Here is a 57,671-nt window from a genome sequence, read left to right on the forward strand (position 1 = left end):
AATTGCTCAACCATTAAATAGAAGGTTGACCATGAGATGCCAGTGTATCGCTTGAACTGAGGATCAGAAAGCTTGTTTGAATCGATGTATTTCATCCGCAGATTATGCACGAATGCTAAGAAATCTGGAGTGCAAATATTAACCAAAAAGAAGATCATTTTTTGATTTATGAAAGAGATCTAATATAAAGTTTGATTATTAACAATTGTATGTTTTTTATACTCAAACATGGAGTTGTGGCATAAACATTCAAAAGATTTATATAAAATAATTCCACTGAGATCATTAAGCTTTTCGTGATTTTGTCCTTTATCGGTTAATCTAACTCATTTAATTAGACCATTATTTTCATAAAAATAAACTGATTCTTTCTCTCTTAAACGGTTAATAATTTTCATGCTAGTTGACATCCTAAAATCCCTAACTCCCTAACTTTTCATTCGCTTCTTTGAGCATTTTTATAATGAAAAATTAGAAAGCCAGAATTTTTACATACAATGCTTTTTTATACTTATTTATTGTTTTTATGTAAAAGAATTAAAGCACTTAATGGTTGAGTACTCTATTACTAAAAATACCAATTTATTTGTTAAAATTTAAATAAAATGAAATATATTAACTCTAAAAAAATCATAAAAATCAACTTTAATTTATTAAATAAATATTAATTTAAAAATAAATTTTCTTTATAGTGGGTGTTATGTATGGGTTATTTTTTAATTTTCGTTAAAATTTAACAGTAATAATGTGAGGATTTATAGTTAAATAATAAATGAAAAATCATCTAAATTTATCTAAAATAATAGGCATTTTATATATACGGCCGAATATTAAAAATATCTTTAAAGATTTTCTAGATATATGTAAAATCAAATATGGTCGCTGAATCGTGTGCTTGATTTGGAAATATCTATGTAGGACATTTCTAGTTAGGAATAACACAAAAAAGCGCGGATTCTGTACCCACGCTTCATATGATTTATACAATGGAAAGTGTAATGAATTGGATAAAAAAGCATAACTCTCTAATCCTTTATTTGCTTCTTTGAGCGTCTTTATAACAAAAAATTAGAGAATTAAAATTCTGTTACCCTTCTCTTTCTATATTTATTTATTGTTATTCTGAAGCTGATTAAACCACTTGTTGATTGATTTTTCACCACAAAAATAATAATATAATATAATCATAAAAATGTAATCTAATGTAACTAAAATAACATATCCATTAAACTTCAAAATTATCTCCCCAATTGAACTGTGATACTGATTAATAGCATCCGTTTTTTATGGTGAAGATTTTTTTATGTCACGTATAAATCTAAACTGGCATCCTAACTTAAATAAACTGTCTCGGATATATTGGTCCAAAAACCCTTAAAGATCTGGAACAGCATTGCCCATCAGAGTGAAACAAAAAAATGAGATTCTATCTCCAGACCCTTTGTTATTTTTAAGATCGTATATGATTTTATAAATTTAAAAGAAACTCAAACTTTAAAATATTCGAATCATGGGAATACAATATGAAAACCAAGTTAATCACGCTGACATTAGTACTATCCGTAGCATCACTGGCAAACGCACATAATCATGAACAGTTAATGAGTAATGATTACCAACTGTTTAGTCCAGAAATCACCTCTAAAATCACTGAGCACAAACCTGTTTCATTAGATTTTATTGCTAGTGCAATCAGCACCCCAACTCAGGCGGTATTAAAAGAAAAGTTAGGTGAGACTAAAAACATCGCAGTGATTAGCGATGCTGAAATCTGGTATTACGGTGTTCAAATCACCGATCAGGCAAATCAAAAATGTTCTGTTTCTTTTATTTTCGATCGTGAAAATGGCAAGTTAAGTACATCGGCAGATCTGATCAGCTTCCACCAATTAGAATGTGAATCAGCCGTTGCCCAAAAATTAGAAAAGAAAAATAGTTTACTCCAAACGAGACTCTGAAAAGCCTGCTTTTGCAGGCTTTTTAATTCGTCCAAATTTTCCGTATATCACCATGCCAGAATCCGGTTTAATGACAATTAAATAGAATATTTGAGCTCTTATTGAACATAATGGGCATTATTCCGAAGGATACGCTTAGAGGACATCTTGCTGGCTGCTATAAAATTAAACTGTTAAAAGCTAGACTAAGACTTGTCTATCAAGTCAAAGATGATCAAGTTGTTATCTTGCTTATTACCGTTGGAAAACGGGCTGATAGCATGGTTCATGACGAAGCAAAAAAGCGTATTAAAGACTAAAAATGTCCAACTTTCGGGGGGCAGTTCACTTATAGCTCCCATTTTTAAAAAAAAAGTGAAATTCAGGCAATAAAAAAGCCCAACAAGACGTTGAGCTTTTTTATATTTGATGCTTAGGCCTAGTGAGGCTAATCCTCGCTAAATAAGCTCTTACTTCTGTTTTTTAAGCTGTTTTTTGAACTTATTTAACTTGTTTTTGTGTTTTGAAATCTTTTCAAGACGTGCTTTGATCTTCTGTTTCAAGATTTTAACTTGCTTCGACATAATGTCACTCCTTGGTATGAATATCCGCTGACTGGTTTTTTTTCATAAAACTACGGATAAATTTTCTTAATTCTCTAGCAGCACTGGTGTCCATAGCTTCACATAATTGAATGAACTCATCACGTTCAGTGCTGTTAATGCGAATTAAGAGTTGCCCATCTTTTCTGTTGGCCTTTATTTTTTTGGGTTGATCAGTCATAAGATATTTATTCCCAAAGGCACTAATACAAATAAAATGTATATACACTATATATACATTTTAAAAATTAAGCAACTATTTAATTTATTGTTTTTTTTATTGAAAATATTTCTGCAAATTTAAAAGAATGGAATCTGATTGCTACAGCAAAATTTTCAATATGTAAAAATTGGCACTGTTGCAAATAAGGATATGAATCGATGATATTCCCTATTTGCAACAGTGCCCAATGATCAGCCCCCAGCCACGCCAAAGAACCCAAGTGCAAATCCTGCCAGTGCACCAATGGCTAAAAAAATAATAAGTTCCATGTAATACTAACTTTAAAAATAGATTTAAGCAGTTTCTGTTTCACCAACCTGATGATAAGCGCGGTTAAAATAGACTAAGGCCTGATCTTCTTGATTTTTTTTGATAGCAACAATCGGACAGATAAAAATCGTGTGTGTGCCAACTTCTTGGATCTGCCCAATTTCACAATCAAAGCTCACCAATGCATCTTGAAGTACAGGAGATCCTGTTTCTAAAGCCGACCATTTACCCTGTTCAAAACGCTCTTCCGAACTGAATTTTGAGGATGCAAATACATTAGAAAGATGCTCTTGCTCTGCGTTTAATACATTCACACACAGCACTTTATTCTCTACAAAATTTGCATGTGAACGGGATGATTTATTCATACACACCAATAATGTCGGTGGTGTATCGGTCACGCTACACACCGCAGATGCGGTAAAACCATGACGACCCGACTCACCCGTCGTGGTCACTACATTGACTGCACTTGTTAATAAAGACATTGCATTTTTAAAGTCTGTCGCTTCAACCATCACCGTATTCCAACATTTAACTTTTTATAGAGAGCTCAAATGATGCCTTCCCTCTTGAAAAGCATCATTAAGTCCTTTCAATTAGCGAGATAATTCCTGACGAATAATCTCAGCACCAGCACTCAGGGCATGCAGTTTTCCACTAGCCACTTGGCGACCGAGTGGTGCCATGCCACAGTTGGTTGATGGATAAAGCTTGTCTGCATCAACAAATTGAAGTGCTTTACGTAAAGTGTTTGCCACTTCTTCAGCTGTTTCAATTTGATCACTTGCGACATCAATGGCACCCACCATCACTTTCTTGCCGCGAATCAATTCAATCAAATCCATCGGTACACGTGAGTTATGACATTCAAGTGAGATAATATCGAGTTTAGATTGTTGCAGTTTCGGGAAAGCCTCTTCGTATTGGCGCCATTCATTACCAAGTGTTTTCTTCCAATCGGTATTGGCTTTAATGCCGTAACCGTAGCAAATATGTACTGCGGTTTCACACTTCAAACCTTCAAGCGCACGCTCTAAAGTCGCCACACCCCAGTCATTCACCTCATCAAAGAACACGTTAAATGCAGGTTCATCAAACTGGATGATATCCACGCCTGCCGCTTCAAGTTCACGTGCTTCTTGGTTCAAAATTTTGGCAAATTCCCAAGCCAGTTTTTCACGGCTCTTATAGTGACCATCGTAAAGCGTATCGATCATGGTCATTGGGCCAGGCAGTGCCCATTTAATTGGTTGATCTGTCAATGAACGTAAGAATTTGGCATCTTCAACAAACACAGGCTTTTGACGAGAAACTTCACCGACAACAGATGGTACGCTCGCTTCATAACGATCACGGATTTTTACCGTTTCACGTTGATTAAAATCCACGCCTTCAAGATGCTCAATAAACGTCGTCACAAAGTGTTGACGGGTTTGTTCACCATCACTGACAATATCGATACCCGCTTGTTGCTGCTCATGTAGCGACAAACGTAATGCATCTTGTTTTGCATCTAGCAATTCTTGGCCTTCTAATTTCCAAGGTGACCAAAGTTTTTCAGGTTCTGCCAACCAAGACGGTTTAGGTAAGCTGCCAGCAGTTGATGTTGGGAGTAAAATAGCCATGTCTAATCTTCTATATAAATTCAGTTTAAAATTTGGTGCTTATGCAGTTTGTATTTTTTGCTCAACCGAAAAGTTGGCAGCCCATTGGTCAAGAATGTCTTTATACGGTTTAATAAAGTTTTCTTCCGTCCATTTACCTTGTTTCACGGCTAACTGACCACGTTCTACACGGTCATACACGATTTGTGTCAGTGAAAAATCCTGATAGTTCAAGCTGGGTTGATACACCACGCCTGCAGGTGAATTGGTGTTATAGATTTCAGGACGGTAAATCTTTTGGAAGGTTTCCATGGTGCTGATTGCGCTGATCAACTCAAAGTCTGTGTAATCACGTAATAGATCACCTGCAAAGTAAAATGCTAAAGGGGCATTGCCATTTTCAGGCTTAAAATAACGAACGGTTAAACCCATTTTCGCGAAATATTCATCGGTACGTGAATACTCATCATTTTTATATTCCACACCCAGTACAGGATGCACATTTGCAGTACGGAAATACGTCTTAGATGTTGAAACACTTAAGCAAATCACCGGTTGTTTTTTAAATTCAGCTTTGAACACTTCAAAATTTACAAGATGTTGATACAGCTTGCCGTGTAAGTCACCGAAGTCTTCAGGCTTTTCATTGGTTTTACAGCCTAATTGCGGTAATACAACGCTAAAGTCATAGTCACGTACATAAGATGAGAAACTGTTACCGATCATGCCCTCAATACGTTCATTGGTGTAATGATCGGTAATGGTACTTTTCAGCGTTTCAATAAATGGGAAAGTGTTGCCATTACCTTCAATATCGATTTCAGCCGAGATAATATCAATCTCAAGTGAGTAACGATCCCCTTTTGGGTTATCCACTGTTGCCAAGCTGTTAAAGCGGTTATTGATCATCGCTAAGGTTCTGCGCAGATTTTCTTGGCGGCTTTCACCACGTGCTAGATTAGCGAAGTTTGTGGTTAAACGTGTGTTATTCGCTGGTGCATAGTTTTCGTCAAAACGAATGCGTTGAATTAAACATGCAAATTTGTTACTCATGATAATGCGCTACCTAATTTCTGATATAAAACATGAATTTCTGTATGCAGTGATTTATACCTAAATCACCACATGAATAAAAATGATTTTATCTAACAAAAAGATGAATTTAATTCATGTTTAGTAGTCTGCAGATATTAAAAAGTGCTCTAAGATAGAAAAATTGGCTACCTAATCTTTGATATTTCAATTCAATTAAGCCACTATAAAATGGTTAAGAATAAAGTTTTAGAATTTATCTTATAAATTATATAAAAATTATAGAATACAATAACTAATAAAAATATGTGTTGAAGTAAATTTAAAGATTCACTTAGAAAATTGACGTTAGTCTGCGCAAATTGAATCCTATAGAGGAGATGAAAATTTTTTATAAAGCATTTATATTTTATCCTTTTAGGAAGTAATAGCTATTATTTGATAAAGGCTACAAAATGATCTTAAATGAATTAAACTCATTATGAAATTAGAAAATATCAACATATTCAGCCTACCTACTGATGTCCAGATAGCCAGATTGACATACTCCCCCCACTTTCGCCTAGCTCAAGTGGGGGATTCTAAAAGCAAAGCTCTTAGGCGACTTCCTCACGGATTTCACTTGCTTTCTGCTTCGTAGGGCGACCTTTACCGCATCTTCCCTCCACAGACAAAACGGTGTGTCCCACCGCCAAAATGTTGCGAGAAGCATTAATATCTGCATTCTCGCTAAAGCCACACTCGACACAACTAAAGTTTGCCTGAGTGAGCCTATTTTCTTTTGCAACGTGACCACATGAACTACAAGTCTGACTTGTATATTTAGGGTCAACTTTAACGAGCAAACCACCTCGCCATTGCTGTTTGTACTCCAGCATATCAACAAGCATAGACCAACCTTGATCTAGGATTGATTTATTCAAGCCTGATTTGGCTTTAACATTCTTTCCTTTTTCTTCGATTGAGCCTTTGGCTGACTTTGACATATTGGCTACTTTTAAGTCCTCAACTACGATCATTGCGTGGTTTTTGCTGAGAGTTGTCGTGACTTTGTGTAAGTAGTCATGCCGAATATTGGCAATATGATGATGCAACTTATTAATTCTTAAATTAAGTTTTTTCCAATTTTGACTAAATTTGGTTTTCTTTCTCAACTTGCGTTGAAGCCTAGCCAACTTTACTTGATTGGCTTTGAAACTATTGATCCGGTCAAATACCTGACAACTAGACGTTGTAACTAATTTTTTAACGCCTAAATCAATGCCAATAGCTGATTTTGATGGGTGAATTGGTTGCTCAATACTCTATTGGTGCAAAACGAAATATACCAAAGCCCACAAATTTTCTTAATCGTTACACTTGTGATTTTGCCAATAATTTCCTGTGATTTTTTAAACTTTATCCAACCTGTTTTTTTAGGCAGACAAACACGATCACCGACAAGTTCACAATCTTGAAACGGAAGTCGAAAGGATTGTTCACCATCAGATTTCTTTTTAAATCGTGGCATGAGTGGTCTAAGCTGAACCTCAGCACCATCAGATAATTTAAAAAATCTTGGCTTCTTAGCTTTAAATGGTTTTTGCTTTAACTTGGCTTGTTCTTTAGGGTTATAGAATTTAGCCCATCCACTAGCAAGATCACGGATTTTTTGCTGTAAACAAGCTGAATATGTATCGCTAAGAAAAGAAAACTCAGGTGTTTTTTTTAATGGTACTAAGTTTTTTTCAATCGTTTCATAGCGGATAAATTCATCTTTAGCGAACATTTCAAATGATTTAGCGAGAATTTGATTCCACACAAAACGAGCAGAACCTATTGCTTGGTTAAGCAATATTTCCTGTTCTTGATTAGGCAAAAGCCTAAATTTGTAGTGTTGTGAGATCTTCATTAAATCATTGTTTATAAAATAATTTATGTGTGTTAATTATACCAAAATAAGCGATAAAAACGAATAAAAATATTATATTTTTTATGGCTTACGCCACTCGCTTATATCCCCCACCTGACTGTCGGTGGGGGTCTTACGCTCGATTAAGATAAATATTGGACCCACACCCTATAATTATAATGCCGTCAAGTGATTGCAGGTCGGCAAGCACATGCAGTCATTCCACCAAAAAGAATACATTGCATCAAATCTTACGAAGCAGTGCTTCTCAGGAGACAAACTCAGCGCAAAGAACTTTCAAAGTTAAGTCAATGAAATCCATGCACGTGTGGCAGTACTTAACAAATTTACCGAATTAGGCAGACCTCATGCTCAAGTTGCCACTTAAATTTGAGTAGCTTATGGTAGCTTTAACTTTTAAATGTTTGTGCAACACAGAGCCAAGCTGTGATCAAAGCAGAACTCAGCGACTTCCGAGAAAAATATTACCTATTAACAGCTTTAATTCATTCACGAAAACCACACAAAATGATCTAGAAATAATGCACGGATTCAAGCCTTAGTTATTTAAAGTTTTAATCAGTAGCAATGATGATCAATCCGTTTTTCAGCCCTCAATAAAACCAATTTTAAAAGGATAGTGCGATGAACAAGCGAATGAAAGCACTGGAAAAATCAATTATAGAACTAATTCCAGAACTCACTGACATTTATAAAGATTTCCATCAGAATCCTGAACTTTCCATGCAGGAATTCAGAACTGCTAAAAAAGTGGCAGAGTATCTACAACCTTTAGGCTATGAAATTCATGAAAAAATTGGTGTCACTGGTGTCGTAGCTCTCATGTCCAATGGCACTGGCAATACGGTCATGCTAAGGGCAGATATGGATGCGCTGCCGATGCCAGAAAAAACTGGCCTGCCTTATGCGAGTCAAGTCACAGGCCAAACTGCTGAAGGAGTTAAAACCGATATCTCTCACATGTGTGGACATGATTTACATGTTGCATGGCTCATGGGTGTTGCAAAAATTCTGTCCCAGCATAAAGAAGCCTGGAGCGGAACCTTGATTCTAGTGTTTCAACCGGGTGAAGAGGTTGCCCAAGGTGCATTAGCCATGATTGAAGACATGCAAGATAAATTTCCTAAACCCGATATTATTTTGGGACAGCATGTGATGGTAGGAAAGGCCGGCACGGTGGGTTATAAGGCTGGTGCCATTTTAACTGCGGGTGATAGTTTACACATTACCTTTCATGGTCGGGGAGCACATGGTTCGATGCCGCAAAATTCGATTGATCCCGTCATGATGGCAGCCTATAGCGCAGTACGCTTACAATCTATTGTTTCCAGGGAAATCCCCCCCCCAAGAGAGTGCCGTGTTAACCATTGGCAGCATTCAAGCAGGAACCAAAGAAAATATTATTCCTGATAGTGCCGTAATGAAATTGAATATGCGCAGTTATAAAGATTCTGTCCGCGATAAGATGCTGAATTCGGTTCAACGCATCTGTACTTGTGAAAGTCACGCTTCAGGGGCAAATGATCCTGAGATCAAGTTTATAAACAGTTATCCTGTCACTGAAAATGATCTACAGGCAACCGCCAAACTGGAACAAAGTTTTATCGGTTTTTTTGCTGAACAGGCTTATGTCACAGCACCTGTCACCGCCAGTGAAGACTTCAGTTACTTTGGCCGTAAATGGGGTGTTCCTTATGTGTTCTGGTTTGTAGGTTCTACAGAGGCGAGCCAATGGGAACATGCAGTACAAAATAATACCGTGGCTCAAATTCCTGCCAATCACTCATCTTTATTTAAAATAGAACTAGATCCGACCGTAAAAACTGGTTTGGAAGCCATGCTGGCTGCAGCATTAACCTGGTTATAACACGGGTCTTGTGGGTAGAGATGGGGGGACATTAAATCATGCCTCACAGTACTTACAATTCCGTAAAGAAAGGGGCAATCAGCATGTGATTATGTGCCCCCCTGTAATCCTCTCAAACTTGTGCATTCCAAGAGTCTAAATCTTAAGTTTTCTTACCTTTTGGTACTGTTAGCATGATTGATATAATAGCAACAACGATCATGAGTACGTTAAACCCTAGTGCCATGATTGCAGCCTCACGTACGGCCAGGTTGTCCTGCCGACCGGAAAATGTAATCACCCCTTCCAGCCACATAATGCTTTCATTGTTGGCGCTGAATGCAGTGAAAATCGCTGCTGAGATCGCTACGCCAAAGGCGGCACCAAGTGACGAAGCCATTTTGTAGATGCCTGAACCCGCACCAGCCTGTGCATCAGGCAAGTTGGCTAGAGCAGCATCGGTAGATGGGGTGGCATAGAAAGCCAAACCTACACCAAATAATGAATAGCCGATGATGGCGAGGATTTTATAGTCTGTCAGGAGTAGATTAGCCGGTGACAGCAGTACAATCGACAAGCCGGTGATGAGGCAACCCCAGATCATCGGCTTACGCGCACCATAAAGTTTCAATAATTTCTCGCCGACACGAATGAAAGCGATAATTGCAATTGCATAACCTAGGGTCAGCATACCTGCGGCCTGAGCCGTCATATTTCCGCCAAGTTGCACCAATTGCAAGGATACGATCAGCGTGCCAGCTACCGCATTGAGGAGGAAGTTAGATATTGTCGCGCCGGTGTAAGTGGCATTCTTAAACAAACTGAAGTCGAAGAAAGCATTGGGCGACTTCGATTCAATTTTTAGAAAAAGGGCGCCAACCACCACTGTTATAGCGATCAGTCCGAGCGATAACGGACTGGCCCAGCCAAAATTATTGCCCTGAGTGACGACGACCTGCAACGCTACCATAGCGACCATGAAGGTCAGTACACCGGGTAAATCAAATTTATAATCACCCTTGGTTTCAGCCTTGCTCTCCGATGTACCACGCATCATCCACAGGCCCAATATGCAAACTGCAATTGACACAAAAAAGATGGAGCGCCAGCCAAAATTTTGCGACATCAGGCCGCCAAACAATGCGCACAAGCCAGAACCGCCCCACGATCCAATCGACCACATACTGATGGCGCGTTGACGTTCTGCACCGTCCCAATAGGCTTTCACAACTGCCAAGCTGGCTGGCATGATGCACGCTGCCGAAAGACCCTGCAGCGCACGTCCGACTAACAGGACCGGTAGAGTAAGGTCACCTGTTGGTGTCAGACCAACGAGCAGAGAACCAATGATGTTGAGATAGAAACCAATCCGCACGATCTTCATGCGGCCAATTCGGTCGGCTAGCCCACCCATAACGACGATGAAGATCCCAGAAAACAGGGCTGTGTTGCCACAGCGATGTTCATACTATTGGCTGTCATACCAAGGTCACGACTCATGTCGGGTGCGATATTTAAAGTCGTTTGGGCAAACAGCCAAAAGGCTATGACCCCCATGATGATGCCAAACAATAGGCGATCGTTACCTTTAAATGCTATGTTGCTTGTCGTGGAATTCATAAAAAACCCCCTTTGTTATTTTAAACACAGCTCTAATTGATGCCCAGAAATAGCCTCGTTATTACTACCTGGCAGGATAGTTAGACACTATATGATGTGCACACCTATTATTCCTGTAAATCTCTACTCAAACGCTTTAGGATTGAAACTGCCATTTAAAAAATATAACTCATCTTGCTTTCAGCCTAAGTGAATCTTTGTTGTGTTTTGTATTAGCCTTGAATAAACACCTTTTAGTTAAATATGGGACTATTAAAACTTTCCGATGAATATTGTGAATTGGTTACAGGGTGATGCTCAAAGAGCATCCTAAAACCTGTTGATCTGATTAATTCACATGGACTTATCAAGTCCTAGGTAAAAATTGTGAAATAATTTTCGTGGAAGATAAAAATCCATAAAAAAGCCCAACTAATCATAGATGGACTTTTATAAAAGACATAACCAATTGTTTTTAATTATTTAAATAAAGATATGTTATTCCCAGGTAGAAATTTCCACTTTTAGAATACTTAATTCAGCACTCATATGGTGCAGGCTTAGATAGAAAAGCTATTAGATTCTTAAAAGGCATGGTTTTTTATGTATGAGCAATTTCATGATAACTCTAATGATAAAATTGTAAGCTTGTCAGTTTTTTGATTTGCACAATATGCAAAATAAAGTGAGTAAGCCGGCAGTACCCGCATTGATGCTAGCTGCATTAGGCGTGGTATTCGGTGATATAGGGACGAGTCCTTTATATGCCTTAAAAGAAAGTTTTCACGCAACCCGTGGATTACCGATTAACGAAATTAATATTCTTGGGATTCTGTCCTTAATCTTCTGGACCATTACATTAATTGTTTCCATTAAATATGTATTGGTCATTATGAGAGCAGATAACAATGGTGAAGGGGGAATTATGGCTTTATTGGCCCTCAATCTTCGCCAAGAGGGTCTCTCTCCCCGAAAAAAACTGATCATAATTATCTTGGGTTTTGTGGGGGCATCTTTATTTTTTGGAGATGGGATTATTACCCCGGCAATTTCGGTGCTTTCAGCAGTAGAGGGTCTTTCAATTGCCGCGCCAGCTTTTGATCGCTTCATCATTCCAATCAGTATTGGAATTTTAATCGCACTCTTTGCTATTCAAAGACATGGTTCTGCAGTAATGGGGAAGTTTTTTGGTCCCATAACATTGATATGGTTCCTTTCCATTGGGGCCATAGGTATCAGCAGTATTATTCAAAGTCCGTTTGTTCTCGCATTACTTAGTCCCCATTGGGCTTTTTTGTTTGTAGTTAATAATCCTGTTATTTCATTTTTTGTGATGGGAGCTGTTGTTCTAACGGTTACAGGTGGAGAAGCATTATATGCAGATATGGGACATTTCGGAATTCTACCGATTCGGTTGGGTTGGTTTTTAATTGTACTGCCCTGTTTAATGCTAAATTATGCAGGACAAGGCGCATTGCTGTTACGGGATCCAACAACCATCACCAATCCCTTTTACTTGCTTCTCCCTTCAGTTCTTTTATATCCGATGATTATTCTTGCAACAGCAGCAGCAGTAATCGCTTCTCAAGCTTTAATCAGCGGTGTATTTTCCATGGCGAAGCAGGCAATCCAACTAGGCTTCTTACCTCGCTTAACAATTTTACACACCTCTGACTCAGAAATTGGGCAAATCTATATTCCATTACTTAATTGGCTATTATTTATTTCTATTACTATTCTAGTATTAATATTTGAAACTAGTAGTAGTCTGGCAGGAGCATATGGCTTAGCAGTGACAGTGACCATGTTCTGTGACACGTTATTGGTTGCTTTTCTCGCTTACAGTTATTGGAAATGGAAGACATGGAAAGTATTACTTTTTATTATTCCCTTTGTCTTTATCGACTTGATCTTGCTGAGTTCTAATCTTCTCAAGATTCTTATTGGTGGTTGGGTGCCGGTATTTATTGCCATGAACGTTTTCATCTTAATGATGACTTGGAAAAAAGGCAGAGAAATTCTTCAAGCGAAATTGCAAAAAGATACGCTCCCGCTTAATACTTTTCTTGAGCATATAGGCAGTACCAGCCAAAAGGTTAGCGGAAATGCAGTATTTTTAACGGGTACACCACAAGTCGTACCGCATGCTCTTTTACATAACCTAAAACATAACAAGGTTCTTCATGAACGTAACTTACTAGTAACGATCAGAGTTTCGGAAATTCCTTATGTGGATGAAGAAAATAGGATGGAGACAGAAATACTGGACAAGGGCTTTTATAGAATAGGTCTGAATTATGGTTTTAAAGAAGAACCGGATGTACCTAAGGCCTTAGAGAAAGCTTTCGATAGCTTAGGACTGGAATATAATTTAATGGATATAAGTTTCTTTATTTCTAGAGAAAAACTAGTGCCAAGTATGTCGAACAAGATGTCTATTTGGCGTGAAAAGCTGTTTGTCGCAATGCAAAAAAACACCAGTCCTGTAAGCGATTTTTATAAAATCCCTTCTAACCGGGTTGTAGAACTGGGCAGTCAGGTTGAAATTTAAGAAATTCTAATCTTGATTTGGCACCTTTTAAAAGGTGCCTTTTATTCACTTTAAGAAATCTTTTTCGAAGTCTAAGACAGAGAAAATTCCATTCATGATAATTGTAATAGCCCCCACTAAAAATAATTAGGAACTAAAAGTAGAATTTATTCTTAAGTTCTAGGCAAGAGAACGTGCATAAAAACCTCTAAATTTACTGACCGTCAGATCGTGTCCATTGTGAAGCAGGCTGAAGCTAACATACCTACTGCCACTCTTTGCCGTGAACATGCTATGAGCAGGCAAGCGCAAGCGGTAATCGATATTTGTTGACATCTTCCCCCCCTCCTTTCTTCTCCCTCTACACAAAATCATTGAGTCTGTTTAAGTACCTGTGAAAAAGCTCTTACTTTTTCTAAAGTAACGTTTACCCCTTTGTTAAAAAAAGTATCAACAAGTGCCGAACCTATAACGATGAGATCTGCTTTATTTGCTAACGCTTTAACATGACTTTCATTTTTGATGCCAAAACCAATGGCTACAGGAATCTGAAATATTGGTTTTATTTGAGCCATCTTTCGCTCAAGATTTGCTAGATTTAAAGTTACTCCAGTTAAACCATTTTCTGCAACATGATATAAAAAACCGGTAGCACTCCCTGAGATTTGTTCTAATCTATTAACTGGCGTGGTTGGAGCTGTCATGGAAATTAAATGCATATTTTTTGCATTTAAGATCAATTTAAAATGATCTTGATATTCATAGGGCGCATCTAGAATAAGGATGCCTTCAATAAGGTTTTCGGTTTCACATACAAGTTTTTCAAAACCGTATTGCAGAATAGGATTTAAATAGGTCATGAACACAATAGGTGTCTTATTATCATTCAACCGTATTTTTTTGACCAATTCGATAGTTTTATTCACTGTTTGACCAGCACTTAAAGCTCTGATATGGGCAGCTTGAATGATTTCTCCATCTGCAACAGGATCAGAAAATGGAATGCCAATTTCAATAATATCTGCTCCAGCTTGGCCTAATTGACTAAACAGATTAGAGCTTTCTTCGAAACCTGGATCTCCGGCAGTAAAATAACACACGAGACCGCTTCGCTTTTCCTGTTTTAATTCCTTTAATTTTTGGTCTAAACGGTTCATTCTGTTACTCCTGCGAGATATTTTTTGACTGTATTTAAATCTTTGTCACCTCTCCCACTTAAATTGACAATAATAGTCTGTTCAGGCCGCATTTCTTTGGCCAGCTTAATTGCGTATGCGATAGCATGGGCACTCTCTAACGCAGGTATAATTCCCTCCTGTTGACTTAAAATCTGAAAGACGTTGACTGCATCCTCATCATTTACAGCGACATAATTAACGCGCCCTGTTTCAAACAGGATGCCGTGCTCAGGACCAACCCCAGGATAATCTAATCCTGCCGATATCGAATGTCCGTCTAGAATCTGTCCATCTGAATCTTGTAATAAGTAAGTCAAATTACCATGCAGGACGCCAACTCTACCTTTTGAAATAGATGCAGCGTGCTCACCGCTGTTTGTTCCTTTTCCACCAGCTTCAACCCCAAACATTTTGATACTCGTATCTTGTAGAAATGGGTGCATTAGACCCAATGCGTTAGATCCCCCCCCCACACAGGCAACTAAAGCATCAGGGAGTTTATTTTCTTTCAGCAATATTTGATTTTTAGCTTCTATGCCAATAATTTTCTGGAACTCTCTCACTATGGTCGGATAGGGATGAGGACCTGCACCGGTTCCTAATAGATAATAAGTCGTGTCTACATTGCTGATCCAGTCACCTAATGCCTCATTCATAGCATCTTTTAGGGTTCCACGACCTTTCTTAACGCTTTTAACTTCAGCTCCGAGTAATTCCATTCGATCAACATTCATTTGCTGACGATGAACATCCGTTTCACCCATATAAATGGTGCATTTAAGCTTAAAGAGAGCACATACTGTTGCTGTTGCAACACCATGTTGTCCAGCACCTGTTTCTGCAATAATTCTGGTTTTACCCATTAATTTAGCCAACAAGATTTGTCCAACACAATTATTGATCTTATGGGCACCGGTATGGTTCAAATCTTCTCTTTTAAGATATATTTTGGCCCCTCCAGCATACATTGTTAGATTTTTTGCATAAAAAAGAGGGCTAGGTCGACCCACAAAATCCGTTAAAATTTGTCGATATTCAGTCCAAAACTCGGCTTTATTCCGAATAATATTAAATTCTCGCTCTAGGTCTTGAAGAGCAGGCATAAGACTTTCTGGCATATAGCATCCGCCAAATTTCCCAAAAAACCCTGATTTATCAGGACCATTACCTGTATACAGTGTTGTCATTTTATATCACTTGAAGAATCAAAATTTTCTTAATCTTAAAAGATTTCCATTTTTTATATAATTGATATATTTTTAGATCATGATGTTAGAAAAACTCACACTATGAAAAGTAGAAAGTTACCACCATTAAATGCTTTGAAAGCATTTGAAGCGGTGGCTAGAAATAGAAGTTTCAGCTTAGCTGCAGAAGAACTATGCGTAACCCATAGTGCTGTTAGCCATCAAATAAAACAGTTGGAAGAATGGCTCGATAAAAAATTGTTTATTCGACATTCATCAACTATCTCTTTAACCAAAGATGCAGAAGACTTATTCCGCCTTTGTACTCACTTTTTTAACGATCTAGAAAAATGTGTCTTTGAGTTAACAAATAAAGCTTCTGACGTTGAAATTATTATTGGAGCATCTCATAGTTTTATGGCTAACTGGTTAATTCCACGATTAGAAAAACTCGAAATAATTTATCCGAATATCCATGTTAAATTAATGACATGCAATGATTTAAAGTTACTAGAAAAAGAAAAAATTGATATTTTTATCAATAGTTTGAATCTAGCTCAAACTCTTCCGGAGTCTCTAGATAAATACATTTTATTTCCTGATAACATGGGACCTATTTGTAATCGTAAAACATATAATCTAAACACGATAAATGATATTTTGAATTATCCACTACTTCATACCCATTCCAATAAAAACGCATGGAATATATGGTTGGATAGATCAAGGCTTCATTCTCCCCATAAATCAAGTGAACGTTATTTTGATAGTCTAAATTTAATGATAGAGGCAGCTGTTTCCGGGTTAGGTATTGCAATAGCACCTCAAATTTTAGTAGAAAAAGAAATATTAAATGGAAGAGTCATAGCACCTTTTGGCTTTATATATTGCGACTATAACTTTTATGCGATAACAAGAAAAAATAGTTCTAACAGTGATGTTATGAATATTGTTAATTGGTTAAAGGCCGAAGCCAAAGATTAGACAAAATTCATCTAGGAGAGCGGTAAAAGTCCATATCCAACTAAAAGGTGTATACCAAAACTAGAGGTTAGTTAAAGTCCAGACACGTTAAATGCTTTATAACAATTTGTTTCTATTGATATATTAAACTCAGGAAGGATGGTGAGCTTTTCATGTGCTAAGGTCGGCCCGAAACCATGGAATTGATCAGCAACTATATTGAGGCACTTGAGTCTAAGCTCTTCAGGAAGCCTGAAATTGCTGGTTTGACCACGTTCAGCATCTGCTAGCAGCTACTTGAACATTATATATTTGCAGCAAGCGTCTGATCTGACGTTCTGAGATATGAAGTATCAGCAGTCTAGGAAAGGGGTTAAGCATTGATGACCAACTTCTTGCAAGACTGGTAATCGTTTAAGTTTTTTATCCGACATAAACCTCAACCTATTAAACCGCCCGCTAAGAAAATCTCTAATTTCTACTTTGGAGAAACCTGACATTTTTATTGGGGACTTACATTTTGACTGGGTATCAACTGTACTATGTTAATTTTAGATAAATTTAGAATTGGTATGTGAGCCCCATAAAGAAGTTGGTTATTGAAGTACTATCAATTAAGGGGCTATCTACTATTTTATCGGGTAAAAATTTATGTGTTACAGCAGAAGTTACTCTCAATTTTTGATTCAATGAATAACTTCCCCCTAAGGAAACATACGGAATAATAAGGTTATTAGGTCTATATTTTTCTACGCCCTTAGCGACTTCGCTATCGAGTGTGCCATAATAATAATTGGCTCTGCTATCCGACAACCATTCCAATCCCACATTTGGCATAAGAGTCAATTTATTATTTAATCTCCAAAAGTATTGATAGTTGGCTTTTACTTCTGCAGCATCACTAGCATTGCCAATATCATTGACTGCTTGCACGGAAATAATGCCGTAAGGTGCTTTCAATATCGCTTCTAATCCAGCATCAGCACTGAGATCACGGTCTTCTAATTGCATTCTACTTAAACTTTTTTGAGCTAACTTCGACTCATTTAAATCCTCAACATCAAGTTTATTCATATTGACGTTTACGATGCCATTCAATGTGAATAACTCATTTTTATAGAGTTTCATACCTCCATAGAGCCCCCGTAAAAAGAAGCGGTCTCCTTCATAAGATAATAGGGGAACTGGTGTAAGGTCTGTATCTTCACCAATATATAGACCTGTGCTTCCAACAAGACCTAAGCCTGCACTGAAGCCTGTTGATTTTTTGATGGTAGGCTGACTTTCATCTGCAATTGCACTTAAGGGTATAAAAAAAATTGATAGTAGGATGATTTTATTTAGCATTTTTAGTCCAATATATTAATTTAGGAAATTAATGAAATTTACATCTACAAAAAGTCATATTTTTCATACATATGTGACATGCGTTCTTGTTTGGTTTGTAAATAACTTTGATTAAATATATTTAAGCCTACTGTTATAGCCACACGATCAACTACATTTACACCTAAACCTTTTAAGGCATTAATTTTAAGAGGATTATTAGTAATTAGTCTCACTTCTTTAACTTTTAAATAATCAAGCATAATCGTACACATATCATAGTGACGTGCATCTGCCGGTAAGTTTAAAATCAAATTTGCATCAACGGTATCATGTCCTTGATCTTGGAGTGCATAGGCACGAATTTTATTCGTCAAACCTATACCTCGACCTTCTTGACGTAAATATAAAATCACTCCCTGACCTTCATCACTAATCATTTTCATTGTGGAATGTAATTGTGGACCACAATCACATTTTAATGAACCGAAAGCATCGCCAGTTAAGCATTCAGAATGTATTCGGACCAATATTGGTTTCATTGAAGTAGCATCTAACCCTTGAGAAAGAGCAACATGTTCTTCACCTGTATCTGGATCTTGAAATACAATAATTTCAAAATCACCAAAAGCAGTCGGTAATTTAGATTTAGCCACGAATTCTATAGCCATAGATTCATCCATTTATATTTTAAAAGCCAATAAAATTATAATATTATCTATTCACAAAAAAACAAATAAATAGAAAATAATTAACCATCAAACCAACAAAAAATTAAAGATACAAAACCAAATACATGTTTTATAAAACCAAAAATAAAATAATTAAGCTGGTATCAGATTTAAATTAAAATATATTAATAAAAACCATTAAAATAGGTGTTAAATAAAAATACTTACTACATCTAATATAGTAAGTATCTCCGCAATTAGTCCGGATAATGGTGACTGAAAATATCTTTAGATATTAAATTTCAATTATAATAATAGTTCTTTCATAGTGAATTTTTTGTGAAGCGATATAACTAAAATAAGAATACTTAAAGAAATTTAGAATAGTAAAAAAAATAGACTTCTTTCATAAATCATTTTTTACTCAGCTCCAAGTTATAGATTCCAGCAATTAGATTGAATCTCAAACCGAGTCTTTTCCCTCTATTTCGATAACGCTCAGCAAGGATTTTGAAGGTTTTCAGCCTGCCAAATACATGCTCAATTCCTATTCTTCTTTTATTGATTTCCTGATTATAGATTTTTAGTTCATGATCCAATTTACAGCGTCTTTTGGCTTTTAAGGGTAACAGGCTATTGGGATACAATGCATAAATTCCCTGATAGCCTTTATCTGCAAGAACAAAGGCTTCTGAAGGAATCAGCTTTATGTTTCTTTTAAATAGCTCGAAATCATGTACAGCACCGCGACTGGTACATAAACTCAGAATTTTCCGAGTCTTGTAGTGAATCATGGCCTGTACTTTAAAGGTATGGGTCTTTTTCTTGCCGCTATAGCTTTTCTTCTGTTTTTTTAGGCCTTTGGATTGGAATTTCTGTGGCATCCACGATCACCACATTCCAGTCTATGCCTTCGCCTTCGGGTAAATTCTTCGGTAAATTAAAAAGATTGGACCCAATCAGGCAGTCTTCAACATGACGGACAATTCTTGAGGCTGTGGGCTCTGAAACCCCGTAACTCGTCGCAACGTGAAATAAGGTTCGGTATTCCCGCCAATAGCTCAGACAGAGCAGAACCTGATCCTCCAGGCTTAACTTGGGCGGTCTGCCTTTGGCAGGGACATGTATTTTCAATTGCTCAACCATTAAATAGAAGGTTGACCATGAGATGCCAGTGTATCGCTTGAACTGAGGATCAGAAAGCTTGTTTGAATCGATGTATTTCATCCGCAGATTATGCACGAATGCTAAGAAATCTGGAGTGCAAATATTAACCAAAAAGAAGATCATTTTTTGATTTATGAAAGAGATCTAATGAGATTTTTCTTAAAAGATATCAAGCAAATGGATGCAGAAAAAGTAATTCAATATTGAAGTTTAGATCTACTGTGCTTGAAATTAAAAACGTCTATATAGCAAATTTCTATTTTCTTATTAGATGTTCAACACTTTGTTGAATTTAAATAAGAGCTTTTATGTTAAAGGTCAGCAATTTAGATGATTATTCATGCTTCTAATTTAGAAAAACTTGCAGATTCCTTCATCTTCTGTAATGCTTTGGATAAGGGTGTCAGGCATTTGCTTAGGCAGGTATTTGTTGTAGTCGGGCCGCTACAACATAGGAAAAGAATACCTGTATGTTTAATCTCAAGATTTTTAAAGCAATCTCTGCAGAAGTCTTATCTATAAAAAATGACTTAGAGTTAAGTACTGAAATTCAACTCATCAATAAATATAAAACGGCAAAGTCAGAAGCCTATAAAGAAGCTATTATTTATATTTTTAAAGATCGGGGCTATACCCGCCTTGAAATAGGTCAGTTACTTGAATAAAAAATATTTATTTTAACTAAAAAGTTCGAAGTTCCTCACCTATAAATATGTTTTAGGTGAGGATGAATATAAGAAACATTGTTACGCAAGATCATTCTGATCTTTCCTGTTTCTCGATGTACTGTCTGTCTAATCATATCAATTGTTGCCTCACCTGTGGTCAGCAAACAGTAGGCTCTAGTCCAAAGAACAGGTTTCCAGTAGTGTTTTTTGAGTTCACTCTCAAACTCTTTTCTGATCAGGCGACTTGATACCGTTTTTAGATTATTGATGAACTTGCTCGGCATGATATTTGGGTGCATATTAAGCAACAAATGAACATAATCAGCTTCTCCATTGAACTCCAACAGTTCAATTTCCCAATCCTCATAGTTCTTTTTTACGATTTCCTCTACCTGTTATGTAAATAGGCAACTGTAGCTCAATATATCAAACTTCATCACATTGCTGCTTACACTGTTTAAAAGTGGGTATTTGGGTATTATTCTAATCGTAATAAATTTCGGTTTTTTAAAGGAACTTTTTTATAGCTCCATTATTTTGTGTTTTTTAAATTCTTAAACTATTCTAAATAGTCAGTACGTAACAGTATCACCTGTTTAGCTTGGTATTGGCGATGAATGGTTAAATCCATTTTAGCAATTATTTGAGAGGTTAAATCTGACGGCTCACGTACTAATAAGCCTTGTAATTTTGTTAGCAAACTCTTCATTTTTCAATCCCCTATTCGATTTAAATCAATCATGTGAATAGTGCTATTTTGTAGCACCAATATTTCAATACGATGAATCAAGATTATATTAAATGGCATCTATGGTTATCGTCGCATCACGCTGGATCTTAAAGAGTTGGGTGAAAGCTGTGGACAAAATCATGTATTCAAGATCATGAAAAATAACGGTATTACAGCTGTTGAGGATATAAGGAACATAAAAACTATGGTCGTGGTCTTGTCCTCAGATTGTGTCACCAAATCACTTAATCGAGAGTTTGCTGTGAACTCCCCCGGATACTTCCTGGGTCGCTGATATTACCTATATTCGGACCTGCCAAGGGTGATTATATCTGGCTAGAGTTCTTGATTTATATTCGAGAAAAGTGATCGGTTGGTCGATGAAACCTACTCTTGCTAAGGATATCATTTTGGATGCACTACTCATGGCAGTGTGGCGATGCAGGCCAAATTAGCCTGGATTATACATTCAGACCAAGGCTCACAATACAGCAGCGTAGACTGGAAAAAATTGCCAAAAGCATAATTTAATCCCCAGCATGAGTTGTCGAGGGCTTGGGCTTGCGCAGTATACTGCTAAGGAAAGAATTAAAAAGAGGATCTATAAAACCCAAGAAATGGCCTGTGCAGATGTGTTTGATTATATCGAGATGTTTTACAATCCGATCAGGCGTCATTCGCATCTTGATGGGATGAGTCCAAAAGCATTTGAGACATCTTCAAAATAAGGCTACCTCATGTCAATGGTGTGGAGTATTTGCATACTTGTGAAAAAATCTTAGGTTAAATAAAATAAGCTGAAATAAATCTGTTGCGTGAACAGAATGAAATGCAAGGTAAAATTCGTTTAGGAATACCGATCGTTCTTAACCAACGCTACTTATTACCAATGTTAGTGCCACAAAGCCTTATAGAACTATATAATCGCATTCATTGTCCTTGCCCAACCTACTAGTTAAGCTAGACTAACCTTATTTTATTACAAGAAAAATAAATATACATATAAGAAAACTTGATTATTCATATTTTTAGTGTATAGTTAAATTAACTAGAAAAAAGTCTTGTTTAGGTAAATCTTCTTTAAGTATCGCAGTTTTAGTCATAATCCTTCGTTTTTTCAGATTTTAAGTGCCATTCTTTATTATTTTTCAAAGTTATAATCAGTCAATAAAATGGCTAAAAATTATTAAAAAATCAGTAGGATTTATTATGTCAAACTCGAATGTTGTTAAAGGTACTGTAAAGTGGTTCAACGAAACTAAAGGTTTTGGTTTCATTCAACAAGAATCAGGCCCAGATGTTTTTGCTCATTTCAGCGAAATCGCTAGTTCAGGTTTCAAAACCTTACTTGAAGGTCAAATGGTTGAATTCAGTGTAGCTCAAGGTCAAAAAGGACCGAATGCTGTAAATATTGTTGCTATCTAAGTAATAATAAGCAGTAATAAAAAAAGCACTAATTAGTGCTTTTTTTATAATTTAAAGTTGTTTTCCAAAATCATAATTTTATTCAAGGTATATTAATGCTTAAACAACTTATCAGTGTAAAAGATCAATTTGGGGTTAAACACTCAATTCAAGCCACTGTAGATCATCATTTTGAGAATACGCAATCTTATTCTCATGTAAAACATATTACAGTGGATGGCGAAGATATTCGGCCCAGCTTTGAAATGTTTTTTCAAAGTACCTTAAGTGAAAAAATTTTCAAGATTGTATAGATAACTCGAATCCTGCTCAGGAGAATGTATCTTCATATGGATGATATGATGTGCAGATACACTTGCGTATTTTACATAAATTGTTATCTATCCAATTGCTCCGATCCGAAAGCTATTGGGCCTGTTTAGCATGGTAGCTGTAAGTCCTTTATTTCACGATAGATGACGGAAACGAGCTAGCTCCTGCGCAAGTATTGACTATAAAGATTACTTTTCTTGGTGGCATAAATTTCATATCTTTCTTCTTCGAAAAGAAAGATGAATGCGAATACCTCTATTTCAAAGCCATTCTTTCGTATCATCTGCCACAGGCGTTCCATTCATCACATGCATGATCATGGCATGAGCGATGCTGCCCTGAAATGGAATCTCTGGCAACTGATTAAACTTGAAAAACTGAGCATCACTAAGTTCATTTTCCTGTATTCGAATGTCACCAGCATGATATTCTGCCTTAAATGCCATCATTAGGTTGCTCGGAAAAGGCCACGGCTGACTTGCTAGATATTGAATATTTTTGACCTGAAGCCCCACTTCTTCCAGCGTTTCACGACGCACAGCTTCCTCAAGTGTTTCACCCACTTCCACAAACCCGGCAATTAAACTGTACATCTGGGTTTTATTGCGGGCATTTTTCGCCAGTAAAATTTCATCTGGCCCGCGGGTAATGATAGTAATGACACAGGGATTGACTCTTGGATACTGATTATAGCCACAGGCAGGACAGACCATCGCATACTGGCTAACATGTTGCTGCGTCTGATGGCCACAATGACTGCAGAACTGATGATTACGACGCCATTCCAGTAACTGAACCGCGCGGCTTGCCTGTTCGAACTGCTGTCTACTCCACACCTGCACCAACTGCCGGATCGGAACGAGCTGATAGCCTTCAGGTACAGACTCATCCTCTTGCAGGTCCCGAGCAATGATTTCACCATCTTCAGACAAGTTCAGGTCATGCTGAAACCTTTCCACCTGAGGCAACTGAAAATTGTCGTCAACCAGCAGTTGCTGCTGTCTAAAAATATAAGCTTTTGAGTGCATGCTGATTCAGATCCCTGGATTAAAAAAAATCCCATACAGGGGGCGTATGGGACAAAACTAAGGAAGCTTACATGGAGTAACTTCATGGAAAATATTAGGCGTAACCGATCTGAATTACAATCACAATAATTTGTATCTTTTTGATTAAAATCACATAATTTTCACAGCTGTTATGAAACAGATGAACTGGAAAAATTCAGGACAGTAAGTAGGCTTGCTAAGGATTCTTGTGCATCAATAGTCATGCATCGACATATGGGAAATCTTTAAAACTTAGCGATGATGGTTGCTGAGCAGAGTATTTTCACAAAAAATTGAACCCTCAGAATTTACACTGCTGTTTTCTCCACGTCCTGAATCATGTTTATGCGTTTTGGTTTAATCCTCGGTGATCAACTTCATCATCAGCTGGCAACACTCAAATTCCTGAACCGTGCACAGGACGTCATCCTGATGGCGGAAGTGCTGGAGGAAAGTACGTATGTCGCCCATCACCCACAAAAAATAGCCCTGATTTTCAGCGCTATGCGCCACTTTGCCAAGGAACTCAAAGCCCAAGGCTGGCGTGTCCGCTATCATCCCTTCCAACGTGACAGCAGAATTCACAAACTAATTGATTTCGTTCATGTACAGCAGCAACTATTACCAGCCACTGCGCTGGTCATCACCCATTGTGGTGAATACCGGTTGCAGTATGAGATTGAGAATCACTGGAGCAGTCAACTGCAACTGCCGGTCCACTGCCTGAATGACGATCGCTTTTTTTGCAGTCCTGCCCAGTTCCGGCAGTGGGCTAGCCGGTACCATACCCTGCGCATGGAATATTTCTACCGCGAAATGCGCAAGCAAACAGGTTATTTAATGCAGGAGCAGCAACCGCTGGGTAAACAATGGAACTATGATAGTGCTAACCGCAAAACTTGGTCAGGCAAGCCATCCTTACCAACTCTGCTACGATTCAAGCTTGATCAGATTGATTTGGATGTGATTGAACTGGTAAGACGCGAGTTTCCCCAACACATAGGAGATATTGCAAATTTGCGCTGGGCAACCACTCGCAGCAATGCCCTCCTTGCACTGCAACATTTTATTGCCAACAATTTGCCTCATTTTGGTGATTACCAGGATGCCATGGTCTATGGTGAAGATACCCTGTTTCACAGCCTGCTGTCGCCCTATCTGAATTGCGGTCTGCTCGTGGCAAAAGAAGTCTGTGATGCAGCAGAAGCTGCTTATCACAGCGGTCATGCCCCACTCAATGCGGTAGAAGGCTTTATTCGGCAAATTCTCGGCTGGCGGGAATATGTCCGTGGCATTTACTGGCTGCGGATGCCCGAATACGCTAACAGTAATGTATTGAATTATTCTGCTGCCCTGCCACAATTTTACTGGACAGGTCGAACTCAAATGACCTGCATGGCAGAATGCTTTCGCAATACTTTTGAACATGCCTATGCCCATCATATCCAGCGTCTGATGATTACCGGTAACTTTGCCCTGTTAAGTGGTGTGGATCCTCAGCAGATCAGTGAATGGTACTTGGCAGTCTATGCTGATGCTTATGAATGGGTGGAACTTCCCAACACCCTGAGCATGGTAATGCATGCCGATGGCGGTTTACTGGCGAGTAAGCCCTATGCGGCTTCTGGAAATTACATTCAAAAAATGTCCAATTACTGTAAGCACTGTCCTTACAATGTTAAAACTAGGACTGAAGCAGATAGTTGTCCTTTTAACAGCCTGTATTGGTATTTCATGATCAAGCATGACGGGGTCTTCCGCTCCAATCCACGTATGGGCATGATCTATCGACAGTTGGACAAACTGCAGGACAAAGATCAGATTATCGCGCATGCCCAACAGTTGCTCAGTCAGGTTAATGAGTTATAGCAGCATGAAAAAACAGCATTTACCGGAGAAAATCTGTGCTCACTGCCTGCGTCCTTTTGCCTGGCGCAAAAAATGGCAACGCTGCTGGGATGAGGTCAGATATTGTTCTGAAAGATGTAAACGTCAATCCAAACAGCGCCTATCATCGTGAAATTCACATCCACCCTTCATTGGATGGAGTCCTCTGTCACATTAAGATAGAGTGAAGCTGCTAGAAACGTTTGTACTGTCGCGAACAATAGGCCCGAATCACATCCGGTGAACGCAGTTGCAAATGTTTAGTTTTACGTCCTGTCACTCGTTCACGCCATAGTTTAAAACTACTTGTTTTCATATTTTTACGCATCAAGCGAATCACTGCAGATTCATTCAAACCAAACTCACGCTGAATGGCTTCAAAAGGTGTTCTATCCTCCCAAGCCATTTCAATAATCCGTGACAGATCCGCTCCTACATATTCAATTACACCACGCACAACATGCCCCTTATTCCTTTAATTTGTTTAAAAATATAGAAAGTTAATTGATTAAGTTAAAACGAATCTCTATCCATATTTCCTGATCAGATCAAACTGACGGATGTCATCTTATAAAAAGGAACATGAAGAATTTGTGATTTTTTGGGCTGCTCTCATGTAGCAAAAAAAAAATCGGCTCACTCAAGCTAAATTTGAGTGTGTTGGATGCGGTTATGTTGCGAATGCGGATTTTAACGCATCAGGTAACATATTATCGGCAGGACTGCCGTATTGTCTGTGGAGGGAGGATGCGGTAAAGGTCGCCCTGCGATACAGAAAACAAGCGAAATCGGTGAGGAATCGCCTAAGAGCTTTTGCTTTTAGAATCCCTGATCTTTCTTCGTCAAGATCAGGGATGTTTTTATCTACCAATGCGATTCAGTTATTTTAAAAAGTCTGCTTGATTAAGAGCAGATAGTGCTGAATTGACCTGCAAAATTTTCCCGCGAATATTTTTCACCCCAAAACTCGTAAGACGCGCAGTGTGCATTTTTAAATACTTTTCTGCATTTTCTTGATTATCAAACAGGTAGATACCACCTGCTTCCTCAGTATCACTATTTTCTGTCCAGATTTTCCAGATCATGCCTTTTTCTTGATTAATACTTTCCGCAAGAGTTTGATAGGCTTGGCTCATCGCTTCGCCAAATGGGCCCTGAGATGGGAAATCGACCTGAAGAATAACGGCCATTGTTTTATCCTTTATAATCAAATACCAATCTTAATAATTGAACATTTTATAAATTTTTATGCAAGTAATAAAAAATCCTTTGACGTAGGCTTTACTCTTGGAAAAATGAAATATTCCAATTTATAGATTGCAAAAGGAAAAAGAGGATAGCTTTTAACTATTCCTTTTTTAGATTTTATAAATTCAACATAATAGACCTCTTTCATAAATCAAAAAACGACCACCTTTTTGATTGATATTTGGACTCTAATTTTCTTGGCATTCGTGCATAATCTGCGGATGAAATACATCGACTCAAAGAAGCTTTCTGAAACACAGTTCAAGCGATATACAGGCATCTCATGGTCAACCTTATATTTAATAATTGAACAATTAAAGAAGCATGCAGAAGCGAGTTTTATTCTTTCCTTTTGCCGCTCCAGAATGATTTAACGCTCGAACTGTGCAAAAGCAGCCATCAGTTGCAGCATTAAATTATCCATCGGCATGGATTGGACAGTAAAAGTAAACCCTAAAGTAACACTATTTTTCTTACAGGGGAAAACGTAGCATCACACTTGAAGCTTTAATTGATCTTATGGTATTGGTTACTTTTTTCAGACCTCTGATTCTGACAAACTAATTTTGCTTAACTTGAAATAGATTTATTTTAGCATTCTCATTTCAATGCTAAAATCTTTCGTGCACCATTGAGTACGAATAAAGAAACCAGTATGCCAATGATTAAGTCTGGATAAGCTGAACCTGTCCAAGCCACAAGTACACCGGCAAATATAACGCCCATATTTACGACAACGTCATTCGCCGAGAAAATCCAACTGGCTTTCATATGTACGCCATCTTCTCGATGGCTAGAAATAAGATATAAACATGTCACGTTCGCTATAAGAGCAAGCAAACCTATAACCACCATGAGGGTGGATTCTGGCTCACTTCCAAACATGAAGCGTCTGATTACATCGACAATAACGATGACAGCGAGTAATAATTGAATCCAACCTGCAAAATGAGCTGCTTTCACTTGATACTTCGCAGCTTTTCCGACGGCATATAGCGCAATACCATAAACGGCTGCATCGGCAAACATATCTAAAGAGTCAGCAATTAATCCTGTAGATGCAGCAATAATACCGCTGATAAATTCAATAAAGAAAAGTAAAGCATTAATGGCTAATAGCAGTTGAAGAACTTTAGCCTGTTTAACCGGATCAGGCTCATTTGGTATATCTCCTGAAGAAAGCTGTGTTTCATCAAGTTTCGCACCAAAACCGAGTCCTTCAAGTTTAGTCGTAATTTGTTCAATACCTTCATTATGGAAGACTTTTAGTTTTCGATTGGGAAGATCAAAAATAAGACCTTTGACTGCTTCAATATCTGAAAGGGTCATACGAACGATTTGCTCTTCCGCAGAGCAATCCATTTTCGTAATGATGTACTCACTCATGTATTGACAGTCTTTTGAAACTTCTTCGACGCCTAGATTTTCTTTGGGGTCAGAACCACAACAGGATGGAGCGGTATCTTGACAACTATTTGAAAGGTTACAGCAAGCAGATGAAGGTTTTCCCCCATCCTCATCACAACTAGGCATGCTATCACAATTTTTTGAAGTGCTTTCTTTTGAAATTGATGGCTGATTTTCTGGTTGAAACTTCCTATCTTCACCTAGTGTTTCTTTACTACATCCACAGCCACTCATCAGGATACCTATTGAAAAAGTAATAATTAAAAAATACCGTTATCTCAAAGTTATAAAATCTAAATCTTCAACGATGCTATTAAACTGATTTTATTCAGTTTTAAATGATGGATTACGATCTCTATATAGTGCTAATGCTTTTAATTCATTTGACAGAAATAATTCTGATTCTTCTTTCCAAGTCGATTTTCTAGTATCAAGATGCCTATTATTAGATATCCAATCAGAAACTACAGCATACATACAAGAATTGTCGGCAAAAACTAATTTAGCTTGATTGTCGGTTAAATTTTTGAAAACTTTATGGCTGGGTAATATTGATCCAGACACATGAAAAAATGTATATACATATTTATAATTACTGTTCATGTGGACTGCTCTTACCTCAATATTTCACTATGATAGCAAACCTATATCGAAATCACACTGACCGTGTCCACACTAAAAGGTATTTAAAACTCCGTATCAGTTTTAAGCATTTTCACAATTTATTGTCTTCGTAAAGTCACAATCCACGTAGTTTAAGAATATCGATTCAATGATCATCATTTTTTATCTGGTAATTTTTCAGACTATCTATCCTGTTTAAAACTATTGATTCATGCAAAAATAAACTTGATGCTTAACGCCCACTCTCACCTTCTGGGGGTAAAATTTAAGCCATTGCAAGAGTTCAAGCCTGATCAGCTTGTTTTAGGAATTTAAAGCAATAAAGAAGGTTGCCCTTCACTATTGCTTTTAAAAAACAATTGAATGATTTCATTCAAAAAAATTTATACTTTTTTATTTGCTGTCGCATATTCATAAATAATATCCAGATCTTTCTGAATAGAATTGGCCACGATATTCGGCAGGACCTGATTGACCTTGACGAAGATTTTTTCAGAATAGCCCACCTGATAGGACTGACAATCCTTCTGCAGAAATTGATAAAATTCCTGGGCAACAAATTCTGGCGTGTCAATATTCGTACCCAGTCGGATATTCATCTCAACCACATCAGGATGATTCATTTCGGTATTGGTGGCCCGCGGTGAGAAATAGCGGAATTTGATCGGGGTCTTACTATATTCACGTGCCAGAGCTTCAGTCGCACCGCGCAGGGCGAATTTGCTGGCGCAATAGCTCACATAACCTGGATAGCCAATACTGCCTAAAGTAGAGCCGATATTAATAATCTGGCTCGGCTGACTTTTGGACATCAGCGGGATCATGCCTTGCACCAGCTGCAACGGATACACAACATTAATCAGCATCATCTGTTCCATCATTTCATGTGACTGATCTGAAAATAGGGAAAAATCATTGATTCCGGCATTGTTGATATAATAATTAATGGGGGTGTTCAGTTTGGAAATTTCACTGATCAGATCATCACGGCTTTGCTGCTGGGACAGATCACAGTGAATATCATTCAGTTTAATCTGCGGATAGCGCTGTGCCAGTTTGTCACGTAACTTTTGCAAAGCCTGCTGATTGCGACCAACCAGAACCAGATTCAGGCCATTTTTCCCGAGGATATCGGCAATCGCCTGACCAATGCCACCGGTTGCGCCTAGAAGGACTGCGGTTAAATTAGACATGGATTATTTCTCTTTCTATTGAATTTTTAATGTGATGTAGCATCCCGCTTAAAAGGCAGGATTTAAGCCCAGCCCCATACAAATATACAGCTTCCGGTTTTCAAGGGGCACCAGAATTTCACGTCGTCCATGCATAAAGCGCTTATTGTCAATAATCGCCAGATCGCCGTCCTGCCAGTTGATTTCAGATGTATAGTTTTCACAGTGTTCTGCAAGTTCAACAATCAAATCCTGACTGATTTCAGAACCATCGGCAAAATAAAAGCGTGGCTTTTCGTAATTGTAGGAAGGTCCCAGTAAAGTATTGGCAAAAGCGGGCACACCTTTTAAATTATCACTACGCACCATATTCATTTTCAAGTGGTACTGCACGCCTTCATCCTCTGCCTGGCTGATGCTCTGCCCAGGAATCATCTGAACAAACTGCTGCAGATCATGCTGCGTGACCTGTTCAGCATCGCTCATATTTAGTGCTGTAGCGACATATCTTTGCCAGATGTGTTTAGGTAAATAGCGGCTGATGGTCATCGGCTCAGCAAATTTTTGCTTGAGCGTTTCAGGCAGACTCTGCCAAACTTGATATCCATCACACAACGTGGTCTGAGAACCTTGTGAAGCACTTTTCTCACTAAAAAATGCAATGATGTCAGGTGGTAAAGGTGTCGTGCCGTTTTCAATATGTAGCCCCATTGCCTGGGTACCTGCATCAACTTTCTGCGATTGCCGAGTGATATTTTCACGTGCCGGGTCATAGGTCAGCTTCTGGCATAGGCTATTCATCAATTCACTGAAAGACTCTACATCATAATGTTCATCTCTTAATAACACCCAACCCTGCTCAACCAAGGTATTTTTAATGTGCTGATGAGATGATTTTAATTGTGTTTGTGCGATGTTCATTTGTTTCACTCACTGTTTCTGCCTATTTCAGGACTGATACCCGGGCAGAAGGAACTGTTTAAATTTGCCATTCATCTGCAGCAATCAACTTTGCAGCAAAGCTGCATGGAAGTGCTGTTTTATCTGGTTACGTCGTAATTTTCCGTTATCGGTCAGCATCTTATTTTTTAGGGAAAATGGCTCTGCTGCACGACACCAGTGCTTAATCTGGGCATAGTCCGGCATACGTGCATTGGCTTTTTGAATGGCCGCTTCAATCAGGTTGTCTGAAGTGTAAGCTCTGGCATAAATCACGGCGGACAAATGCGGCTGCGCTTCGCCAAAAATGGCAATCTGATGAATTTCCGGTTCGCTTAAACTGTTCGATTCCACCCATTCTGGCGAGATGTTTCGGCCAAAGCTGCTCACAATAATCTGCTTAATCCGGCCGGTAATATATAAATAGCCTTCTTCATCAAAATATCCGGCATCGCCAGTATGGATATAGGGGCTGACTGCCATGTCATTGACATAGCCAAGCATGGCATTGCCCTTGACCACCACTTCACCATTTTGTTCTATTTTGACTTCTACATGCGGCAAAATGCGTCCCACACTGCCAATTTTGCGTGCACTGGGCAAATTCAGGCTCACCACCGAAGCACATTCCGATAGACCATATCCCTCATACACCGGGAGATTTAGCCTCTGACACTGGCTGAGTAAATCTGGTGAAACTTTTCCTCCACCTACAGCAATAAATTTCAGCGTGGCAAAATCTGCAGATCCATGTTCGGCAATATATTCCACAATCGCCTTGAGCATTTGTGGGAGCAGAATCACGCTTTCAATCTGATATTTCCGCACCGCATCCACGAAGTACTGCACATTAAACTCATGATTGGAGATCAGGCCAAACTGACTAACCTCTTCCACAACCACGGATCTCCCCATGCTGAGAGCAACGTAGATCCCTGCAATATTTTCCAGTAATGTGGCAAATGGAATGAGGCATAAATGACGGCCCAAGTGACTGGATACCAGTGCATTACTTAAGGACGCTGTAATTGAGTCAATGGTTTCCTCCGCCAGGCAGACACCCTTTGGCGTACCGGTACTGCCAGAAGTATAAGTAATTTTTGAAGGCTGTTTGGAAGGGTTCAATTTTATATCACCCAGTTCAGGGTTCTCTTGATGATCCAATAAATGGATAAACTGCCCGCTGAAGGCATCTGAAGTTGAAACGTCTCTGCGACCTGCATGTTCTGTTAAATTCATCAGCCACTCGGGTATAGAGCAGTTTTTCCCGCCACATTTTTCTTCAATATCGCCACTTGTATCCGTCACACAAATACTATCGACCTGACTGTCCTGAAGCAGATGCTTGACCTGATCCGGGGTGAAAAACAGGGGAATCGGAATCACGGTTATGCCAGCTTTCCTGGCCGCAAGATCAACCAGAATCCAGTTCACACTATTGACACCCCAGATGGCGAGTCTTTGTATTTTCATCTGAATCAGTTCAGCACTGAGCTGATTCACCTGAATGTTTAATTCAGCATAACTGACCGTCCTGTCAGCACTGACAATGGCTTCCCGTATCGGGTCTTGTTTTGCATAAGTTGAAATTGCATCGAACAAACTATTCATCATTTTTAAAGATTCCGCGCTTCAGTACTGGAGAACAACTTGCATACAGATTTAGCCCTTGAAACTATAAAGTTCCTTGGTGACAGCAAGTGCCTCGGCCACATGAATGGCCAGAACATAGGGTTTCTGCTGATAGTAACTACCCCATTGTCTTTTCGCTTCGCCGAGTAGCTCGGGGTTGGCTTTATCAATCACATGAAAATGCACTCCCATCTGTTGCAGCACATATCGGACAGCAGCAGTACCGGTGCAAACTGCCCATTCAATGTTTTTCTGGGTTAAATGAAACACCAAGAAAGCCACCATCAGTTTTGCATGATCCATATTCAGTGCCGCTAGATTGCCAATTTCAACAATCTGCTCTCTTGCGACCAAAGTATTGCCAAGTTTCTCCAGGGTCATTTCAATAGGTTCATCCAGATACTGTTCCAGAAAAGCAGCGTTATTCTTTAAATGTTCCAGTCCAATAGCAACCTGCATTTCCTGTTCGACATAGCCTGCAAATAAGGTTGGAAAAAACTCAGAGATGGAGGCCTCATGTACTGCACGATATTTATCACGAATAAAGTTTTCTACTGCGATACGTTCCGATGATCTGCTTCGGTCCAAGGTTTTTACCCTGACACCAAGAGATGAATGCTTGGACGAGACTATTGGAGATAATGAATCATTTTTTTGTTCTAAAAGTTTTTGAATGTGTAGTTGTTTTTTATATTTTGGCTGATTCGGATTGTAATTCAGATAATGAATTTGATTGGATGAATTACAATCAAAGTTGAATTTTATCACTCTCATTTCACCGAATAAAAATAGATCAGTGATCAAGATAAGAGTCCAAACTTAAAAAATGCTTAATTAAACACAATTGAAAACAATACAATCAAAAATAAATATATTTAATATTATTAATAACTTAAAAATGAAAAGTAAAAATATAACTGATTTATTTTTCAATCAGGTAACTTATGCCCACAATGTGGACAGAAAAAATATTTGTTCTTTTCCTGCTCGAGTTCCTCTTCCTTACGCTCATGAATAAGCTGCAATAAAATATCTTGCGTTTGCTCTGAGCTAAGCCCCACTTCTTTACGTAAATTTTCAATTTTTTCTTTATCTTCAATTAAATCAATTTCAGCAACGTCTAAAAGTTCACGAAATCTTAATTCTAACTTGTGTTTACGTTGCCTAAGTTCACTTGCCAAACCATTTGCCAAAATACCCGCTGGAAGTGCGGCTAAACCCACACCTAAAATAGTAATCAAAGCGCCAAGGAATCGACCTATGGGCGTGACTGGCGTAACATCGCCATAACCGACTGTTGTCAGCGTAACTACAGCCCACCACATTGCAGCAGGAATTGAGCTAAATACTTCTGGCTGTGCCTGGTTTTCAACCACATACATTCCAGCGGCTGCGATTATAATCATAATAAGCAAAATAAAAATAACCGCTTGAAATGAACCCTTTTCACGCTGAATCACACGCAATAAAATTTGTAACGATACAAAATAACGCGTTAATTTGAGTAATCTGAATAATCTTAGGATTCGAAGGAAACGTAAATCAATATGCACAAAGAAGTTAATATACGCAGGTAGAATTGCCAGCAAGTCAATGATCGCACTACCGCTTCGTATCCATAACCATCTATTTTTCCATGCGCTTTCAAACGGATTTTTTTCAGCAATTGCCCAAAATCGTAATAAATACTCTACGGTAAACACAACGATTGAAAATAATTCGAAGGTATCAAATAACAATTGATAGGACTGATAGATCTCATTCATAGATTCAAGTAAAACTGCACTTGTATTACCAATAATCAATAAGATAAGAAAGATATTTACGCAGCGACTCAAGGTGCTCTCGTATTCTTCATTATGCAAATTATCGTAAACAAATCTACGAAGTTGGTACCACGCGTTGAATTCCATATCAGTGCGTTACTGTGTAATAATATTTTTTTAGTTTAGCTCAACCCAGCGCTTAGATATGAGATTTTTTAAAAAATTAATAGCTTTATTTTGATTAAGTATCTGCCCCCAGTTGATTTAAGTAGCGAGCAAAATGAGCTTGATAGAACAGATCAATAAGATACACTCACCAACTTACTTTCTGCCCAGTCATGCCAAATTAAGCCTGCATACTGCATACTGATTGTTTTCTTAACAAAAAAAGACAGTCACAAAAATACAACACCCCACTGCAAGGAAAAAGCTAGGTCATGGTATGAATCGTATCTTTAAAGCGTTTCCAGGCGACATAGAAAAATACTAGTGCAATTCCAATGAGCCATAGAAATGCAGGCCAAACTACATTCAGACCTGCCCCTCTGTATAAAATAGCTTGTGCCAGCTCCACAAAATGCGTGGTCGGTGCAATGAGCATGAGATATTGCAGAAACTCCGGCATACTTTCACGTGGTGTCATCCCGCCTGAAAGCATTTCCATGGGGATCAAAATCAACATCATCAATAGACCAAACTGCGGCATTGATTTCGACATGGTGGCCAGATAGATTCCCATCGAGGTGGTGGCAAACAGGGTCAACAAGGCGCCGAAGAAGAATAACCATAAATTGCCTTCAATGGGAACCTGCAAGGCCATTTGTACGACCAGTTTTAAACCCATAAAAGCAGCCAGCAATACCACCAGACTCATGGACCAGACTTTTGCCATCATGATTTCAAATACAGTGACCGGCATCACCATCAAATGTTCCACCGTACCGTGCTCACGCTCACGGATCAAAGCTGCACCCGTTAGAATGATCGACAGCATCGCCACGTTATTGATGATTTCCATCACACTACCGAACCATTTCTGGTCCAGCAGCGGATTAAAACGGGCACGCATTTCCAGTTCAACCGGCAAGCTGCTCACTTCACGATGGCGCAATACATATTCATTCACTTCGGACTGCACAATCTGCTGGACATAGCCTGCACCTGTCATCGCCTGAGACATGCGTGTCGCATCCACATTGACCTGAATCGAAGCATCTTTTCCAGACAGCACATCTTCCTGAAAATTGACGGGGATATTGAGAGCAAAAGTAAATTCACCGGCATCCATTCCGGCATCCATGTTATTCATTTCAGTGGTTTGAGGAATAAAATAGGGTGGATAAAAGGCCGAGGTAATTCGCTCCGATAAGGCCGATCGATCTTCATCGACCATCGCAATCGGTGCCATATTCAGGCTATCGGTCATTGCCGTCGCTGCAGTGTAAATTGCGACCGTAAAGGTGTAGATGATGAGGATCAGCATGACTGGGTCGCGCCATAGACTCCAGAGTTCTTTACAACCGAGCTGATAGATATTCTGTAGTTTTTGCCTGAACATGCTATGGCTCCTGTTTTTTTAGCGCAAGGATTGCCGCACACATAATGATCGGGACAGACAGCAGGATCACCCAAAGAGACTGATGCAAGTCTTCAAAACCTAAAGCTTTGTTAAACACGCCACGGCTGATATTCACCATATGCGTGGCAGGATAAATCTCACCAAACCAGCGACCGAATCCTTCAAGTGACGAGACAGGATTAATAATGCCGGCAAATTGCATCACTGGAATCAGCGTACCAAGCATCACCAGAAACATGGAGGCAATCTGACTCTTGGTCAGCGCGGAGGCCAATAAGCCCGTACCGGTGGAAAAAATAATAAACAGCAATGAAGCTAGGGTCAGGGTCAGGAAACTACCCTTGATCGGCACATCAAACACCACCACAATAATCAGACACATCAGGAAATAGTTCAGCATGGCCAGCACGACGTAGGGAATCTGTTTACCGATTAAAAATTCACTGCGGGTGACCGGAGTGACATAGAGATTGACAATCGAACCCAGTTCTTTTTCCCGCACCACGGACAAAGCCGTCAGCATCGCCGGGATCAGCAAAATTAATAACGGAAATAAGGCGGGTGCCATTGCAGGCAGACTTTTAATGTCAGGATTATAACGGAAGCGGGTTTCAACATTGACCAGACTCGACATTTTATAACCACTTTGCTCCAGTGCCTGCTGCATCAACCAGTGGCTGTGAATCCCTTGCACATAGCCCTGAACAGTTTCTGCACGTTGTGGCATGGCACCATCAATCCACGCCCCGATTTTAACATCCTCGCCCCGGGCAATATCTCGGGCAAAATTTGGCGGAATCTCAATAGCCAAAGAAATATCACCGCTACGCATACGCTGATCGATTTCTTCATAACTTTGTAATGCTGGTTTTTCCACAAAATAACGCGAACCGGCAATGCTCATCGTGTAGTTCTCACTTAGACCAGTCTGGTCACGATCTAGCACCGCAAACGTCAGGTCATCCACATCCATGGTGATCCCATAGCCCATCACGAACAGCAGGATAATCGACCCGACCAAGGCCATCGTGGCACGAATCGGATCACGTGCCAGCTCTAATGACTCACGCCACGCGTAACTATATAGGCGTTGTAAACTGAATCTTTTAGATTTTTCTACACTTGGTTCAGATTCATCATTAACCACGATATTCTTTGATACATCTTCAGGCTCACTTTGAGTGCCTGCGCCAGCATCCTTCAAATAACCAATAAAGGCTTCTTCCAGCGTGTCTGCCTGCCGATTTTTCATAAGTTGTGCCGGTGCAGCACTGTCCAGAACTCGACCAGCATGCATCATCGACATACGATCACAGCGCACAGCTTCATTCATAAAATGGGTTGAAATAAAGATGGTGACACCGTCATTACGGGATAAACTAATCAGATATCGCCAGAAATTATCCCGCGCAATCGGATCCACCCCTGAGGTCGGCTCATCAAGAATTAAAATTTCCGGATTATGTACCAGTGCGACCGCCAGCGACAGACGCTGACGAATTCCTAAGGGTAAATCATCGGGCAATTTATCTTTCACAGCACTCAAATCAAAACGCTGCAGCATCTGTTGCACACGTTCATCAATTTTGTCCGCTGGCACATGAAATAATTTGGCGTGGAGTACCAGGTTCTGGAGAATGGTCAGTTCACTATAGAGTGAAAAGGACTGTGACATATAACCGACACGCCGCCGGGTGCGAATATCACTGCCTTGCACCGGCTGACCAAATAGCCATGCCTGCCCTTCCGATGCTTCAAGCAACCCCGTCAACACCTTCATGGTGGTCGATTTACCACAACCATTGGAGCCCAGGAAACCAAAGATTTCCCCCCGTCTGATCTGAAAATTGACATGATCTACTGCAGTAAAATCGCCAAACTTTACCGTCAGGTCTTTGGCTTCCAGGGCATAGGCATCTGAGCCATAATCCGGCAAAGCAGGAATTACCACCGGTTCATAGCCTTTTTTCTTTTCTTCCGGTAAAAGTTTGATAAATGCCTCTTCCAGGCTTTTACTTCCTGTCAGTGCAAGCAGGTCTTGAGGTGCTCCTGTTTTCAGGATTTTGCCTTCATCCATCATCGCCAGCCAGTCAAAGCCCTGCGCCTCGTCCATATAGGCAGTCGCCACAATGACACTCATGTGAGGACGGACCGTGCGAATGTGGTTAATCAGTTCCCAAAACTGTGCTCGAGCCAAGGGATCGACCCCTGTGGTGGGTTCATCCAGAATCAGAAAGTCTGGGTCGTGAATCAGGGAACAACATAAGCCCAGTTTCTGCTTCATCCCCCCGGATAATTTTCCTGCAGGACGATCCAGGAAGTCATACAGTCCTGTGCTTTTGGTCAATTCATCAATACGTTTACGGCGCTCTTGCACACCATGACCAAACAGACGTGCCACGAACTGCAAATTTTCTTCACCGGAAAGTGTTTTGGAAAGATTTTTACCTAGTCCCTGAGGCATATAGGCAATATGCGGACAGACTTTCCTGCGATGTTTTCTGTCCGCAATATTTCCGCCTAGCACGAGCAAGGTACCTTCTTGTACCACCTTGGCACCAGCCAACAGTGCGAGCAGACTGGATTTTCCCACCCCATCTGGACCGATCAAACCAATCATGCAAGCTGCGGGAAGTGACAGAGAAATATCCTTTAAGGCTTCAGTTTTCCCATATTTCAGGCTGACATGCTGAATTTCTGCAACAATCGGTTCCGGTACAGATGGTTGTGTCATGATTTAACCTGATTCTCTAAGAAAGCTGGCCAAGCAGCATTGTCATCAATTTTGATATAGGCTACGCCTGGAAGACCTGTTTTTACTTGCTGAATGTGCTTCTGTAACAGGGCTGGATCAATTTTCGCTTTGACACGGAACATTAGTTTTTGACGTTCACTTTCTGTTTCCACGGTCTTCGGTGTGAACTGGGCAGTATCTGCAACAAAAGACACCCGGGCAGGAATCACCACATTTTTGGCAGCATCCAGCACAATGCGGACTTCGGTGCCCATCGCGATACGGCCGGCTACAGTTTCCGGCAGGAAGAACGTCATATAGACATCAGACAGATCAATGAGGTTCAGCACCCGTCCACCTGCTGCGATCATTTCACCCGGCTGCGCGACCAGGAACTGCACACGTGCTTTCAACGGAGCCTTGAGCTGTGCATCATCTAGATCAAAATTCATTCGTTCAATCGTTGCTTTAATCGCATCGACTTGAGAATGTGCACCTGATACTTGGCTACGTGCTGCTACAATTGCACTTTGTGCACTATCCACTTGCGCTTTTGCTGCACTCAATACTGCAGCTACACGTTTAACATCTGCACGTTCATCATCCAGTTGTTGTTTAGATGAAGCACCTTCTTTAGCCAAAATTTCCGTACGCGCCAAACGGTTTTTTGCAGCGACCAATTCAGTTTCGCGCTGCTGCACCACCGCTTCTGCAGCGATTTTTTCACTGATACGCATTGCGACTTGCGCTTCTGCAGTGGCAATTCCATCTTGCGCCTGACGCTGCTGTGCTTGGACTTCACGCAACTGTGCTTCCAAAGCAGAGACTTTAATGCGCGCTAAAACTTGTCCAGGCTCGACAAAATCTCCTTCCTGTACCAGAATTTCTTCCAGTTGACCAGATAACTTACTGGAGATATTGATTTCAGTCGCCTCGATCCGTCCATTGCCACTCACTAAAGCATCTGTATCGGACTTGGACATGTTTTTCCAGATCAAATAAGCGACTAAAACGGTGATGACAATTGCCCCAACAATGGATAACTTCTTAATATTCATGGATCTGATTACTCAATATATTTAATAAAATCAGGATAAAAATTTATTCACTTTTTCTTAAAATTAAAAGGTTATGCCATTCATTTTATTAAGTTTCTTCTAAAGAGGTAAAGGGTATTTTTCAGGCTGTTTCGCTATACTGCTGTCACCGCCTAGCGTAAAATACAAGGAAACATAGGACTGCATTAAAGCACTCTGGGTTTCAATCCACTGCTGTTCTGCAGATAGCAAATTCCGCTGCGCATCAAGCACATCAAGATAGCCCACTGCCCCATTATCATAGCGCAACTGGGCCAGTCGTGCAGTTTCTCTAAATGCAGTCAGGCCCTGATTCTGAATCTGCAATTGCCTGCTTAAATGTCGCTGCTGTACTAAAGCATCTGCCACTTCACGGAAAGCATTCTGTACGGTTTTTTCATAGTCAGCAACGGCAATGTCACGGCGTACTTCCGCCAAAATCAGATTGTTTTTTAAACGCCCCGCGGTAAAGATTGGAATACTGATGCTCGGTGCAAAAGACCATAACTTATTGCCCGATTTAAATAAGCCATCAAGTTCAGTGCTCGCTATGCCAAAACTGCCGGTTAGCGCAATTCGAGGGAAAAATGCCGCACGTGCAGCATGAATATCTGCGTGCCTTGAATGCAGCAGAGCTTCTGCGGCACGGATATCAGGCCGATTCAGCAATAGATCTGAAGGCAATCCGGTCTGCAACACAGCCGTTTTAAAGACCACTTGATCCAAATCCCGCTTTGGAATCTCTACAGACTGGCCAATCAGCTGCAGCAAATAGTTTGCTGTCATGTCCTGGCTATTTTGCAGCTGCGTCAATAAAGCCTGACCATTGCTGAGCAGGGTTTGCGCCTGCATATATTCCACTTTGGAGCTCGCACCGACTTCATAACGTCGTTTAAAGATATGTACAGATCTTTCATAGCTTTGCACTGAACGTTTTGCAAAATAAATACGTTTTTCCAATTCAGACAAAGTCAAATAGCTTTGGATTGATTGCTGAAGAATGCTGTTGCGTACCGCCAACTGATTGGATTCAGCTGCGAAAAATTGCTGCAATGCTGCTGCATTCAAACTGCGTATACGTCCCCAGAGATCCAGTTCCCATTGGTTCATTCCCACACCCATAGAATATTGATCTGAGGTTACTGCACGACCAATAAAGGATAAATCTGCAGGCACTCGGCTGCGCTCATAAGCTGCACTGCCGGAGATACTTGGCCATGATTCTGAACGTTGAATGCCATAAGCAGCTTGTGCTTCTTGTACCCGCAGCGCTGCTATTTTCAAGTCATGATTATGCGCCAAGGCAAGATAAGCGACTTTGATTAATGCCGGGTCATTGACATAATCTGACCAAGCTAGAACATGATATTTACCACTCTGCTGGAGGGGATATTGTGCTGGCAAGGCAACCTGGGGGGTTGTAAACGGGGCTGTATTTTGACAACCACCTAAAAAAATTAGCATTGACAGTGCGACGACACTGCTGTGTATACGATGACTGAAAAAAAACTGCTGCATCAATTATTGCCCCCAAAAGTTGGTTGGGTCATAAATATGGGAATAAACTTCAATGAACACAATTTCCGACTCACTCAACTGAACTGAAAAAATGACCAACGCAGAAAATCAACCAAATTGAAGAGGGCTGCCATATCAATGGATGCCTACCTGAATAAAGTGGAGTTCAGTGGCTACTTAGATTTAAAATGCAATTGGTACTCATCAGTAGTGACTTTTATTTTTAATTTCTTATATTTTCTCTGAGTTGGGCTCAGTGCCGAGTTTGTAACTTCTTCAGAAAATTCTGAGTCCTTCATCAGGTGTGAAAATAGCTTGTAACCTATTAATATTTTATTAACCTCTTTATCTTCTTTTACAGCTTCATTAATTAATTGGTCTAGCTCTTGTACTGAAATTATACTCATAAAGTAACTCCCTAATGATTGTTTTAAAATCAACAAAATACAATGTTGACATCCTCCCCTAGCTAAAACAAGGGGATTTCTACTGCTAGACGCTTATGCCCAAGCGCGAGTATGTTCTATAAATATTCGTTCCCGATTAGTTTCATGGCTTATCAATTGAGTGTTTCTGTTTCAGGTTTCTATGATTGGTTGCGTAACGGATTGAGCTGTCGAGCTATACGATTTAATCAAAAATCAATCCTTATTAAATTAGCGCATCTAGAAACTCAAGAAAGTTTTGACATACTCCCACCACCTTACGCCATAGGCTAGGTGGGGGATTCTAAAAGCAAAAGCTCTTAGGTGACTTCCTCACGGATTTCACTTGCTTTCTGCTTTGTAGGGCGACCTTTACCGCATCCTCCCTCCACAGACAAAACGGCATGCCCTGCCGATAAAATGTTGCGAGAAGCGTTAATATCCGCATTCTCGCTAAAACCACATTCGACACACTCAAATTTCGCTTGGGTTTGTCGATTTTCTTTTGCAACGTGACCACACGAACTACACGTTTGACTTGTATATTTAGGGTCAACTTTAACGAGTAAACCACCTCGCCATTGCTGCTTATACTCCAATTTTGTGACAAGCATTGACCAACCTTGATCAAGAATTGATTTGTTTAAGCCTGACTTGGCTTTGACATTCTTTCCTTTGTTCTCGATTGTACCTTTTGCTGACTTCGACATATTGGCTACTTTCAAGTCCTCAACTACGATCATTGCGTGGTTTTTGCTGAGAGTTGTCGTGACTTTATGCAAGTAGTCATGCCGAATATTGGCAATATGATGGTGTAGTTTATTGATCTTTAAATTGAGCTTTTTCCAATTTTGGCTGAACTTAGTTTTCTTTCTCAACTTGCGCTGTAATTTGGCTATTTTTACCTGATTAGATTTAAAACTATTGATTGGTTTAAATACATCACCCTCAGAGGTGGTAATCAGTTTTTTGATACCTAAATCCACACCAATTGCAGTTTTTGAGGGGTGGACTTGCATTTCGGTGAGTTCTTTTTCAGCGCCAAATGAAATATACCATCGACCTAATACTTTACTGATTGTCACATTTTTAATTGTGCCAATAATTTCTTGTGACTTTCTGAATTTAACGACACCAACACCATTAGGTAACTTAACTCGATTACCATCAATACCACAGTATCTATCAAACTGAACAATACGGATTGAATCATAACCATCAGACTTCTTTTTAAAACGTGGCATGAGTGATCTAAGTTGAAGCTCACTACCATCAGGCAATTTAAAAAATCTTGGTTTTTTGGCTTTAAATGGTTTTTGCTTTAATTTGGCTTGTTCTTTTGGGTTGAAAAACTTATCCCATGCAGAACCAAGATCACGAACTTTTTGTTGAAGTGAAACCCCATTTGAGCTTTTTTCCAAAAAAGCACATTCAGGTTTTTTTCTCAGATCGGGGATTTTCTTAACCAAATTATCCTTAGTGATGCGTTCATTTTTGGCAAGCATTTCAAATGACACAGCTAAAATCTGATTCCAAACAAAACGTGCAGAACCAAGCAGATTGTTTAAAACAACCTCTTGTTCCGCATTAGGCTCAAGCCTAAATTTATACGCTTTATTGATCTTCATTTAAGCCCAAGATATTGAAATATATTAACTTATTTTCAATTATTATATCATATTAGAATTATATGCACCAAGAAAAAGTCGTGAAATTCACCTCCACCCTTCATCGGGTGGAGTCCTCTTTCACCTTGAGATAGGCAATTTACTTGGTACTATTTTACTGATTTTCTCCGCAGCCGTCTTGTCTTTACAGACACAAAAAACCCGACAGGTGTCGGGCTTTTTCATCATCAAATTTAGGAAGCTAGCAAATTGCGCAAGACATAGTGCAAGATACCACCGGCCTTAAAGTATTCCACCTCATTCAAGGTATCAATGCGACACAACACTTGAAAATGGTTACACGTACCATCTGTATGTTGCACATCTATTTCCAGCATTTGATGTGGATAAATATCATCCGACAAGCCTAAAATTGACAGTGTTTCATGTCCGGTTAGGTTCAATATCTGCCGGTTCTGCCCCTCCACAAACTGTAAAGGTAACACCCCCATGCCGACCAGATTGGAACGGTGAATCCGCTCAAAACTTTCAGCAATCACCGCTTTCACCCCCAATAGGTTGGTGCCTTTGGCCGCCCAGTCACGTGAAGAACCAGTGCCATATTCTTTCCCGGCAATAATCACTAGCGGGGTTTGTTCTGCCTGATAGCGCATTGCAGCATCATAAATCGAGAGTTTTTCTGCACTTGGAATATGCAGAGTATTGCCACCTTCCTCTCCCCCCAGCATTTCGTTTTTGATGCGGATATTGGCAAAGGTGCCTCGCATCATCACCTCATGGTTGCCACGGCGGGATCCATAAGAGTTAAAGTCTTTTGCATCAACCCCCAGTTGCTGCAAATATCGGCCGGCCGGACTATCTTTTTTGATATTGCCTGCAGGGGAAATATGGTCCGTCGTGACTGAATCGCCCAATACAGCCAAAATCCGTGCCAGTTTGATCTGCTGAATTGGTCGCACCGGCTGATCAATTTCTGCAAAAAAGGGTGGATGTCGGATATAGGTCGATTGTTCATCCCAAGCATAGGTTTGACTTTGTGGAATCTGGATCGCTTTCCACTTGGCATCGCCTTCAAACACTTCCGCATATTCTTTATGAAACATCTCGGTATTCACGTTCTGCAGTGCGGCATCGATTTCCGTCTGTGTCGGCCAGATATCTTTTAAATAAACCGCTTGGCCATCAAAGCCCTCACCTATCGGCTCAGCAGTGAGATCAGTTCGAATATTCCCGACCAGACCATAGGCAACAACCAAGGGTGGCGAGGCGAGCCAGTTGGTTTTCACCAAAGGATGCACCCTTCCTTCAAAGTTACGGTTTCCGGAAAGCACTGAGGCTACATTCAAATCAAAACATTGCACAGCTTCTTCAATCGCTTCAGGTAAAGGTCCCGAATTACCAATACAGGTGGTACAACCATAACCCACCAGGTGATAACCCAGTTGATTCAAATAAGGCGTCAACCCTGCGGCATCAAGATAATCACTGACCACTTTGGAACCCGGAGCCAGTGAACTTTTCACCCAAGGTTTCCGCTGCAAACCTTTTTCGATTGCCTTTTTGGCCAATAGCCCTGCTGCCAACATGACACTGGGATTCGAGGTGTTGGTACAGGAGGTAATGGCTGAAATCACCACATCGCCATGCTGCAACGGATATTTTTTACCATCAATGATACAAAAAGCATTTTCATGTGGCAGGTTGGCCTGTTTCGCTTCAACAGCTGTGCCTCCTCCCCCTTCATTTTCCAGACGTTCTTTTTCTTCTTTAACCGGTTTCAAGGTCAGATCCATAAAGGCATCAAAGGTTTTTGGCACTTGCGACAATAGCACACGATCCTGCGGACGTTTCGGACCCGCCAGACTGGCTTCTACCGTCGACATATCTAAAGCCAGAGTATCGGTAAAGACGGGTTCATCCCCCAGATTGCGCCATAATCCTTGCAACTTGCTATAGGCCTCTACCAAGGCAATTCTTTCGGGCTGACGTCCTGTTAAACGTAAATAGGAAAGTGTCACCTCATCAACCGGAAAAAAGCCACAGGTAGCACCATATTCGGGTGCCATATTGGCAATAGTGGCACGGTCAGCCAATGGCAAATCGGCCAGGCCATCGCCATAAAATTCGACAAATTTTCCAACTACGCCTTTTTGGCGCAGCATCTGGGTAATGGTCAGCACCAGATCAGTTGCTGTAATACCTTCTTTGAGTTTACCGGTGAGTTTAAAGCCGATCACTTCCGGAATCAGCATGGAGATCGGTTGGCCCAGCATGGCTGCTTCCGCTTCGATGCCGCCTACTCCCCAACCTAACACGCCTAAGCCATTGATCATGGTGGTATGTGAATCGGTACCGACTAATGTATCAGGAAAGGCAAAGCGCTGCCCATCGACCTCATTGCTCCAGACCACTTGTGCCAGATATTCCAGATTGACTTGGTGGCAAATCCCGGTTCCTGGCGGCACCACGCGAAACTGATTGAGCGCCGCCTGCCCCCAACGTAGAAACTGGTAGCGCTCGCCATTGCGTTGCATCTCAATTGCGACATTCTGCTCAAAAGCTTGCGGGCTGGCAAAGTAATCGACCATCACCGAGTGATCGATGACTAAATCCACCGGTGACAACGGATTAATTTTTTCCGGATCACCACCGGCTTTGGCCACTGCTGCACGCATCGCGGCAAGATCAACCACGGCGGGAACACCGGTAAAATCCTGCATCAGTACCCGTGCCGGACGATACTGGATTTCCTGTTCTGAGGTTCGGTTGTTTAGCCACTCTGCCAATGCATGAATATGCTCGGTTTTCACCGTGAGCTGATCTTCAAAACGCAGTAAATTTTCCAGCAAGACTTTTAAAGATTTTGGTAGCCGGGACAAGTCACCTAACTGCACGTGCAATTTGGACAGGTTGAAAATCTGATAATGTTCTGAACCGACGGTTAATGTTTCTAAGGTATTAAAACTATTGATATCACTATACTTAGCCATCTAGTTTACCTCCGGCTTGAGATGTTATTTTTATGATCACAGTCAACCACTTCTTTACTTACTGTATGCTAACTGCGCGGCGGGTTTGTTATTATTTATTATCGGATTGCGCTAGGCAGTTAAATGCAGGGCTGCCAGGGAATTTTACCAAAGAGTTGCCGACAATTCAGATTCTGGCATCGACAATGTTTCTGCCAATCCCGTAAGGACATAAGGTAAATTGACCAGCGTATTACTTTGTTTAGTGTCTAAGGTCATAAACATGATGTCCATTTAATATGACCTGCCCCCAAAAGTTAGACGATTGATTAAGCAGCTTTTAATGACTGAATTCTGTATTGTATAAGGCTCAGTCCTGAATATTAAAAAATTTATGCTTCATCCATAATCCATTCTTTAAAAAGAGCATACTCGATTTCATGAGTACCATTTTCTGGTTTAAAAATAATTTATTTTTTGATAAACAACGTAAGGCCAATTGAATACTATAAAGTTCAACTTGTGATTCAGCTATGGCTTTTAAGATTAGCTGTTCTAAGAACTTAAACTCCCCCCCATAGTCCCTAAAAGTCACGATGCCCCATTATATCGGCTATAAACTGTTCCTTTACAAAATCTATAGCTAGCATTGGGTTTGTTGGAAGTTTCCATAATGTTTTACTATTACGTGAACGGTAGCAGCCATAAAATTGCATGATATTTTGGATTTGTGCCCAAATTTCATCAGTTATGACTCTGCGTGACATGTTAGAAAACTTAATTGTAGAAGGGAGATCTAAGATATTTTAATTGAATAGATGAGAAGAGTGAAATATGTACATTAAATGAGGACATGCCCTAATAAAGTGGATGAGATCTACACCTTTTTTAATTTATATATCCAAAATCAATTATATGTGACCCTAAAAAGTCATTCGGTACTAAAATGGGCACAAGCGAAAACGTTTCCCTGAAGGGGAAATCAAAAATTCATATGCCCGTAAAACAAAAAATGCAACAGAAACCTTTAACTGTACTTTTTTTATTAAATTGAGATTAATGAGCTAAGTTTTTGAAAATAAGTTTAAGACTTTCTAACATTTTTTCAATTTGTAGTGGTGTTAAACCTTCAAAAGATTGATCTAAAACGATATGGCTAAGATCGTTAATTTTTTGCGCCATTTGTTGTCCTTTATCGGTTAATACAACCCGGGTAATTCGAGCATCATCTTCACAACAATAAGTATTCACCAACCCTTCATCCTTTAAACGGTAGATAATTTTCGTAGTAGTCGACATCTTGGAAATTATCATTTCGGATAACTCAGATACACTCGCCTGAGGTTTGACTTTTAAAGCCAGTAAAATACGACGGCGAGAATTATCTAAACCATATTTTTTTAACGCGTGATCGATATTCTGTACATATTGAGCATGTACTTGAGTGACCCAGTAATATGGGGAATGATCCAGATTAAAATCTTCTGATGTAGAAAAAAACTTATTGTACTTTTTTGTCATGGCTGAAAACCTATAATCTATTGTTGTAATTGAAATTATTTTTTAGAATTTAATTTTATTTGAAAGTAACTGGTTTTAGCAACCCATATTACATTATTTTTATTGCTTATTCAGATATTAAGTATCTTATAAATTTATCAGGATAATCTACAAATACTTTGAATATTGTCTAACAAAATTTTAATAAATAAAAAAACCCTGACATCCTGTCAGGGTTTTTCGTATTGTTTAGCTCAGTATAACTCCTGTCATACCTTACACTCCTGTGCTCGTCTATTTTTCTTATTGTATGGAACTTCATGTTCCTGTTGGTTCCATCATAGAAAATAACGCTCAGATCACCTAGAAGCAAAGTACCTTTAATCTTTGTACGTTAAAGCCTATAAGACAGATTAAAAAGTATACGCAAACTTATCCGCAGAAATTGGGGATTATTTTAAGCATTGATGTATTGATAAAGCACAATAAATTTTTATTTTGATTAAAATGTGATCAATTTTATTGGCAAAAGATATAAGAACTGAGAGGAGATTAACCAACTTGTTTTCAAACCAGTTTTTTAAGGGTTTTTAGAGACGTTTTAGTTCTATAAATATATAAGCTGTTCACGTCCCCTTCACATCTCTTTTTTTAAATTAAGTAAAAAGGAAGGAGTATTGTGATGAAGGTTATAAAAACACTGTTGGTCTCGACCTTGGCGCTCGTCAGTTTAGCCGCCTGCAAAACGGTTCCAAGTTATAGCAGTGACTATACTCAGGCCAATCATAAAATTCAGGGGATCAATTTAACCGATCAACAAGCTTTAGATATCGGCACTCGTTTTGTTGCTGCATTTAATACCTTGGGCACTCCTGCCTTTGTGGAACAAGCCAGTAATTTATACGCTGATCAATTATTTATTAATGATACCCTCTCCCAATTTTCTCAAAAAAAAGATTTAGTCCAACATTTTCAAGGCATGAATAATCGGGTAAGCAATGTCAGCGTCAAACTGATCAGTGCTACACATCATCAGGATTCTGCTTATATTCACTGGCAAATGGCCTATAATTTCAAGATGTTTGGTCGCACTAAAACCATGGATTCTTATGGTATTAGTGAAATTAAAATCAATCAGGCGAATCAGATTATTTTCCAACAAGATTTTTGGGACCCTGCAAATGGTCTTTATCGTTCACTGCCTGTGTTCGGAGGAGTATACGGATGGCTTTTACCCTTCAAAAAATCGCTTTAACGCTGATGGCTACGGCTATCCTAGCTGTTAGTGCACCAGCGGGTGCTGCAACATTAAAAAAATGTAATACAGCGCCTTTGATCGTTACTACAAAAAATGTGGGACAGGTGAGCTATTTTGCTGAAAACTGTGAAAAAGCCTGGGACACTCAAAGTATTCAACTCGATTTTGCCTATAGTCATGACATTCCCGAATGGGCATTTAAACGGGCAGCTACTCATTTTCTGAAAAAGAACGTTGCAGGCTATAGCCCAAACATGGCCCTGAACCAGATTACCCAATGGTACAAGCCGGTCAAAAAAGGCGATTTATATCGTCTAAATTACCAACATACTGCACAGAAAATAACCTTATTACTGAATCAGAAAGTACTGGGGCAAGTGAATGATCCCCAAATAAATCAATATTTTAATATTTGGTTTGGGGCAACGCCTTTTAATGCTAAATTAAAGCAACAATTGTTAAATTAATGGTTTAATCATCGACTTATGAGCAATCACTTTATCCTCATGGTTGAGGATCACTTTGAACTGGCCGCAACGGTATGCGAATTTCTGGAAGAACATGGCTACGTCATTGACCATGCCCGTACTTTGGATGCGGCACGGCATTTTCTAAAAAACCAGCACTATCATCTGTTATTGCTGGACATTAATTTGCCTGATGGTTCCGGTTATGACCTATGTGACTGGTTGCGTAATGAGCAGGATCTGGATTTACCGGTACTGATGCTTACAGCGCGCGATACCCTGGATGACAAGTTGAAAGGCTTTGCCTCCGGAACCGATGATTATCTGGTGAAACCGTTTGACTTTAATGAACTGGTGATGCGGATTCGTGCCCTAATTAAACGTTCATTAGGTGAGGTTTCTAACAGCAAACTACAGATTCATGATTTGATTCTGGACAGTGCCACTCAAACAGTCAGTCGTGCAGGTCAGACTCTTGAACTACCACCAATTCAGTTTAAATTACTCAAAATTCTCATGCGTCACTCACCCAAGGTCATCAGCAAGCAGGAAATTATGATGGAACTCTGGGGCGACGAAGAACCGGAAAGTGATGCTTTACGCAGCCATATTTATAACCTGCGTAAAATTGTTGACAAACCCTTTGATCAAAAACTGATTCATACCGTTTCTGGGGTCGGTTTAAAAGTTGCCCTTGAAAGTTGAGATGACAGCACCGGTTAATGTAAATACACAACCACGATCAGTCCGGTGGTATCTGTCAGTTTGAGCTCACTATGGGTACTCAGATAATACTGCCGGTCAAATAACTCCACTCGCCAGCCCAGTTGTTTGCATAATTTCTGTACCAGCTGTAAGCCAATACCATGCCCCTTGGCGGTGAGAGAGAGTTGCGAATCATTCAAGGCTTGTACCTTGGCATTATTGGGTAAGCTAATGCCAATGCCATTATCTGCAATCACGATCTTATTTTTTTGCTGAATAATATTAATTTCTGATCCTTGAGAATAGTTCAGTGCATTACGTAAAATATTGCTCAACACCATCTTGGTCATTGAAGGATACAATAAACGGGGCTGCTCATTTATTTCGCCCTGCACTTCAATCAGCATGCCTTTACTGTCACTGACTGGATTTAAATCTATGACTAAATCTTCAATAATTTCAGATAACATAGATTGTTCAGGGGTCAAATCATTGGTTTTATTGCGGGCAATCGCCAGTAGTGTGTCCACCAATAACTGCATGTCTTCAATGGTATTGTTTAAGCGGCTCAATGCTTTGTCATGCCCATAACGCGCCTGACAAAGCTGCACATTACCCTTTAAAATCGTGAGTGGGGTACGCAGCTCATGACTCACATCCCCAGTAAACTCACGTTCACGTTGTATAAACTCATTCAGAACCTGATGATATTTTTCCAGTGCCTGTTTGAGGTATTCTGCTTCCATGTTGCCATTGGTATGAATACCCAGAAAAGGAGAAACCTGTTTGCTCTGATGCGCCCAGTCAATATGTTCCAGTGCATTGGCTAGACGGGTAATCGGAGAAAAATAACGTTTGGCACGGCGATTGGACCAGAGCAAAAAGCTATACAGTACAAATAAGCTAAACATCAGCGGAGCCAGACCAAACAACCAGATCAGCTTGTTGACATTGCTTTCCCCAAACACCAGTAACACATGCTGACCATTGCGCTCGCCATAGACCGTCATGCGCTCCTTGCCATCAATAAAAATACGATGCACACCATCCTCAAGCTGCATGGACTGAAAGCGGACTGGCGGAGTTTCCGTGGTCCAGCGATAACCATACAGGTTTTTGGTATCGGGCAAGTCAGCTTTGGGATTACGTTCTACCCGGGTCCAGTAATGGGCCATTTCCTGTTCAAGTGCCGTTTTCAGCAGTGAACCTTTAATGACCCATGCACTACAGGCCAGACCAATCACCACAGATAGTGCGATCAGTGCAATCTGCAACCAGTAATAACGGTTGAACACCTTACTTAATTGCGTACTAGGACTGTTTGAACCGGGTTTCAACATAAATTGACCACAATGATAAAGCTGAGAAAATTATACGCTTTTCTTTTTGAACAGGAAGTGACCAACCACCCATTCCTGCCCCTGCTCCAAACCGAACAGTTCAGCACAAGCCATAAAGAAAATGCGCCAGCGTTGCCACCAGGCAGCTGCATCTTTGCCATAGACCTGCTGAAATAAAGGCTTCAGTTCAGCCTGCTGGCGATCCATATTGTCCAGCCATGCATTTGCTGTTTTCTCATAATGTGTGCCTGACCACTGCCAATGTTGGCTGAGCTCCAAATGCTGCTGAAAATGCAGGAACGTGGAGGCCGAAGGCATCAGACCGCCGGTAAAGAAATACTTCGACATCCAGTCATATTCAGATTTAATTTCAAAAGGATAATGTAAAAAACGGTGGCAGAAAATATGACACCACAATAAACCATCGGCCTTTAACCAACCCTGAATTTTTTCAAATAAACGCTGATAATTACGCACATGCTCGAACATTTCCACCGAAACCACCCGGTCGAAAGACGCAGGCTCCAGTTCCAGCACATTCACATCACAGGTGATGACCTTCAGATTGCTAAAGCCACGCGCCTGTGCCTGAGCCTGAATATGCTGGCGCTGCGTCGCAGAATTGGACACAGCCGTAATTTTGGCATTTGGATAATGCTCTGCCATCCACAGCGTTAAAGATCCCCAACCACAGCCCAGCTCAAGTATGTGCTGACCATCTTTTAATTGTGCGCGCTCAGCATAAAGCTGTAGGGCATTTTCTTCGGCTTCATCCAGCGTTGTTTTTTCATTTGGAAAATAGCAGGCACTGTATTTCAATCGCTTGCCCAGCACCGCCTGAAAAAACTCGGTCGGTAATTCATAATGCTGTTCGTTGGCTTTGTCTGTGGCGACGGCAATTTCACTGCTTTTCAGCATATTGAGCACGTCCATATAACGCTGAGCAGCCTGTTCAGGATCATAACGCCCTTCCTGAATCAGTCTTTTTTTACTCAGTGCCCGGATAGCAGCACGAATCGCCTGATCTGGAATCAGCCCACTTTCAACTAATTTTAATGATTTATGAATGATAAAATCCATGTGCCTACCTACTTTTTGGGTTTCCACAAAATAAACATCGATGTTCGTTGTTGATAATCACGATAATTCTGTCCCCGGTTTTTCAGGGCTTGTTGCTCGTTAAACGGAATGCCGGTGATGTAATATAAAAACAGCCACATTAGCACGGGATAAATCCATAACACATATAAACCCACGGCTAAACCTAAGATGGGATAAGCAAACCAATGCAACCATTCAAAGAAATAATTAGGATGGCGCGAATATCTCCACAAACCTTGATCCATGGTTTTGCCATGATTCTCAGGATTAAGTTTAAATCTATACAATTGCTGATCAGCCAGTGTTTCACCCGTCAATGCGATAACCATAATGAATGCTGAGATGACCAGCAAAATCATGCTCTCATTTCCCCACTGTTCTGCAGGTATATTTAACAGCATCCACATCGGCAGGAAAAAAAGAATCGCTAAACCAGCCTGAAAGATGAAAAACGCCAAAAACCCGAAGTGTTGAAATTTTCCCATGGCGCGTCGCATATTGGCATAACGGCGGTCTTCTTGCTGTTCTGACTGATAACGCCGCAGTAAATGCCAAAAAAGACGTAAGAACCAGAAGCCACTCAATACACCAATAAAGACACGAAGCCAGTCAGGTGCAGTTTCAATCAATACTGCACTTAACAACAGATTCAATGTGATACAAAAAGCCCAAGCTACATCGACAATACCAGCACGGCGATTGAACAGCGTTAGTAGCCAGCAGCACAGCATGATGAATACATTCAGCAGGAAAAGATTTCCTAACATCATTTTGTCTCCTTCATCTGTGGGGTTAATCGGACTTAATACGGACTGGCTTCAAACAGCATATGCACGTCACTAATTACGCCTTCTTTAAAGCCACCTTCGCAATAACACAAATAGAAATCCCACATCCGAATAAAGTTGTCATCAAAACCCAGTGCCTTAACCTGATCCTGAGCCGCTAAAAACCGCTCACGCCAGTGATGCAAGGTCTGAGCATAGCTTTGACCAATATCATCCAGCTGTTTCAAACGTAATTTCTGTTCAGAAGCACTTTGCGTTAAAACACTGATGCAGGGAATAAAACTACCCGGAAAAATATAGCGTTTAATATAATCCACGGTATGCAATGCTTTTTTATAGCGTGCATCTTCAATGGTAATAGCCTGAATCAGTGCCAGACCATGTGGCTTAAGCAAGGCTCTGCATTTTTCAAAATAGGTCGGCAGATATTGCTCCCCGACAGCTTCAATCATTTCAATCGAGACCAGTTTATCGAACTTGCCTTGCAGCAGACGGTAATCCTTGAGCTGTACATCAATACGGTGACTTAAACCGGCAGCCTCAATACGTTTAACTGCTTCATCATACTGGGCTTGGGAAATGGTAATGGTGGTGACCTGACAGCCGTAATGTTGTGCCGCATAAATGGCAAAACCACCCCAGCCGCTGCCAATTTCGACCAGATGATCGAGCGGTTTTAACTGTAATTTCTGACAAATCAGCTCTTTTTTATCATCAGAGGCCTGTTCCAGACTGGTGTGCGTATCTTTAAACACCGCACTGGAGTACATCATGGAAGAATCGAGGAACAGTTTAAAAAAGTCATTGCTGAGGTCGTAGTGCTCTGCAATATTTTTACGGCTGCCTTTCAGCGTGTTTTGGCGGCTCTTGTACCAGCTTTTCAGCGCGAGCTGACTGGCCTGTACAATAAAATTCTGATTGATTTTATCCAGTACATCACGGTTACGGGCCAACAGTTGAATCAACTGAACTAAGTCATCACTACTCCAATAGCCCCGAATATAAGCTTCAGCTGCACCTAAAACACCATTTTTGATAATCAGGTCAATTAATTCAGCATTATGAACATGAATATCTACATTTAAATCAGAAGGCTCACCCACTGTACCATTCCATATTCCTTGAAAATGGATTTGGCCATGACGCAATTTAAGTACGCGTCTTAACACCCAGGGCAATGTATCCTGTTCACCGTAAATAAAAGTTTTCAGCATGACTTATTGGTCCTTTTCTTTCTTAGGGTGCCGATGAAATGGAACTTTTTTCCACCATAATTTCAAGGCTTGAACATAGATGGAAACCACCATTTTGAAAGGTTCAATACTATGCATGAGAGCATAACGATGCAGTTGTGAAGGAAATGTGATTCTATTTAAACGAAAGCGCATGGTGGCATCGAAGATCAGTTGATGCTGTTGCAACAACTGCATATGAATCACATTCAGTCGATCAGAAAAATTAAATCGCCAACGGTAATCAATATCCATCGGCATAAAGGGCGATACATGAAAGGATTTGCCAAAATCAAATTCATAGCCCTGAAAATCACCATGTGCCTGAACCTGATCACGACAGTCATGCACATACACCTGACGTTCATTCCACGGCGTGTTGGTAATCTCGCTTAGAATAAACAGCGGTTGATGGTCTTGATCCAAAATGAAATAAAATACCACCGAATTGAAGCGAAAACCCAGACAACGGGGTAAGGCCAAAATACGGATCTGCCAGGTGGGCAACAATAAGGTATTCGCATATTGCAGCAGCGCTTTTTGTGCTTTTTGACGCAGAGTCCCCTGATAGGCCGTAAGAAAATCACGCGGATATAAGGTCAAAATATTCCAATGCCGAGATGACCAAAGCCATGATTTTTCAGTAATTGCCTCGAGTTGATCTGGGTCAAACCATAAGTAGCTTAAATTCGACTCAAAAGCGTGTGCTTTTGGCGCATAGCGTCTGTGACGAATTTTTGCGTCTGCAATGGCAAGCGAGGTATTTAACATCTGTGAGCTCCATGGCGAATCATGCTAAATGAGCCAATTGTTCAACCACACGGGCTGCACTGCGGGCGCCATCTTCATGAAATCCCCAGCCCCAGTAGGCTCCGCAAAATGAACTGCGATGCTGTCCCTGAATCTCCTGCCAGCGCGATTGTGCTTTAATGGCTTTTTCATCAAAAACCGGATGACGGTAATGCCGTTCTATCAGGATCTGACTTGGGTTTATGGGCATATTGGGATTTAGGGTCGAGAAAATCTGAGTCTTGCAGGGTAAATTTTGCAGCTTATTCATCCAGTAGCTAAAGCCATAATGAATGCCAGGCTCAGACACTGTTGATGTGCTCTGATCAGCTGTGACATGGACATGCCAACTTGCCCACTGTGAACGTCGTTTGGGCATGATGGATTCGTCATGGTGCACTACCATGTGATTGTCCTGATAACTGAAATTTTTCAGTACATCTAACTCTAAGTCGGTCGGATCTTTGAGAAGTTTCAGGCTGTCATCGGCATGACTGGCAAAAATAACCCAGTCAAAGGTTTGCAGTCCTTCGACAGTATCAATCAACACCTGATTCGCATGCCGGGTAACCCCATCTACCGCCAGATTTTTCCACTGAATCGATGGGCATTGCTGCTGAATCGCACGGATATAGGTTGCTGAGCCACCTTTGACCGTTTGCCATTGTGGGCGTTCTTTCAGCTGCAACATCCGGTGATGCTGAAAAAAACTGATCACAAACTTATACGGAATTTTACCGATCTGATCGACCGGACTGGACCATAAGGCACCACACATCGGATAGAGGTGTTCCTGACGAAATTCTTCCGAGTAATCATTTTGATTCAAATAAGCTTCAATGCTGAGTTCAGGATCATAATTCGCCACAGATAGATCTTTATTATCACTATAAAAACGCAGCAAATCAGAAAGCATACGGCGGAATTTTTTATTGAAAAAGTTTTGTGGACGCGTCAATAAAGACCATTTCTGCGACGGATTATATTGCAGCCCGGTGACCAGATTATTGACTGAAAACCCCATGTCACTGCTTTGGGCTTCCACCCCAAGTTGAGCCAGCATTTCACTGAATAAGGGATAATTAAAATCATTAAATACAATAAACCCACTGTCTACTGCAACTTGCTGCCCCTCGATCTGAAACTGATGGGTGTCAGTATGACCACCAAAATATATATTTTTTTCAAATACAGTAACTTGATGCTGTCCCGAAAGTTTCCATGCAGCATACAAACCTGAAATACCGGACCCAACAATGGCAATTTTCATGAACCTTCCCCATGTTCAACTTTATTTGAACTGATTTTGATTTTTGGTGCTGTCCTGATTCTTGCGGTATAGACCCGCTCAGGAATTGGTTTTAGTCCCCAAACTAACCCAAACCATGACATGATTTTCAGCAGGTAATAAGTCACATCAATTTGCCACCAATAAAAACCCTGACGAGTACTGCCTGCATAATAATGATGGTTGTTGTGCCAACCCTCACCCAAGGTAATAATCGAAAGGAATAGATTGTTACGACTATTATCTTGGGTTTCAAAATCCCGTGAACCGTATAGGTGTGCCAAGGAATTGATACACAAGGTGGCATGAATCAATAATACGGTTGAAATTACAAAGCCCCAGACCAAAAGCTGGGGCCCAGTAGT

The 57,671-nt window shown here is 40.1% G+C and carries 53 protein-coding genes and 8 pseudogenes (1 of these 61 running past the window's edge); 18 read left to right on the plus strand and 43 right to left on the minus strand.

Annotated elements, in window-relative coordinates:
• The first annotated feature begins 1,523 nt into the window (after positions 1-1,523).
• The gene (locus E0409_RS08545; protein ID WP_131289705.1) at positions 1,524-1,958 is read left to right on the plus strand and encodes a hypothetical protein; all 435 of its coding nucleotides are present in this window, start codon (positions 1,524-1,526) and stop codon (positions 1,956-1,958) included.
• 119 nt (positions 1,959-2,077) lie between these two features.
• Positions 2,078-2,257 (plus strand): annotated as a pseudogene (locus tag E0409_RS08550) (type II toxin-antitoxin system RelE family toxin); the annotation flags it as partial.
• A gap of 268 nt (positions 2,258-2,525) precedes the next feature.
• On the opposite strand, the gene E0409_RS08555 reads toward E0409_RS08550, so the two are convergent.
• From E0409_RS08555 to E0409_RS08580, 6 genes and pseudogenes are all read right to left on the minus strand, one after another.
• On the minus strand, positions 2,526-2,720 hold the full coding sequence (locus E0409_RS08555) for a hypothetical protein (protein ID WP_131289710.1): 195 nt from the start codon (positions 2,718-2,720) through the stop codon (positions 2,526-2,528).
• 79 nt (positions 2,721-2,799) lie between these two features.
• Positions 2,800-2,982: a hypothetical protein gene (locus E0409_RS08560; protein ID WP_131289712.1), complete on the minus strand. Its 183-nt coding sequence runs from the start codon at positions 2,980-2,982 to the stop codon at positions 2,800-2,802.
• Positions 2,983-3,055: 73 nt separating this feature from the next.
• A complete protein-coding gene (locus tag E0409_RS08565; RefSeq protein ID WP_131289714.1) occupies positions 3,056-3,550 on the minus strand; it encodes a flavin reductase in 495 nt (164 codons plus the stop codon).
• Positions 3,551-3,631: 81 nt separating this feature from the next.
• The gene (locus E0409_RS08570; RefSeq protein WP_131289716.1) at positions 3,632-4,660 is read right to left on the minus strand and encodes a methionine synthase; all 1,029 of its coding nucleotides are present in this window, start codon (positions 4,658-4,660) and stop codon (positions 3,632-3,634) included.
• 39 nt (positions 4,661-4,699) lie between these two features.
• Positions 4,700-5,692, minus strand: a complete 993-nt coding sequence (locus tag E0409_RS08575; protein ID WP_131289718.1) for a putative oxygenase MesX — start codon at positions 5,690-5,692, stop codon at positions 4,700-4,702.
• Positions 5,693-6,267: 575 nt separating this feature from the next.
• A pseudogene (locus E0409_RS08580) lies at positions 6,268-7,562 on the minus strand (RNA-guided endonuclease InsQ/TnpB family protein).
• Positions 7,563-7,742: 180 nt separating this feature from the next.
• Here E0409_RS08580 and E0409_RS08585 point away from each other — a divergent pair.
• From E0409_RS08585 to E0409_RS16730, 3 genes and pseudogenes are all read left to right on the plus strand, one after another.
• Positions 7,743-7,950: pseudogene (locus E0409_RS08585) on the plus strand (IS5/IS1182 family transposase); the annotation flags it as partial.
• Between the two features lie 257 nt (positions 7,951-8,207).
• Positions 8,208-8,993, plus strand: a complete 786-nt coding sequence (locus E0409_RS16725) for an amidohydrolase (protein ID WP_252151790.1) — start codon at positions 8,208-8,210, stop codon at positions 8,991-8,993.
• Positions 8,941-9,450, plus strand: coding sequence for a peptidase dimerization domain-containing protein (locus tag E0409_RS16730; RefSeq protein ID WP_252151791.1), 510 nt, complete (start codon positions 8,941-8,943; stop codon positions 9,448-9,450). Before E0409_RS16725 ends, E0409_RS16730 begins: the two co-directional genes overlap by 53 nt.
• Before the next feature lie 142 nt (positions 9,451-9,592).
• Here the strand turns inward: E0409_RS16730 and E0409_RS08595 are convergent, their stop codons facing one another.
• Both E0409_RS08595 and E0409_RS16605 read right to left on the minus strand, forming a co-directional pair.
• A complete protein-coding gene (locus tag E0409_RS08595) occupies positions 9,593-10,813 on the minus strand; it encodes an MFS transporter (protein ID WP_252151792.1) in 1,221 nt (406 codons plus the stop codon).
• Between the two features lie 17 nt (positions 10,814-10,830).
• Positions 10,831-10,986 (minus strand): hypothetical protein, encoded by a 156-nt coding sequence (locus tag E0409_RS16605; protein ID WP_213073364.1) that lies wholly within the window; start codon positions 10,984-10,986, stop codon positions 10,831-10,833.
• Between the two features lie 715 nt (positions 10,987-11,701).
• Between E0409_RS16605 and E0409_RS08600 the strand changes: the two genes are divergently transcribed.
• On the plus strand, positions 11,702-13,579 hold the full coding sequence (locus E0409_RS08600; protein WP_131289720.1) for a potassium transporter Kup: 1,878 nt from the start codon (positions 11,702-11,704) through the stop codon (positions 13,577-13,579).
• 177 nt (positions 13,580-13,756) lie between these two features.
• Positions 13,757-13,858 (plus strand): annotated as a pseudogene (locus E0409_RS16955) (transposase); the annotation flags it as partial.
• 71 nt (positions 13,859-13,929) lie between these two features.
• On the opposite strand, the gene trpA reads toward E0409_RS16955, so the two are convergent.
• Together trpA and trpB are read right to left on the minus strand one after the other, a co-directional pair.
• On the minus strand, positions 13,930-14,715 hold the full coding sequence (gene trpA / locus E0409_RS08605; protein WP_131289722.1) for a tryptophan synthase subunit alpha: 786 nt from the start codon (positions 14,713-14,715) through the stop codon (positions 13,930-13,932).
• Entirely contained in the window at positions 14,712-15,923 is a 1,212-nt protein-coding gene (gene trpB, locus E0409_RS08610; protein WP_131289724.1) for a tryptophan synthase subunit beta, read from the minus strand. The genes trpA and trpB overlap by 4 nt, the downstream gene beginning before the upstream one ends.
• 102 nt (positions 15,924-16,025) lie before the next feature.
• Here trpB and E0409_RS08615 point away from each other — a divergent pair, with 102 nt between their 5' ends.
• Entirely contained in the window at positions 16,026-16,907 is an 882-nt protein-coding gene (locus E0409_RS08615) for a LysR family transcriptional regulator (protein ID WP_131289726.1), read from the plus strand.
• A gap of 107 nt (positions 16,908-17,014) precedes the next feature.
• On the opposite strand, the pseudogene E0409_RS16735 reads toward E0409_RS08615, so the two are convergent.
• The 5 genes and pseudogenes from E0409_RS16735 to E0409_RS08635 all read right to left on the minus strand — a co-directional run.
• Positions 17,015-17,320 (minus strand): annotated as a pseudogene (locus E0409_RS16735) (ISNCY family transposase); the annotation flags it as partial.
• A gap of 127 nt (positions 17,321-17,447) precedes the next feature.
• The gene (locus tag E0409_RS08620) at positions 17,448-18,233 is read right to left on the minus strand and encodes a MipA/OmpV family protein (protein WP_131289728.1); all 786 of its coding nucleotides are present in this window, start codon (positions 18,231-18,233) and stop codon (positions 17,448-17,450) included.
• Between the two features lie 44 nt (positions 18,234-18,277).
• Positions 18,278-18,883 (minus strand): GTP cyclohydrolase II, encoded by a 606-nt coding sequence (gene ribA / locus E0409_RS08625; RefSeq protein ID WP_131289730.1) that lies wholly within the window; start codon positions 18,881-18,883, stop codon positions 18,278-18,280.
• A gap of 413 nt (positions 18,884-19,296) precedes the next feature.
• Positions 19,297-19,767: a transposase family protein gene (locus E0409_RS08630; protein WP_131289732.1), complete on the minus strand. Its 471-nt coding sequence runs from the start codon at positions 19,765-19,767 to the stop codon at positions 19,297-19,299.
• Entirely contained in the window at positions 19,715-20,110 is a 396-nt protein-coding gene (locus tag E0409_RS08635) for a transposase family protein (protein WP_171458802.1), read from the minus strand. Before E0409_RS08635 ends, E0409_RS08630 begins: the two co-directional genes overlap by 53 nt.
• A gap of 410 nt (positions 20,111-20,520) precedes the next feature.
• Between E0409_RS08635 and E0409_RS08640 the strand changes: the two genes are divergently transcribed.
• Positions 20,521-20,715, plus strand: a complete 195-nt coding sequence (locus tag E0409_RS08640; RefSeq protein WP_131289735.1) for a hypothetical protein — start codon at positions 20,521-20,523, stop codon at positions 20,713-20,715.
• A gap of 35 nt (positions 20,716-20,750) precedes the next feature.
• Here E0409_RS08640 and tnpA read toward each other — a convergent pair whose 3' ends face one another.
• Positions 20,751-21,101 carry an IS200/IS605 family transposase gene (gene tnpA, locus E0409_RS16960; RefSeq protein ID WP_213073365.1) on the minus strand — a complete coding sequence of 117 codons (351 nt, stop codon included), beginning with the start codon at positions 21,099-21,101 and terminating at the stop codon, positions 20,751-20,753.
• 176 nt (positions 21,102-21,277) lie between these two features.
• Positions 21,278-21,427 (minus strand): hypothetical protein, encoded by a 150-nt coding sequence (locus E0409_RS16485; protein WP_165541318.1) that lies wholly within the window; start codon positions 21,425-21,427, stop codon positions 21,278-21,280.
• A gap of 94 nt (positions 21,428-21,521) precedes the next feature.
• Here E0409_RS16485 and E0409_RS17060 point away from each other — a divergent pair.
• The 3 genes and pseudogenes from E0409_RS17060 to E0409_RS08665 all read left to right on the plus strand — a co-directional run.
• A pseudogene (locus E0409_RS17060) lies at positions 21,522-22,176 on the plus strand (IS3 family transposase); the annotation flags it as partial.
• 481 nt (positions 22,177-22,657) lie between these two features.
• The gene (locus E0409_RS08660; RefSeq protein WP_004649268.1) at positions 22,658-22,873 is read left to right on the plus strand and encodes a cold-shock protein; all 216 of its coding nucleotides are present in this window, start codon (positions 22,658-22,660) and stop codon (positions 22,871-22,873) included.
• Between the two features lie 95 nt (positions 22,874-22,968).
• Positions 22,969-23,166 (plus strand): hypothetical protein, encoded by a 198-nt coding sequence (locus E0409_RS08665; protein WP_131289739.1) that lies wholly within the window; start codon positions 22,969-22,971, stop codon positions 23,164-23,166.
• Between the two features lie 279 nt (positions 23,167-23,445).
• On the opposite strand, the gene nudC is transcribed toward E0409_RS08665, so the two are convergent.
• Positions 23,446-24,213, minus strand: coding sequence for an NAD(+) diphosphatase (nudC, locus tag E0409_RS08670; RefSeq protein WP_131289741.1), 768 nt, complete (start codon positions 24,211-24,213; stop codon positions 23,446-23,448).
• Positions 24,214-24,579: 366 nt separating this feature from the next.
• On the opposite strand from nudC, the gene E0409_RS08675 reads away from it, so the two are divergent.
• Positions 24,580-26,103, plus strand: a complete 1,524-nt coding sequence (locus E0409_RS08675; RefSeq protein WP_131289743.1) for a cryptochrome/photolyase family protein — start codon at positions 24,580-24,582, stop codon at positions 26,101-26,103.
• 4 nt (positions 26,104-26,107) lie between these two features.
• On the plus strand, positions 26,108-26,254 hold the full coding sequence (locus E0409_RS08680) for a DUF2256 domain-containing protein (protein WP_131289745.1): 147 nt from the start codon (positions 26,108-26,110) through the stop codon (positions 26,252-26,254).
• A gap of 60 nt (positions 26,255-26,314) precedes the next feature.
• Here the strand turns inward: E0409_RS08680 and E0409_RS08685 are convergent, their stop codons facing one another.
• Complete coding sequence (locus tag E0409_RS08685; protein ID WP_286364051.1) at positions 26,315-26,566, minus strand: TIGR03643 family protein; 252 nt, start codon at positions 26,564-26,566, stop codon at positions 26,315-26,317.
• Positions 26,567-26,728: 162 nt separating this feature from the next.
• On the opposite strand from E0409_RS08685, the pseudogene E0409_RS08690 reads away from it, so the two are divergent.
• Positions 26,729-26,944, plus strand: a pseudogene (locus tag E0409_RS08690) (zinc ribbon domain-containing protein); the annotation flags it as partial.
• Positions 26,945-27,002: 58 nt separating this feature from the next.
• Here the strand turns inward: E0409_RS08690 and E0409_RS08695 are convergent.
• The 17 genes and pseudogenes from E0409_RS08695 to E0409_RS08780 form a co-directional block, all read right to left on the minus strand.
• The gene (locus E0409_RS08695; protein WP_131289749.1) at positions 27,003-27,311 is read right to left on the minus strand and encodes a monooxygenase; all 309 of its coding nucleotides are present in this window, start codon (positions 27,309-27,311) and stop codon (positions 27,003-27,005) included.
• A 431-nt stretch (positions 27,312-27,742) separates the two neighbouring features.
• Positions 27,743-27,817: pseudogene (locus tag E0409_RS16610) on the minus strand (recombinase family protein); the annotation flags it as partial.
• A gap of 152 nt (positions 27,818-27,969) precedes the next feature.
• Complete coding sequence (locus E0409_RS08705) at positions 27,970-29,010, minus strand: cation efflux transmembrane domain-containing protein (protein ID WP_131289751.1); 1,041 nt, start codon at positions 29,008-29,010, stop codon at positions 27,970-27,972.
• A 90-nt stretch (positions 29,011-29,100) separates the two neighbouring features.
• The gene (locus tag E0409_RS08710; RefSeq protein ID WP_131289753.1) at positions 29,101-29,379 is read right to left on the minus strand and encodes a hypothetical protein; all 279 of its coding nucleotides are present in this window, start codon (positions 29,377-29,379) and stop codon (positions 29,101-29,103) included.
• Positions 29,380-29,783: 404 nt separating this feature from the next.
• Entirely contained in the window at positions 29,784-30,593 is an 810-nt protein-coding gene (locus E0409_RS08715; protein WP_131289755.1) for an SDR family oxidoreductase, read from the minus strand.
• A gap of 48 nt (positions 30,594-30,641) precedes the next feature.
• The gene (locus E0409_RS08720) at positions 30,642-31,493 is read right to left on the minus strand and encodes a TauD/TfdA family dioxygenase (protein WP_131289757.1); all 852 of its coding nucleotides are present in this window, start codon (positions 31,491-31,493) and stop codon (positions 30,642-30,644) included.
• Between the two features lie 84 nt (positions 31,494-31,577).
• Positions 31,578-33,125: an AMP-binding protein gene (locus E0409_RS08725; protein ID WP_131289758.1), complete on the minus strand. Its 1,548-nt coding sequence runs from the start codon at positions 33,123-33,125 to the stop codon at positions 31,578-31,580.
• 48 nt (positions 33,126-33,173) lie between these two features.
• Positions 33,174-33,731, minus strand: a complete 558-nt coding sequence (locus E0409_RS08730) for a thermostable hemolysin (RefSeq protein ID WP_252151793.1) — start codon at positions 33,729-33,731, stop codon at positions 33,174-33,176.
• A 341-nt stretch (positions 33,732-34,072) separates the two neighbouring features.
• A complete protein-coding gene (locus tag E0409_RS08735; protein WP_131289761.1) occupies positions 34,073-35,056 on the minus strand; it encodes an ion transporter in 984 nt (327 codons plus the stop codon).
• Between the two features lie 283 nt (positions 35,057-35,339).
• Complete coding sequence (locus E0409_RS08740) at positions 35,340-36,467, minus strand: ABC transporter permease (RefSeq protein WP_131289763.1); 1,128 nt, start codon at positions 36,465-36,467, stop codon at positions 35,340-35,342.
• 1 nt (position 36,468) lies between these two features.
• Positions 36,469-39,222: a ribosome-associated ATPase/putative transporter RbbA gene (gene rbbA / locus E0409_RS08745; protein ID WP_131289765.1), complete on the minus strand. Its 2,754-nt coding sequence runs from the start codon at positions 39,220-39,222 to the stop codon at positions 36,469-36,471.
• A complete protein-coding gene (locus tag E0409_RS08750; protein WP_131289767.1) occupies positions 39,219-40,280 on the minus strand; it encodes an HlyD family secretion protein in 1,062 nt (353 codons plus the stop codon). The genes rbbA and E0409_RS08750 overlap by 4 nt, the downstream gene beginning before the upstream one ends.
• Positions 40,281-40,379: 99 nt before the next feature.
• Positions 40,380-41,816 carry an efflux transporter outer membrane subunit gene (locus E0409_RS08755; RefSeq protein ID WP_171458804.1) on the minus strand — a complete coding sequence of 479 codons (1,437 nt, stop codon included), beginning with the start codon at positions 41,814-41,816 and terminating at the stop codon, positions 40,380-40,382.
• Between the two features lie 173 nt (positions 41,817-41,989).
• Positions 41,990-42,223, minus strand: coding sequence for a hypothetical protein (locus tag E0409_RS08760; protein ID WP_131289769.1), 234 nt, complete (start codon positions 42,221-42,223; stop codon positions 41,990-41,992).
• 338 nt (positions 42,224-42,561) lie between these two features.
• Positions 42,562-43,869, minus strand: coding sequence for an RNA-guided endonuclease InsQ/TnpB family protein (locus E0409_RS08765; RefSeq protein WP_131289771.1), 1,308 nt, complete (start codon positions 43,867-43,869; stop codon positions 42,562-42,564).
• A gap of 233 nt (positions 43,870-44,102) precedes the next feature.
• A complete protein-coding gene (acnA, locus tag E0409_RS08770; RefSeq protein WP_131289773.1) occupies positions 44,103-46,859 on the minus strand; it encodes an aconitate hydratase AcnA in 2,757 nt (918 codons plus the stop codon).
• 1,035 nt (positions 46,860-47,894) lie between these two features.
• Entirely contained in the window at positions 47,895-48,359 is a 465-nt protein-coding gene (locus E0409_RS08780; RefSeq protein ID WP_131289775.1) for a MarR family winged helix-turn-helix transcriptional regulator, read from the minus strand.
• Between the two features lie 661 nt (positions 48,360-49,020).
• On the opposite strand from E0409_RS08780, the gene E0409_RS08785 reads away from it, so the two are divergent.
• The 3 genes from E0409_RS08785 to E0409_RS08795 are packed head-to-tail and all read left to right on the plus strand — an operon-like array spanning position 49,021 to position 50,768.
• Positions 49,021-49,593, plus strand: coding sequence for a nuclear transport factor 2 family protein (locus E0409_RS08785; protein WP_131289777.1), 573 nt, complete (start codon positions 49,021-49,023; stop codon positions 49,591-49,593).
• Positions 49,563-50,063, plus strand: a complete 501-nt coding sequence (locus E0409_RS08790) for a chalcone isomerase family protein (RefSeq protein ID WP_131289779.1) — start codon at positions 49,563-49,565, stop codon at positions 50,061-50,063. The genes E0409_RS08785 and E0409_RS08790 overlap by 31 nt, the downstream gene beginning before the upstream one ends.
• An 18-nt stretch (positions 50,064-50,081) precedes the next feature.
• Positions 50,082-50,768 carry a response regulator transcription factor gene (locus tag E0409_RS08795; protein ID WP_131289781.1) on the plus strand — a complete coding sequence of 229 codons (687 nt, stop codon included), beginning with the start codon at positions 50,082-50,084 and terminating at the stop codon, positions 50,766-50,768.
• A gap of 14 nt (positions 50,769-50,782) precedes the next feature.
• Here the strand turns inward: E0409_RS08795 and E0409_RS08800 are convergent, their stop codons facing one another.
• The 7 genes in view from E0409_RS08800 to E0409_RS08830 are tightly spaced (at most 35 nt apart) and all read right to left on the minus strand, a layout consistent with a single transcriptional unit that may run on beyond the window.
• Positions 50,783-52,108, minus strand: coding sequence for a sensor histidine kinase (locus E0409_RS08800; protein WP_131289784.1), 1,326 nt, complete (start codon positions 52,106-52,108; stop codon positions 50,783-50,785).
• Between the two features lie 30 nt (positions 52,109-52,138).
• Positions 52,139-53,188, minus strand: coding sequence for an SAM-dependent methyltransferase (locus E0409_RS08805; RefSeq protein ID WP_131289786.1), 1,050 nt, complete (start codon positions 53,186-53,188; stop codon positions 52,139-52,141).
• Between the two features lie 8 nt (positions 53,189-53,196).
• A complete protein-coding gene (locus E0409_RS08810; protein ID WP_131289814.1) occupies positions 53,197-53,976 on the minus strand; it encodes a DUF1295 domain-containing protein in 780 nt (259 codons plus the stop codon).
• Positions 53,977-54,011: 35 nt separating this feature from the next.
• On the minus strand, positions 54,012-55,211 hold the full coding sequence (locus E0409_RS08815) for an SAM-dependent methyltransferase (RefSeq protein ID WP_131289788.1): 1,200 nt from the start codon (positions 55,209-55,211) through the stop codon (positions 54,012-54,014).
• A 3-nt stretch (positions 55,212-55,214) separates the two neighbouring features.
• Positions 55,215-56,000 carry a DUF1365 domain-containing protein gene (locus E0409_RS08820; RefSeq protein ID WP_131289790.1) on the minus strand — a complete coding sequence of 262 codons (786 nt, stop codon included), beginning with the start codon at positions 55,998-56,000 and terminating at the stop codon, positions 55,215-55,217.
• Between the two features lie 19 nt (positions 56,001-56,019).
• A complete protein-coding gene (locus E0409_RS08825) occupies positions 56,020-57,288 on the minus strand; it encodes an NAD(P)/FAD-dependent oxidoreductase (RefSeq protein ID WP_131289792.1) in 1,269 nt (422 codons plus the stop codon).
• Positions 57,285-57,671: the end of an acyl-CoA desaturase gene (locus E0409_RS08830; RefSeq protein ID WP_131289794.1), read on the minus strand. The gene runs 597 nt beyond the window's last position; only the last 387 of its 984 coding nucleotides appear in the window; its start codon lies off the right edge, out of view; the stop codon is at positions 57,285-57,287. Before E0409_RS08830 ends, E0409_RS08825 begins: the two co-directional genes overlap by 4 nt.

Source organism: Acinetobacter sp. ANC 4862, from assembly GCF_004336635.1.
Lineage (GTDB): Bacteria > Pseudomonadota > Gammaproteobacteria > Pseudomonadales > Moraxellaceae > Acinetobacter.

Coding starts and splice junctions, on each gene's coding strand:
- E0409_RS08545 (WP_131289705.1), top strand. CDS start 1,524: ATGAAAACCAAGTTAATCACGCTGACATTAGTACTATCCGTAGCATCA.
- E0409_RS08555 (WP_131289710.1), bottom strand. CDS start 2,720: ATGACTGATCAACCCAAAAAAATAAAGGCCAACAGAAAAGATGGGCAA.
- E0409_RS08565 (WP_131289714.1), bottom strand. CDS start 3,550: ATGGTTGAAGCGACAGACTTTAAAAATGCAATGTCTTTATTAACAAGT.
- E0409_RS08570 (WP_131289716.1), bottom strand. CDS start 4,660: ATGGCTATTTTACTCCCAACATCAACTGCTGGCAGCTTACCTAAACCG.
- E0409_RS08575 (WP_131289718.1), bottom strand. CDS start 5,692: ATGAGTAACAAATTTGCATGTTTAATTCAACGCATTCGTTTTGACGAA.
- E0409_RS16725 (WP_252151790.1), top strand. CDS start 8,208: ATGAACAAGCGAATGAAAGCACTGGAAAAATCAATTATAGAACTAATT.
- E0409_RS08595 (WP_252151792.1), bottom strand. CDS start 10,813: ATGAAGATCGTGCGGATTGGTTTCTATCTCAACATCATTGGTTCTCTG.
- E0409_RS16605 (WP_213073364.1), bottom strand. CDS start 10,986: ATGGGGGTCATAGCCTTTTGGCTGTTTGCCCAAACGACTTTAAATATC.
- E0409_RS08600 (WP_131289720.1), top strand. CDS start 11,702: ATGCAAAATAAAGTGAGTAAGCCGGCAGTACCCGCATTGATGCTAGCT.
- trpA (WP_131289722.1), bottom strand. CDS start 14,715: ATGAACCGTTTAGACCAAAAATTAAAGGAATTAAAACAGGAAAAGCGA.
- trpB (WP_131289724.1), bottom strand. CDS start 15,923: ATGACAACACTGTATACAGGTAATGGTCCTGATAAATCAGGGTTTTTT.
- E0409_RS08615 (WP_131289726.1), top strand. CDS start 16,026: ATGAAAAGTAGAAAGTTACCACCATTAAATGCTTTGAAAGCATTTGAA.
- E0409_RS08620 (WP_131289728.1), bottom strand. CDS start 18,233: ATGCTAAATAAAATCATCCTACTATCAATTTTTTTTATACCCTTAAGT.
- ribA (WP_131289730.1), bottom strand. CDS start 18,883: ATGGCTATAGAATTCGTGGCTAAATCTAAATTACCGACTGCTTTTGGT.
- E0409_RS08630 (WP_131289732.1), bottom strand. CDS start 19,767: ATGCCACAGAAATTCCAATCCAAAGGCCTAAAAAAACAGAAGAAAAGC.
- E0409_RS08635 (WP_171458802.1), bottom strand. CDS start 20,110: ATGAAATACATCGATTCAAACAAGCTTTCTGATCCTCAGTTCAAGCGA.
- E0409_RS08640 (WP_131289735.1), top strand. CDS start 20,521: ATGTTTAATCTCAAGATTTTTAAAGCAATCTCTGCAGAAGTCTTATCT.
- E0409_RS16485 (WP_165541318.1), bottom strand. CDS start 21,427: ATGAAGAGTTTGCTAACAAAATTACAAGGCTTATTAGTACGTGAGCCG.
- E0409_RS08660 (WP_004649268.1), top strand. CDS start 22,658: ATGTCAAACTCGAATGTTGTTAAAGGTACTGTAAAGTGGTTCAACGAA.
- E0409_RS08665 (WP_131289739.1), top strand. CDS start 22,969: ATGCTTAAACAACTTATCAGTGTAAAAGATCAATTTGGGGTTAAACAC.
- nudC (WP_131289741.1), bottom strand. CDS start 24,213: ATGCACTCAAAAGCTTATATTTTTAGACAGCAGCAACTGCTGGTTGAC.
- E0409_RS08675 (WP_131289743.1), top strand. CDS start 24,580: ATGCGTTTTGGTTTAATCCTCGGTGATCAACTTCATCATCAGCTGGCA.
- E0409_RS08680 (WP_131289745.1), top strand. CDS start 26,108: ATGAAAAAACAGCATTTACCGGAGAAAATCTGTGCTCACTGCCTGCGT.
- E0409_RS08695 (WP_131289749.1), bottom strand. CDS start 27,311: ATGGCCGTTATTCTTCAGGTCGATTTCCCATCTCAGGGCCCATTTGGC.
- E0409_RS08705 (WP_131289751.1), bottom strand. CDS start 29,010: ATGAGTGGCTGTGGATGTAGTAAAGAAACACTAGGTGAAGATAGGAAG.
- E0409_RS08710 (WP_131289753.1), bottom strand. CDS start 29,379: ATGAACAGTAATTATAAATATGTATATACATTTTTTCATGTGTCTGGA.
- E0409_RS08715 (WP_131289755.1), bottom strand. CDS start 30,593: ATGTCTAATTTAACCGCAGTCCTTCTAGGCGCAACCGGTGGCATTGGT.
- E0409_RS08720 (WP_131289757.1), bottom strand. CDS start 31,493: ATGAACATCGCACAAACACAATTAAAATCATCTCATCAGCACATTAAA.
- E0409_RS08725 (WP_131289758.1), bottom strand. CDS start 33,125: ATGATGAATAGTTTGTTCGATGCAATTTCAACTTATGCAAAACAAGAC.
- E0409_RS08735 (WP_131289761.1), bottom strand. CDS start 35,056: ATGGAATTCAACGCGTGGTACCAACTTCGTAGATTTGTTTACGATAAT.
- E0409_RS08740 (WP_131289763.1), bottom strand. CDS start 36,467: ATGTTCAGGCAAAAACTACAGAATATCTATCAGCTCGGTTGTAAAGAA.
- rbbA (WP_131289765.1), bottom strand. CDS start 39,222: ATGACACAACCATCTGTACCGGAACCGATTGTTGCAGAAATTCAGCAT.
- E0409_RS08750 (WP_131289767.1), bottom strand. CDS start 40,280: ATGAATATTAAGAAGTTATCCATTGTTGGGGCAATTGTCATCACCGTT.
- E0409_RS08755 (WP_171458804.1), bottom strand. CDS start 41,816: ATGCAGCAGTTTTTTTTCAGTCATCGTATACACAGCAGTGTCGTCGCA.
- E0409_RS08760 (WP_131289769.1), bottom strand. CDS start 42,223: ATGAGTATAATTTCAGTACAAGAGCTAGACCAATTAATTAATGAAGCT.
- E0409_RS08765 (WP_131289771.1), bottom strand. CDS start 43,869: ATGAAGATCAATAAAGCGTATAAATTTAGGCTTGAGCCTAATGCGGAA.
- acnA (WP_131289773.1), bottom strand. CDS start 46,859: ATGGCTAAGTATAGTGATATCAATAGTTTTAATACCTTAGAAACATTA.
- E0409_RS08780 (WP_131289775.1), bottom strand. CDS start 48,359: ATGACAAAAAAGTACAATAAGTTTTTTTCTACATCAGAAGATTTTAAT.
- E0409_RS08785 (WP_131289777.1), top strand. CDS start 49,021: ATGAAGGTTATAAAAACACTGTTGGTCTCGACCTTGGCGCTCGTCAGT.
- E0409_RS08790 (WP_131289779.1), top strand. CDS start 49,563: ATGGCTTTTACCCTTCAAAAAATCGCTTTAACGCTGATGGCTACGGCT.
- E0409_RS08795 (WP_131289781.1), top strand. CDS start 50,082: ATGAGCAATCACTTTATCCTCATGGTTGAGGATCACTTTGAACTGGCC.
- E0409_RS08800 (WP_131289784.1), bottom strand. CDS start 52,108: ATGTTGAAACCCGGTTCAAACAGTCCTAGTACGCAATTAAGTAAGGTG.
- E0409_RS08805 (WP_131289786.1), bottom strand. CDS start 53,188: ATGGATTTTATCATTCATAAATCATTAAAATTAGTTGAAAGTGGGCTG.
- E0409_RS08810 (WP_131289814.1), bottom strand. CDS start 53,976: ATGTTAGGAAATCTTTTCCTGCTGAATGTATTCATCATGCTGTGCTGC.
- E0409_RS08815 (WP_131289788.1), bottom strand. CDS start 55,211: ATGCTGAAAACTTTTATTTACGGTGAACAGGATACATTGCCCTGGGTG.
- E0409_RS08820 (WP_131289790.1), bottom strand. CDS start 56,000: ATGTTAAATACCTCGCTTGCCATTGCAGACGCAAAAATTCGTCACAGA.
- E0409_RS08825 (WP_131289792.1), bottom strand. CDS start 57,288: ATGAAAATTGCCATTGTTGGGTCCGGTATTTCAGGTTTGTATGCTGCA.